This is a genomic window from Actinoplanes sp. NPDC026619 (assembly GCF_040638295.1).
Taxonomy (GTDB): Bacteria; Actinomycetota; Actinomycetes; order Mycobacteriales; family Micromonosporaceae; genus Actinoplanes.
Genome location: NZ_JBEZYA010000012.1, coordinates 1 through 57,339, shown reverse-complemented (window position 1 = coordinate 57,339; position 57,339 = coordinate 1). Strand labels below are relative to the sequence as shown.

At 70.4% G+C, this 57,339-nt stretch carries 49 protein-coding genes and 1 pseudogene; 27 read left to right on the top strand and 23 right to left on the bottom strand.

The genetic code is table 11. The features are described from left to right. Positions 1–4 precede the first annotated feature (4 nt). A pseudogene (locus tag AB0E90_RS25265) lies at positions 5–736 on the top strand (MFS transporter); the annotation flags it as partial. Then, positions 705–1,259, top strand: a complete 555-nt coding sequence (locus tag AB0E90_RS25260) for an MFS transporter (protein ID WP_360410910.1) — start codon at positions 705–707, stop codon at positions 1,257–1,259. The pseudogene AB0E90_RS25265 and the gene AB0E90_RS25260, both read left to right, overlap by 32 nt. Before the next feature lie 146 nt (positions 1,260–1,405). Here the strand turns inward: AB0E90_RS25260 and AB0E90_RS25255 are convergent, their stop codons facing one another. Beyond that, positions 1,406–1,840, bottom strand: a complete 435-nt coding sequence (locus AB0E90_RS25255; protein WP_360410318.1) for a hypothetical protein — start codon at positions 1,838–1,840, stop codon at positions 1,406–1,408. Between the two features lie 150 nt (positions 1,841–1,990). Between AB0E90_RS25255 and AB0E90_RS25250 the strand changes: the two genes are divergently transcribed. From AB0E90_RS25250 to AB0E90_RS25235, 4 genes are read left to right on the top strand one after another with little or no spacing between them, the layout of a single operon-like run. Continuing rightward, complete coding sequence (locus tag AB0E90_RS25250; RefSeq protein WP_360410315.1) at positions 1,991–3,139, top strand: cellulose binding domain-containing protein; 1,149 nt, start codon at positions 1,991–1,993, stop codon at positions 3,137–3,139. 53 nt (positions 3,140–3,192) lie between these two features. Then, on the top strand, positions 3,193–3,567 hold the full coding sequence (locus AB0E90_RS25245; RefSeq protein ID WP_360410312.1) for an MmcQ/YjbR family DNA-binding protein: 375 nt from the start codon (positions 3,193–3,195) through the stop codon (positions 3,565–3,567). A 41-nt stretch (positions 3,568–3,608) separates the two neighbouring features. After that, the gene (locus AB0E90_RS25240) at positions 3,609–3,950 is read left to right on the top strand and encodes a hypothetical protein (RefSeq protein WP_360410309.1); all 342 of its coding nucleotides are present in this window, start codon (positions 3,609–3,611) and stop codon (positions 3,948–3,950) included. 5 nt (positions 3,951–3,955) lie between these two features. Continuing rightward, positions 3,956–4,546 carry a class I SAM-dependent methyltransferase gene (locus tag AB0E90_RS25235; protein ID WP_360410307.1) on the top strand — a complete coding sequence of 197 codons (591 nt, stop codon included), beginning with the start codon at positions 3,956–3,958 and terminating at the stop codon, positions 4,544–4,546. Here the strand turns inward: AB0E90_RS25235 and AB0E90_RS25230 are convergent. Beyond that, complete coding sequence (locus AB0E90_RS25230) at positions 4,543–5,262, bottom strand: protein phosphatase 2C domain-containing protein (protein WP_360410304.1); 720 nt, start codon at positions 5,260–5,262, stop codon at positions 4,543–4,545. The two genes, AB0E90_RS25235 and AB0E90_RS25230, sit on opposite strands and share 4 nt — an antisense overlap. Before the next feature lie 130 nt (positions 5,263–5,392). Between AB0E90_RS25230 and AB0E90_RS25225 the strand changes: the two genes are divergently transcribed. Together AB0E90_RS25225 and AB0E90_RS25220 are read left to right on the top strand one after the other, a co-directional pair. Next, on the top strand, positions 5,393–6,376 hold the full coding sequence (locus tag AB0E90_RS25225; RefSeq protein ID WP_360410302.1) for a LuxR C-terminal-related transcriptional regulator: 984 nt from the start codon (positions 5,393–5,395) through the stop codon (positions 6,374–6,376). Further along, complete coding sequence (locus tag AB0E90_RS25220) at positions 6,373–8,946, top strand: Tex family protein (RefSeq protein ID WP_360410299.1); 2,574 nt, start codon at positions 6,373–6,375, stop codon at positions 8,944–8,946. The genes AB0E90_RS25225 and AB0E90_RS25220 overlap by 4 nt, the downstream gene beginning before the upstream one ends. Before the next feature lie 18 nt (positions 8,947–8,964). Here AB0E90_RS25220 and AB0E90_RS25215 read toward each other — a convergent pair whose 3' ends face one another. After that, positions 8,965–10,650, bottom strand: coding sequence for a CocE/NonD family hydrolase (locus tag AB0E90_RS25215; RefSeq protein ID WP_360410296.1), 1,686 nt, complete (start codon positions 10,648–10,650; stop codon positions 8,965–8,967). A 20-nt stretch (positions 10,651–10,670) separates the two neighbouring features. Then, positions 10,671–12,401 carry a serine/threonine-protein kinase gene (locus AB0E90_RS25210; protein WP_360410293.1) on the bottom strand — a complete coding sequence of 577 codons (1,731 nt, stop codon included), beginning with the start codon at positions 12,399–12,401 and terminating at the stop codon, positions 10,671–10,673. Positions 12,402–12,504: 103 nt separating this feature from the next. Between AB0E90_RS25210 and AB0E90_RS25205 the strand changes: the two genes are divergently transcribed. Continuing rightward, complete coding sequence (locus tag AB0E90_RS25205; protein WP_360410290.1) at positions 12,505–13,233, top strand: hypothetical protein; 729 nt, start codon at positions 12,505–12,507, stop codon at positions 13,231–13,233. Beyond that, positions 13,233–13,784 (top strand): GNAT family protein, encoded by a 552-nt coding sequence (locus AB0E90_RS25200; RefSeq protein ID WP_360410287.1) that lies wholly within the window; start codon positions 13,233–13,235, stop codon positions 13,782–13,784. The genes AB0E90_RS25205 and AB0E90_RS25200 overlap by 1 nt, the downstream gene beginning before the upstream one ends. Here the strand turns inward: AB0E90_RS25200 and AB0E90_RS25195 are convergent. After that, positions 13,771–14,469 (bottom strand): hypothetical protein, encoded by a 699-nt coding sequence (locus tag AB0E90_RS25195; protein WP_360410284.1) that lies wholly within the window; start codon positions 14,467–14,469, stop codon positions 13,771–13,773. The two genes, AB0E90_RS25200 and AB0E90_RS25195, sit on opposite strands and share 14 nt — an antisense overlap. 321 nt (positions 14,470–14,790) lie before the next feature. On the opposite strand from AB0E90_RS25195, the gene AB0E90_RS25190 reads away from it, so the two are divergent. Together AB0E90_RS25190 and AB0E90_RS25185 are read left to right on the top strand one after the other, a co-directional pair. Beyond that, positions 14,791–15,450, top strand: coding sequence for a hypothetical protein (locus tag AB0E90_RS25190; protein WP_360410281.1), 660 nt, complete (start codon positions 14,791–14,793; stop codon positions 15,448–15,450). Positions 15,451–15,467: 17 nt separating this feature from the next. Next, the gene (locus AB0E90_RS25185) at positions 15,468–15,677 is read left to right on the top strand and encodes a hypothetical protein (protein ID WP_360410278.1); all 210 of its coding nucleotides are present in this window, start codon (positions 15,468–15,470) and stop codon (positions 15,675–15,677) included. Here the strand turns inward: AB0E90_RS25185 and AB0E90_RS25180 are convergent. The 5 genes from AB0E90_RS25180 to AB0E90_RS25160 form a co-directional block, all read right to left on the bottom strand. After that, positions 15,667–16,929, bottom strand: coding sequence for a M48 family metallopeptidase (locus tag AB0E90_RS25180; RefSeq protein WP_360410275.1), 1,263 nt, complete (start codon positions 16,927–16,929; stop codon positions 15,667–15,669). The two genes, AB0E90_RS25185 and AB0E90_RS25180, sit on opposite strands and share 11 nt — an antisense overlap. 80 nt (positions 16,930–17,009) lie before the next feature. Beyond that, positions 17,010–19,115 (bottom strand): 1,4-alpha-glucan branching protein GlgB, encoded by a 2,106-nt coding sequence (gene glgB / locus AB0E90_RS25175; RefSeq protein ID WP_360410907.1) that lies wholly within the window; start codon positions 19,113–19,115, stop codon positions 17,010–17,012. A 57-nt stretch (positions 19,116–19,172) separates the two neighbouring features. Then, on the bottom strand, positions 19,173–20,498 hold the full coding sequence (locus AB0E90_RS25170) for a maltokinase (RefSeq protein ID WP_360410272.1): 1,326 nt from the start codon (positions 20,496–20,498) through the stop codon (positions 19,173–19,175). Further along, positions 20,495–22,267 (bottom strand): maltose alpha-D-glucosyltransferase, encoded by a 1,773-nt coding sequence (gene treS, locus AB0E90_RS25165; RefSeq protein ID WP_360410269.1) that lies wholly within the window; start codon positions 22,265–22,267, stop codon positions 20,495–20,497. The genes AB0E90_RS25170 and treS overlap by 4 nt, the downstream gene beginning before the upstream one ends. 34 nt (positions 22,268–22,301) lie before the next feature. After that, positions 22,302–24,266 (bottom strand): alpha-1,4-glucan--maltose-1-phosphate maltosyltransferase, encoded by a 1,965-nt coding sequence (locus AB0E90_RS25160; protein ID WP_360410266.1) that lies wholly within the window; start codon positions 24,264–24,266, stop codon positions 22,302–22,304. 514 nt (positions 24,267–24,780) lie between these two features. On the opposite strand from AB0E90_RS25160, the gene AB0E90_RS25155 reads away from it, so the two are divergent. Continuing rightward, positions 24,781–25,368, top strand: coding sequence for a hypothetical protein (locus tag AB0E90_RS25155; protein WP_360410263.1), 588 nt, complete (start codon positions 24,781–24,783; stop codon positions 25,366–25,368). A 90-nt stretch (positions 25,369–25,458) separates the two neighbouring features. Here the strand turns inward: AB0E90_RS25155 and AB0E90_RS25150 are convergent, their stop codons facing one another. After that, entirely contained in the window at positions 25,459–25,923 is a 465-nt protein-coding gene (locus tag AB0E90_RS25150; protein WP_360410260.1) for a PPOX class F420-dependent oxidoreductase, read from the bottom strand. A gap of 16 nt (positions 25,924–25,939) precedes the next feature. Next, on the bottom strand, positions 25,940–26,695 hold the full coding sequence (gene ppgK, locus AB0E90_RS25145) for a polyphosphate--glucose phosphotransferase (protein WP_360410257.1): 756 nt from the start codon (positions 26,693–26,695) through the stop codon (positions 25,940–25,942). A 235-nt stretch (positions 26,696–26,930) separates the two neighbouring features. Here ppgK and AB0E90_RS25140 point away from each other — a divergent pair, with 235 nt between their 5' ends. After that, a complete protein-coding gene (locus tag AB0E90_RS25140) occupies positions 26,931–27,710 on the top strand; it encodes a SigB/SigF/SigG family RNA polymerase sigma factor (RefSeq protein WP_360410254.1) in 780 nt (259 codons plus the stop codon). A 54-nt stretch (positions 27,711–27,764) separates the two neighbouring features. Here AB0E90_RS25140 and AB0E90_RS25135 read toward each other — a convergent pair whose 3' ends face one another. Both AB0E90_RS25135 and AB0E90_RS25130 read right to left on the bottom strand, forming a co-directional pair. Continuing rightward, on the bottom strand, positions 27,765–28,304 hold the full coding sequence (locus AB0E90_RS25135; RefSeq protein ID WP_360410904.1) for a general stress protein: 540 nt from the start codon (positions 28,302–28,304) through the stop codon (positions 27,765–27,767). 83 nt (positions 28,305–28,387) lie between these two features. Then, positions 28,388–29,326 carry a phosphatase PAP2 family protein gene (locus AB0E90_RS25130; protein ID WP_360410251.1) on the bottom strand — a complete coding sequence of 313 codons (939 nt, stop codon included), beginning with the start codon at positions 29,324–29,326 and terminating at the stop codon, positions 28,388–28,390. Positions 29,327–29,553: 227 nt separating this feature from the next. Between AB0E90_RS25130 and gsmA the strand changes: the two genes are divergently transcribed. The 6 genes from gsmA to AB0E90_RS25100 all read left to right on the top strand — a co-directional run bounded on the left by gsmA (position 29,554) and on the right by AB0E90_RS25100 (position 39,026). Next, positions 29,554–30,702 (top strand): sporangiospore maturation cell wall hydrolase GsmA, encoded by a 1,149-nt coding sequence (gene gsmA / locus AB0E90_RS25125; RefSeq protein WP_360410248.1) that lies wholly within the window; start codon positions 29,554–29,556, stop codon positions 30,700–30,702. 68 nt (positions 30,703–30,770) lie between these two features. Continuing rightward, positions 30,771–33,050, top strand: a complete 2,280-nt coding sequence (locus AB0E90_RS25120; protein WP_360410245.1) for an ATP-binding protein — start codon at positions 30,771–30,773, stop codon at positions 33,048–33,050. A 7-nt stretch (positions 33,051–33,057) separates the two neighbouring features. Continuing rightward, positions 33,058–33,837, top strand: a complete 780-nt coding sequence (locus tag AB0E90_RS25115) for an aldo/keto reductase (RefSeq protein WP_360410242.1) — start codon at positions 33,058–33,060, stop codon at positions 33,835–33,837. A 43-nt stretch (positions 33,838–33,880) separates the two neighbouring features. Beyond that, positions 33,881–37,807: an ATP-dependent RNA helicase HrpA gene (gene hrpA, locus AB0E90_RS25110; protein ID WP_360410239.1), complete on the top strand. Its 3,927-nt coding sequence runs from the start codon at positions 33,881–33,883 to the stop codon at positions 37,805–37,807. 75 nt (positions 37,808–37,882) lie between these two features. Next, on the top strand, positions 37,883–38,275 hold the full coding sequence (locus AB0E90_RS25105) for a DUF6401 family natural product biosynthesis protein (protein WP_360410236.1): 393 nt from the start codon (positions 37,883–37,885) through the stop codon (positions 38,273–38,275). 37 nt (positions 38,276–38,312) lie between these two features. Next, on the top strand, positions 38,313–39,026 hold the full coding sequence (locus tag AB0E90_RS25100) for a laminin G domain-containing protein (protein WP_360410233.1): 714 nt from the start codon (positions 38,313–38,315) through the stop codon (positions 39,024–39,026). Positions 39,027–39,269: 243 nt separating this feature from the next. On the opposite strand, the gene AB0E90_RS25095 is transcribed toward AB0E90_RS25100, so the two are convergent. Next, positions 39,270–40,133: a hypothetical protein gene (locus AB0E90_RS25095; protein ID WP_360410230.1), complete on the bottom strand. Its 864-nt coding sequence runs from the start codon at positions 40,131–40,133 to the stop codon at positions 39,270–39,272. Positions 40,134–40,594: 461 nt separating this feature from the next. Next, a complete protein-coding gene (locus tag AB0E90_RS25090; protein WP_360410227.1) occupies positions 40,595–40,837 on the bottom strand; it encodes a hypothetical protein in 243 nt (80 codons plus the stop codon). Between the two features lie 262 nt (positions 40,838–41,099). Between AB0E90_RS25090 and AB0E90_RS25085 the strand changes: the two genes are divergently transcribed. Continuing rightward, positions 41,100–41,525: an RDD family protein gene (locus tag AB0E90_RS25085; protein WP_360410224.1), complete on the top strand. Its 426-nt coding sequence runs from the start codon at positions 41,100–41,102 to the stop codon at positions 41,523–41,525. A 602-nt stretch (positions 41,526–42,127) separates the two neighbouring features. Here the strand turns inward: AB0E90_RS25085 and AB0E90_RS25080 are convergent. From AB0E90_RS25080 to AB0E90_RS25060, 5 genes are all read right to left on the bottom strand, one after another. Then, on the bottom strand, positions 42,128–43,165 hold the full coding sequence (locus tag AB0E90_RS25080; RefSeq protein WP_360410221.1) for a cobalamin B12-binding domain-containing protein: 1,038 nt from the start codon (positions 43,163–43,165) through the stop codon (positions 42,128–42,130). Beyond that, the gene (locus tag AB0E90_RS25075; protein ID WP_360410218.1) at positions 43,162–44,841 is read right to left on the bottom strand and encodes a SpoIIE family protein phosphatase; all 1,680 of its coding nucleotides are present in this window, start codon (positions 44,839–44,841) and stop codon (positions 43,162–43,164) included. The genes AB0E90_RS25080 and AB0E90_RS25075 overlap by 4 nt, the downstream gene beginning before the upstream one ends. A 98-nt stretch (positions 44,842–44,939) precedes the next feature. Further along, positions 44,940–45,713 carry an exodeoxyribonuclease III gene (locus tag AB0E90_RS25070; RefSeq protein ID WP_360410215.1) on the bottom strand — a complete coding sequence of 258 codons (774 nt, stop codon included), beginning with the start codon at positions 45,711–45,713 and terminating at the stop codon, positions 44,940–44,942. Positions 45,714–45,919: 206 nt separating this feature from the next. Further along, entirely contained in the window at positions 45,920–48,178 is a 2,259-nt protein-coding gene (locus AB0E90_RS25065) for an EAL domain-containing protein (protein ID WP_360410212.1), read from the bottom strand. A gap of 32 nt (positions 48,179–48,210) precedes the next feature. Further along, positions 48,211–49,041 carry a universal stress protein gene (locus tag AB0E90_RS25060; RefSeq protein WP_360410209.1) on the bottom strand — a complete coding sequence of 277 codons (831 nt, stop codon included), beginning with the start codon at positions 49,039–49,041 and terminating at the stop codon, positions 48,211–48,213. A gap of 164 nt (positions 49,042–49,205) precedes the next feature. Between AB0E90_RS25060 and AB0E90_RS25055 the strand changes: the two genes are divergently transcribed. From AB0E90_RS25055 to AB0E90_RS25040, 4 genes are all read left to right on the top strand, one after another. After that, positions 49,206–50,489, top strand: a complete 1,284-nt coding sequence (locus AB0E90_RS25055) for a citrate synthase (protein ID WP_360410206.1) — start codon at positions 49,206–49,208, stop codon at positions 50,487–50,489. A 183-nt stretch (positions 50,490–50,672) separates the two neighbouring features. Continuing rightward, a complete protein-coding gene (locus AB0E90_RS25050) occupies positions 50,673–51,374 on the top strand; it encodes a polysaccharide deacetylase family protein (protein WP_360410203.1) in 702 nt (233 codons plus the stop codon). Positions 51,375–51,572: 198 nt separating this feature from the next. After that, positions 51,573–51,932: a cupin domain-containing protein gene (locus tag AB0E90_RS25045; protein ID WP_360410901.1), complete on the top strand. Its 360-nt coding sequence runs from the start codon at positions 51,573–51,575 to the stop codon at positions 51,930–51,932. Between the two features lie 2 nt (positions 51,933–51,934). Further along, entirely contained in the window at positions 51,935–52,303 is a 369-nt protein-coding gene (locus tag AB0E90_RS25040; RefSeq protein WP_360410200.1) for a nuclear transport factor 2 family protein, read from the top strand. On the opposite strand, the gene AB0E90_RS25035 is transcribed toward AB0E90_RS25040, so the two are convergent. Both AB0E90_RS25035 and AB0E90_RS25030 read right to left on the bottom strand, forming a co-directional pair. Then, entirely contained in the window at positions 52,292–55,069 is a 2,778-nt protein-coding gene (locus AB0E90_RS25035; protein ID WP_360410197.1) for a peroxidase family protein, read from the bottom strand. The genes AB0E90_RS25040 and AB0E90_RS25035 overlap by 12 nt on opposite strands. Positions 55,070–55,132: 63 nt before the next feature. After that, positions 55,133–56,350 (bottom strand): glycosyltransferase, encoded by a 1,218-nt coding sequence (locus tag AB0E90_RS25030; protein WP_360410194.1) that lies wholly within the window; start codon positions 56,348–56,350, stop codon positions 55,133–55,135. A gap of 58 nt (positions 56,351–56,408) precedes the next feature. Between AB0E90_RS25030 and AB0E90_RS25025 the strand changes: the two genes are divergently transcribed. Further along, complete coding sequence (locus tag AB0E90_RS25025) at positions 56,409–56,717, top strand: metalloregulator ArsR/SmtB family transcription factor (RefSeq protein WP_360410191.1); 309 nt, start codon at positions 56,409–56,411, stop codon at positions 56,715–56,717. After that, positions 56,714–57,241 carry an SRPBCC family protein gene (locus AB0E90_RS25020; protein WP_360410188.1) on the top strand — a complete coding sequence of 176 codons (528 nt, stop codon included), beginning with the start codon at positions 56,714–56,716 and terminating at the stop codon, positions 57,239–57,241. Before AB0E90_RS25025 ends, AB0E90_RS25020 begins: the two co-directional genes overlap by 4 nt. The last annotated feature ends 98 nt before the right edge of the window (positions 57,242–57,339 follow it).

The following is a 57,339-nucleotide window of genomic DNA, read 5'->3' as shown; positions in this document are numbered from 1 at the left end:
CCGCGTGAGCGTCTTCCGGAACGGGCGGTTCCTCGCACTCTGGACCGGAAACGCGTTCTCCCTCATCGGCACGGCCGGGGTCCGGATCGCGTACCCGCTGCTCATGCTCACCGTGTCCGACTCGCCGGCGCTGGCCGGCTGGGTGGCGTTCGCGTTGACCCTGCCGTCGCTGGTCCTCCAGGTGCCGGCCGGGATCGCCGCCGACGCGCTCAACCGCCGCCAGATCATGCTGCTCAGCCAGGCGGTCGGCTTCGTCGCGGCGTCCTCGGTCGTGGCCGCCCTGATCGCCGGCGCCACGCACCCGGCGGCGATCCTGGTCGTCGCCGCGTTCGTGGAGGGCTCCGCCTTCGTCTTCTTCGGCATCGCCGAGGTCGGCGCGGTCCGCGACGTCGTCGAGGAGGATCAGCAGGCGGCCGCGTTCTCCTTCCTCGAGGCCGAGCCACCGGTCGCGAACCTGGCCGGCCGCGCCTTCGGCGGAGCACTGTTCGGCGCCGCCCGGTGGATGCCGTTCCTGCTCAACGTCGCGTCGTACGCGTTCTGCTTCGTCGTCCTGGCCCTGATGCCGAAACAGCTCTTCGCACCCCGCCCCGATGAGCAGGACCCGGCCGGCGGGCGGGGGTCGGCCGTCGCGGCCTTCTGGCGGCGCACGGGGGAGGGGTTCGGATGGACCTGGCGCATCCCTTTCCTGCGGTTGGCCACCCTCGCTGCCGGAGTCACCAACCTCCTGTTCCAGGCCGTCATCCTGCTCGTCCTGGTGGTGGGCGCGCGACCACCGTCCGCCGTGGGCGGTCGGCCTGATCCTGGCGTCGGCGGGTGTCGGCGGCCTCGCCGCGTCGTTCGCCGGCCCGTGGATGGACCGGCACGGCTCGCCACGGACGGTCTTCCTCGGCTGCCTCTGGTCGTGGACGCTGTGCCTGCTGCTGATCGCGCTCAGCCCGAACACCGTGGTCCTGGCACTGGCCTGGGCCGGTGTCGGCGCGACCGGCGCGATCTCGTCGATCATCCTGACGATGGCACGCGTCCGCGCGGTGCCCGACGCCGCCCTGGGCAAGGTGATCGGCGCCGCGGCCGTGGTCGCCGAGGGCGCGGTGCCGCTCGGCGCCGTGGTCGCCGGCTACTTCCTGGCCGCCGCCGGCCCCGGCCTGAGCGCCTGGGTCATCTTCGCCGTGATGGCGGCCCTGACGCTGACGTGCGCCCGCTTCCTACGCCCGCTCGACGCCGCACGCCCACCCCAACCCGCAAAGCCCGCCCTCCCATAGGGGGAGCCCCCGCAGGCCATTATCCGCGAAAAATAGGGAGATCGGGCAGCTCGGTGCCGCTGCCTGTGGACAACCCCGAACTGTGGACAGCGCCCGAAGCGCTGCCCACAGATGCCGACCTGCTCAGGCCACAGCTTCGGGCGGGCTCAGGCCGCGACTCGCTCCGGCAGGCCGTGGATCGGCTCGGCCGGGGGCTCGGCCTCGGCCAGGCGGGCTGCGGCGATTTCCTCGACCGGGAGCGGGATGGCGGCTGCGCCGGCGCCGGCCGGGCGGGGCTTGGGGCGCTTCGAGGGCTTGGCTGCGCTGCCGCCGCGGCCCGGGTAGACATACAGCCCGTTGACCGGGTCGGGGGTCGCGTCGAGCGCGGCCTGCACCACCGGGAGGGCACGGAACCGCTCCCACTCGTCTTCTTCGCGGAAGGCGACCTCCAGGACGACGCCACCGGGCATGACCGTCCACTCCCAGCGCTTCGCGCCGTTGGTCAGGGCGGCCTCGAGCAGGGCCTCCCCGTAGCCGTCTTTCCACCGCATTGCCGACAGGACGCTGTCGCGCACCTCGATCGACCACCACCGGATGCTCATGGATCGACGGTACGCCCCCCTTGCCCGCCCCTCTGCCCCGAATTAGCATCACCGCAATAATCCATTGACGTCGGTAAAATTGTCGAAGCATTTGTCGAAGCGCTTCGACAGCCGATTTCGACAACCTCGTGGGAGATGTGGAGCGCACTGATGCGAAGTCGCTATCTCGGGCTGTGCCTGGCGGCCGCCACGGGGGTCTCGGTGGCCGCCGTCGCCGTCGCGCTGCCGGCGTCCGCGGCTGCCGGCTGCACCGTCACGTACACAGTGAGCAGCCAATGGCAGGGTGGGTTCGGCGCCAACGTGACGATCAAGAACCTCGGTGACCCGATCAGCGCCTGGACGCTGGTCTGGTCGTTCGGGGCCGGGCAGACGGTGACCCAGGCGTGGAATACCACGCTTACCCAGAGCGGCACATCGGTGACCGCGAAGAATGTCGGCTACAACGGTTCGATCGCCACCAACGGGACGCAGTCGTTCGGTTTCAACGGATCGTGGAACGGCACGAATCCGGCACCGTCGTCGTTCGCGCTGAACGGCACGACCTGCACCGGCGGCGTCAGCGGGACGACCGCGCCGACGACCGCGCCGACGACCGCGCCCACGACGTCGCCGACTACGAGCCCGACGACTTCGGCGCCGAGCGGGGTGCCGTCCGACGCGGCCTGGGTGGCGACCGGGCAGTGGGACTCGTGGACGAACAACGGGTACACGCTGAACAACGACGTCTGGGGCTCCGGCGCCGGGCCGCAGACGATCTGGGCGCGCACCGGGACGAACTGGGGCGTCGTCGCCAACCACCCGCGGACCAGCGGCGTGAAGTCCTATCCGCACACTGGCAAGACGCTGAACCGGTCGCTGAGCTCGCTGAGCTCGATCGCCAGCTCGTTCAACGTGTCGGTGCCGGCTGACGGCGATTACGAGACCGCCTATGACATCTGGGCGAACAGCAACGCGTACGAGGTCATGATCTGGACCAACCAGCACGGGGCGGTCGGCCCGATCGCCGAGTCGTACGACTCGAACGGCGCCGTCCCGACCGCGACCAACGTGTCGGCGGGCGGGCACACCTGGAACGTCTACCGCGGCTCCAACGGGGCCAACGCGGTCTATTCGTTCATCCGGACGGCCGGCAACACCAGCGCCGCGTCGATCGACGTGCTGTCGGTGCTGAACTGGCTGCGCACCAACGGCTGGTGGGGTGACGTGACGGTCGGCGACATCCAGTTCGGCTTCGAGCTGAGCGGGACGGCGGGACAGTCCAACTTCGTCTGCAACAGTTTCGCGTTGACCTACGCCTGACGCAGGGCCGGCCGGTGCCGCCGCCTCGGCGACACCGGCCGGTACCCTCAAGTATGGCTCTGACCAGCGCGGAGGACGAGGTCCGAACGGTTTGCTCGGCCCTACCGGAAGTCACCGAGCGGCTCAGCCACGGCTCGCCGGCCTTCTTCGTCCGCGGCAAGAAGACGTTCGTGATGCTCATGGTGGACGGACACCACGACGCGGGGTTTCCGCAGCTGTGGTGTGCGGCCGCGGCCGGCAGCCAGCAGGAGCTGATCGCCGCCGACCCGGAGCGCTTCTTCCGGCCGCCCTATGTGGGCCATCGCGGCTGGCTCGGCGTGCGCCTCGACCGCGACCCGGACCGGGCCGAGATCGCCGAGGTCTGCACCGACGCCTACCGCGCCGTCGCGCCGGCGGCCCTGGTGGCCCGCCTGGATGGCGGCGGGTGAGTGAACGCACCGGTTTGTCCGGCGCACGTTAGCCTGCGGTGGTGAAGCTCAAGCTGAGCAAGCGCACGATCACCGCCGTGGTCGTCGCGGGCATCGCCGTCCTTGCCCTGGTGGTCAGCCGGAAGGGCGGTGACGCCGGCGGTCCGGAGGCGATCGACGCGCCCGCCCACCAGGCGTGTGCCGACTTCGCGGCCGGTTACCCGAAAGCGAAGAGCAAGGCCTTGCGACTCTCCCTCGCAGACAAGGTGACCGCCAACTCGAGTAGGTCGGAGAACAACGTGATCCGTAAGCGGGCCGCCGAGATGGGCGCGGCCGCGGGCGACGGCGCCGCAAAGTGGAAGACCGCGGCCGACGCCCTCACCAGCGCCTGCAAGACCGGTTGAGCGCCATGACCGACTACGAGGAGCTCTACCGGAACCGGCCGCCCTGGGAGATCGGCGGCCCGCAACCGGCGCTCGCCCGGGTCCTGCACGAGGCTCGGGGGCCGAAGGTGCTCGACGTCGGCTGCGGCAGCGGGGAACTGGCGATCGCGCTGGCCGGCCTCGGCCACCAGGTCACCGGCGTGGACATCTCGGCCACCGCGATCGAGCAGGCGCGCGCCAAGACCGGCCACGCCACGACCGGCCGGGTGCGATTCGAGGTTCAGGACGCCGCCCGGCTGGACCTGCCCGAGGCGCCGTTCGACTCGATCTTCGACTCCGGGCTGCTGCACTGGCTCACCCGCTACCACAGCGGCGCGGCCGAATATCTCGCCCTGCTGCCCGGGCTGGCCGCGCCGGGAGCGACCGTCTTCGTGCTGGCCGTGACCGAGGCGGCGGGCGGCGCGAGCTGGGGCATCACCGAGGAGTTCCTGCAGGCCGGGTTCGCCGAGCCGCTGTGGACCGGCACCCGGATCGAGCCCAGCGAGGCGTTCGCCGACGTCGACGGGGAGACGATCCAGCACCGCGCCCTGCTGCTGAGGACCAACCGCGCCGGCTAGTCCTCGGTGATGTCGGCGACGATCACGGTCACGTTGTCGGGAGCGCCGTTTTCCAGGGTGCGGTGGACCAGTTCGGCGGCGGCGGTCTTGCGGTCGGCGTTGGCCAGCAGGGTCTGCTGGATCACGGCATCTTCCACATAGTCGGACAGGCCGTCGCTGCACAGCAGGAAGCGATCACCCACCTGCACCGGCAGCATCCGGCCGGCCGGGCGGAACGGGCCGCCCTGCACCGCCTGCGTCACCAGCGCCCGCTGGGGGTGCCGGCGGGCGTCGTCGGGGGTCAGCACGCCCTGGTCGACCAGGGCCTGGACGTAGGTGTCGTCCTTGGTGATCTGGGTCAGCTCGGCGTCGCGCACCAGGTAACACCGGGAGTCGCCGACGTTGAGCGCGGCCATCCGCTCGCCGGACAGCAGCAACGCGGTCACGGTCGTGCCCATGCCGTCGCGGGCGTCGTCGTCGGCCACCGCGGCCTCGATGCGCTCGTTGGCTGTCTCCAGCGCGGCGATCAGGTCCTGCAGCGGCTCGCCGGTGTCGGGCATCTCGTCGACCACCCCGAGAGCGCGCACCAGGATGTCGCTGGCCAGCTCACCAGCGGGGAGACCGCCCATGCCGTCCGCGACCACGAGAAGGCGGTTGCCGACGAACACCGCGTCCTCGTTGTTGGACCGGACCAGGCCCTGATCGGTGGCGGCGACCGCCCGGACAACAAGCGTCATGTCACAAGACTGCCAAACGGCCTAAGGGAAGTCTCTAGTACGTCCTACGTAGTGCCGCGGTCGCGACGATCGCTACATTACCGCGAACCTGGGCGCGGCGCTTCGTGACTCCGGTCCGTAGTGTGGGGTGATGATGGCGGTGCCGATGGTGGGCCGGGCGCCCGCGCTGGACGAGCTGCGCCGGGCGTGGTCCCGGGTGCGCGGCGGCGGCGGCCCGCTCACCGCGGTCGTCACGGGTGCCTCGGGAACAGGCAAAAGTGCCCTCGTGGGCGCGTTCCGGCGCGGCGGGCCATCATCGGTGGAGGTGCTCGCCGGCACGGCCCGGGTGCATTCCCCGGCGCCGTACGACTGGCTGGCCGCGGTTCTGGCCGGGCGCGACACGCGCGGGATCGACGTGCCGCCGGACGCGCTGTCCTGGTTGAAACAGGACCCGGATGTCCCCCGGGAGCGGTACACTCCCGAGGCGCTCTTGCGGATCGCGGTCACGACCGTGCGTGCGCTTGTCGGCACGGCCCCGGCCGTACTCATCGCCGAAGATCTTCATGCTCTTGACCCGGCCTCGCTGAACCTGATCGCCGAGCTCGCCACGACGGACCTTCCCGTCCTGCTGCTCGTGACCAGCCAGCCCCCGGAAGATCCGCTCACCATGCGCACCCTCGCCCGACTCACCGGACGACCCGGCGCCGTGCGGCGACATCTCCGCGGCTTGCTGCCGGCCGAGGTCGGCGAGATCCTCCAGCATGTGTACGGGGTGGAAGCGGCCCCGCCGGAGGTGGCCGAGGCCGTGTGGCGGCGCACCGACGGCAACCCCTACCGGCTGACCGAGCTGATCGCCGTGGAAGGACCGGCGGCCCTGACGATTCCCCGCCAATCGTCGGAGTTGACCGCCCGCGAGCGCGAGGTGCTCGGGTTACTGGCCGAGGCCATGCCGAACAAGCAGATAGCGCGAGTTCTCGGGATCTCGGTCCGGACGGTGACCGTCCATGTGTCGAATCTGCTGCGTAAGACGGGTGCGTCGTCGCGCACCGAGGCGGTTCTCTGGGCGCTGTCGGGTGATCATCACGTGGGGTGGCGCGACAACGACACCGCGGCTCGGTCACAATCGTCGGCGTGACGACAGCGATCCATCAGCGCATTGCCTCCGAGCTCGGGGTCCGGGAAGGTCAGGTCACCGCGGCCGTCGAGCTACTCGACGGCGGTGCCACCGTGCCGTTCATCGCCCGCTACCGCAAGGAGGTGACCGGCACCCTCGACGACACGCAACTGCGCACCCTCGAGGAACGGCTCGGTTACCTGCGGGAGCTGGAGGAGCGGCGGGCCGCGGTCCTGGAGTCCATCCGCACCCAGGGCAAACTGACCGACGAACTCGAGCAGAGCATCCTCGCCGCCGACTCCAAGGCCCGCCTCGAGGACATCTACCTGCCGTTCAAGCCGAAGCGGCGGACCCGGGCGCAGATCGCCCGCGAAGCCGGTCTCGAGCCGCTGGCTTTCTCTCTGCTCGGCGACCCGTCCCTTGATCCCCGGGCGTCGGCCACGCCGTTCGTCGACGCCGAGAAGGGCGTCGCCGACGAGGCCGCCGCGCTCGACGGCGCTCGCGCGATCCTGATCGAGCGGTTCGCCGAGGACGCCGACCTCATCGGTGAGCTGCGCGAGCAGATGTGGACCCGGGGCCGGCTCGTGGCCAAGGTGCGCGACGGCAAGCAGACCGACGGCGCCAAGTTCTCCGACTACTTCGACTTCGCCGAGCCGTACGCGAAGCTGCCCTCGCACCGCATCCTCGCCATGTTCCGCGGCGAGAAGGAGGACGTCCTCGACCTCACCATGGAGCCGCACCCGGAGGAGGACGAGGGCTACTTCGAGGCCCGCATCGCCGGCCGCAACGGCATCTCCGACAACGGCCGCGCCGGCGACAAGTGGCTGGTCGACACGGTCCGCTGGGCGTGGCGCACCCGCATCCTGATCCACCTCGGGGCCGACCTGCGGGTCCGGCTGTGGCAGGCGGCCGAGGACGAAGCCGTCCGAGTCTTCGCCGCCAACCTGCGCGACCTGCTGCTGGCCGCCCCGGCCGGCACCCGCTCCACGATGGGCCTCGACCCGGGGTTCCGCACCGGCGTCAAGGTGGCCGTGGTCGACGCGACCGGCAAGGCCGTCGCCACCGACACGATCTACCCGCACGTCCCGCAGAACAAGTGGGACGAGTCGATCCACCGGCTCGCGGCGCTCGCGTCGAAGCACAACGTCGACCTGATCGCGATCGGCAACGGCACCGCCTCCCGGGAGACCGACAAGCTCGCCGCCGAGCTGATCAAGCGGCACCCCGAGGCGAAGCTGACCAAGGTGATGGTCTCCGAGGCCGGCGCGTCGGTCTATTCGGCGTCCGCCTACGCGTCCCAGGAACTTCCCGGCATGGACGTGTCGCTGCGCGGCGCCGTCTCCATCGCCCGCCGCCTGCAGGACCCGCTGGCCGAACTCGTGAAGATCGACCCGCGCTCGATCGGGGTCGGGCAATATCAGCACGACCTCGCCGAGTCCAAGCTGTCCAAATCGCTCGACGCGGTGGTCGAAGACTGTGTGAACGCGGTCGGCGTGGACGTCAACACCGCCTCGGCGCCGCTGCTGACCCGGGTCTCCGGGATCGGCGCCGGCCTGGCCGAAAACATCGTGATGCACCGCGACTCCAACGGGCCGTTCCGCACCCGCGACGACATCAAGAAGGTCGCCCGGCTCGGGCCGAAGGCGTTCGAGCAGTGCGCCGGCTTCCTGCGGATCCCGGACGGCGACAACCCGCTCGACTCGTCCAGCGTGCACCCCGAGTCCTACCCGGTGGTGCGCACGATCCTGGCCGCCAGCAACGCCGACATCAAGGCGGTGATCGGCAACAGCCCGCTGCTGCGGGCGCTGCGCCCGTCGGAGTTCGTCACCGACGCGGTCGGCCTGCCGACCGTCACCGACATCCTGCGCGAGCTGGAGAAGCCGGGGCGCGACCCGCGGCCCGAGTTCACCACCGCCACGTTCGCCGAGGGCGTCGAGAAGATCGCCGACCTGACGCCGGGGATGATCCTCGAGGGCGTGGTCACCAACGTGGCCGCGTTCGGCGCGTTCGTCGACATCGGCGTGCACCAGGACGGCCTGGTGCACGTGTCGGCGCTGTCCAACACATTCGTGAAGGACCCCCGCGACGTCGTCAAGTCCGGCGACGTCGTGAAGGTCCGGGTGGTCGAGGTCGACCCGGTCCGCAAGCGGATCTCGCTGACCATGAAGCTGACCGACGAGCCGGCCCAGCGCCGCCCGCGCGACGAAGCCGCGGGTGGCGCCGGCGCTGGTGGTGGCGGCGCGGGTGGTGGCGGCGGACAGCGCCCTCGTCAGGAGGGCGGTCCTCGCCAGGGCGGTGGCCCGCGTCAGGGCGGCGGCGGCGAGCGTCAAGGGGGCGGCGAGCGTCAAGGGGGCGAGCGTCAAGGGGGCGGCGGGCAGCGTCAAGGCGGCGGCGGTGGTCAGCGCCAAGGTGGCGGTGGTCAGCGCCAAGGTGGCGGTGGCCAGCGCCAAGGTGGCGGTGGCCAGCGTCAGGGTGGCGGTGGCGGTGGCGGCGGCGGTGGCGGCGGCGGCGGCGGTCAGCGTCCGGCGCCGGCCCCGCTCAACGACGAGATGGCGGCGGCGCTGCGCCGGGCCGGCCTGATCAAGGACTGACGGACGGGCCGTCCTCGCTCACGAGGACGGCCCCCAGTCGGTGTCACTGGCGCGGAAGAGGCCCGGAGCGGTCAGCGGCACCGTGACGGACGCCTTTTCAATGGTGTAGACGCCGCCGGCCAGGTTCGCCCGCTGCTGCGGGGTCGGGGCGAGCGTCAGGTGGAACGTGTCCGGCGCCTGGCTGCCGAGCACGAGCTGGAGGCGGCTGCCCGCCGGCAGCAGGGCGACATCGGCGTGCAGCGCGATGTCGTAGCGGGTGGTGACGCCGGGAGTCACCGGCTGCCGGGCGGCCGCGGTGAACGGGTGGCTCGGCTGCAGGAGCGAGTGATCCGCCCCGTACCAACTGGATTGTGGGTTGAGCCGGCGCTGGCTGCCGATGAGCGCGCCCTCCGCGATTTTGCTGGTCGTGCCGTCCGGCGCGATCCCCTCGAGGGTGGCGGTCAGTTGCACCTCGGTGCGGGTGGATCGGGCGTAGACCGTGACGTCGGACGGTCCGTCGAGGACGCCGGCGCGGGCCAACGGAGCGCTCCGATAGGTCAGCGCGCCGGCTGACGACCAGCTCAGCGTGCCGGGGCCGCCGCTGAAGCCAAATGTTCCGGGCGACGGTGGCCACGCCGCCACGTCGACCCACTGGTTGGCGCCGTTCTCGAACAGGTGCAGGGGAGTGCCGGTGCCGGCCATGCCGGTGCGGGCGCCCTTGAGCCAGGTGTCGAACCACTTCAGCCGGATCGCCTGGACCGTCGGGCTGTCGACGTTCTCCTGGTGCTCCCACGGGCCGACCATCGCCTGGTAGCGGCCGGTGACCCGGTCGCCCGGCCGGACCGGCGCGTCGAGCGGACGGTGGAAGTAGGCGTTCTGGGCGGCGGCGTAGGCGCCGAGGTTGCCGCCCGGGAACAGGTCCTTCCAGCCGGCCTCGGACAGCGCCGGGATGCCGTTGGCCACCACCTGCGGCATCAGCCGCATGACGCTGCGGTCCCGCCAGTATTCGTTGTCGTACGAGCGTGGGCCGCCGGTCGCCAGGTCGCCGACCGTGACGGACTGCGGGTCGGTGGCCGGATCGTCCTGCGGGCCGCGGGGTTCGAGCTCGCCGGTGTCGGCCACCGCCGTGGTCGGGATCCCGCCGATGGCGGCGAAGTCGCGGTAGAAGTCCGAGTCGGTGCAGAACGGCGCGATGACCTTCAGCGCGGAGTGCCGGCCGACCGCGGCGGCGGTGAACCACTGGTTGATGCCGAGGTAGGAGCAGCCGTCCAGCCCCACCGTGCCGTTCGACCCGGCGAGCGTGTGCGCGGCCCAGTCGACCAGCGCGGCGCCGTCGCGGCCCTGGCGGTCGCCGAACCAGTCGAGCTGACCGCCGGAGACGTCGGTGCCGCGGACCGCCGCCGCGAGATAGATGTAGCCGCGCTGGACGAAGTATTTCCCGGCGCCGGCCGACGGGAACGGGACCGGGCCGATGCCATAAGGGTCCTGGCTGAGGAGCACCGGGAATTCGCCGGGGGCGCGGGCGCCGGTGGTCAGGTCGGTCGGGTAGATCATCTGCACGGTCAGCACGACGCCGTCATCCATGGTCACGGTCACGTTCTGCGGTTGGCTCGTGCCGTACACCGCCGGTCCCGGTTGCCAGGAGTCGGGTGTCGCCGCGGCGGCCGGCGCGGCCGCGACCATGATGAGCGCCGCGGTGGCGCCGAGAAGACGGATGGGATTCACGCCGGCCTCCTGCCCTTGGCTCAGCTGCCGCTGAGCCCCCAGATCTGCACGTTGCTGAACGCCACCTCGTAGGGCCCGGTCTCCTCGGCGTCGCGCTCGGTGTAGACGCCGAGCACCACCTTGCCGCCGGTGATCATTGGATCGGTGAGCGGCACCGTGCCGACCTGCACGCCGTCGCGCAGGATCGTCGCCTGGTTGCCGACCGCCCGGATCTCGATCGTCGTCGGCGCCCCGCCCACCTCGATCGGGGTGTCGAGCGGGAACGTGCGCGCGGTCGAGACCACCTGGTCCTTGTGGGTGCCGAAGTAGATGTTCTTCTCGCAGACCCGGAGCAGGTAACCGTGCCAGGGTGCGAACCGGAACCACACGCCGGCGCAGCTGTCCCCGGTCAGCAGCCGGACGCCGACGTCGACCTTCATGTCGTTGGGCACGGCGTCGGCCGGGCCGGAGCACCGGTAGACGCCCTTGGTGTCGCGGTGGGCGACCAGACCGCCGTCGAACGAGCAGGACGCCTTCTCGGCCGGCAGCGTCTTGGCCTGCCAGTAGTGCTGCCCGGTCAGAGCGTCCTCGATGATCAGGCTCTCCGACGGCGGGGCCGAGTGGCCGATGTCCGGGAACTCGGAGGCGATCGCCTCCTTGCCGGTGGACGAGCCGAACACCAGCATCAGCGCGCCCGCGACCACGGCCAGCACCAGCGACGCGACCGCGACCGGCAGGAACCAGCGACGGCTCGGCTCGGGCGGCGGCGGTCCGGCCGGGGGACCGGGCACCGCCGAGATCGGCACGGTGACGATCGAGTCCTCGAGGTAGCCGACCTTCGTGGCGTCAGCTTCCACGCGTACACCGGTAACTGCTTGCGCTTCCGCAGCTGCCGCACGCAGATCGGGTTGGCCCGCGAGGGCAGCCGCCGTGGCGGCGGGCCGGGACGGGCTGGAAACCAGCAGGTCGAGAAGCTCGCGCGCGCTCGGCCGATTGGCCGGCTCCTTCTCCAAGGCGTGGCCGACCAGTTCCTTGAGCGGGCCCGCCAGGCCGGACAGATCGGGCGGCTGGGTCAGGATGCGGGCCGCGGTGGCCGGCGGCGAATCGCCGGCGAAGGGGGTGCGGCCGGTCCCGGCGTAGGCCACCACGGCGCCCCAGGCGAACACGTCGGCGGCCGGGGTGAGCGGCTCGTCGGCGTCGCCGAACCGCTCGGGCGACATGTAGGCCACCGTGCCGACCATCTGCGACGTGTCGGTGAGACCGGTGTTCGACTCCATGTGCCGGGCGATCCCGAAGTCGATGACCTTGGGGGAGCCGGGCGCGAGCAGCACGTTGCGCGGCTTCAGATCGCGGTGGATCACCCCGGCGCCGTGGATCGCGGTCAGCGCGGTCGCCACCCCGATCGCGACGCTGTGCAGGTTGGCCGCGGTGAGCGGGCCACGCTCCTCGACCACATGCGCCAGGGTGGGGCCGTCGACGTACTCCACCACGAGGTACGGACGCTCGGCATCGGGGTCGGCGTCGAGGACCTCGGCCGTGCAGAACGGCGGGACCTGCCGGGCGCGGGCGACCTCGCTGCGGAACCGGCGGCGGAACTCGTCGTCGGCGGTGAGATCGGCGCGCACCACCTTGACCGCGACCAGGATGCCGCCGGGCGAGCGGGCCAGATAGACCGTGCCCATGCCGCCCTCGCCGAGCCGGCCGACGATCTCGTAGCCGCCGAGAGCGCGTGGATCGTGCGGGCGCAGGGCCTCCGTGCGCTCCCCAGACATGACGGTTCCGTCCCCCCGAACTTGGAGCCGTCACTCTATCGGGCGAGGGCGCCCCGGGAGCAGGGGCACAGCACAGTTGGCACCGAACCGTCATGCTGCTCACATGGATGATCGTCTGTCGGTCGCCCCGGTCGTTCCGCACTTCGGGTCGGCGATTCGCGAGGTGGCCAGGGTTGTCGGGTTTTATGCCGGTGGATCGATCGGTTCGGCGGATTACCGGCCCGGTATCAGCGACCTCGATCTGGTAGCGGTGATCGCCGAGCCGTTGACGCGTTACCGGCGCACCCGCCTGCGGACCCTGCACCGGGAGATCGGCCCGCCCAAGCTGCACTGCGCCTACGTTCCCGTCAACGAGATATCCGATATTTCGTCATCTCATGTGAACTGGGCGCACGAGCGGATGTTCAGGCGGCCCCTCAGCGGTATCGCCCGCGGCGAACTCCACCAGTTCGGCGTCACCGTCTACGGCCCGGCGCCGGCCGCACTGGTTCCGCCCGTCACCCGAGCTCAGTTGTCCGAGGCGGCCCGCGCCGAACTCCGCGGCTACTGGGCCGGCGCCGTCCGCCGGCCCCGGGTGTGGCGCACCGACCTGCACGTCGACCTCGGACTGACCACGGTGTCGCGGGCCGCCGAGACGATCGCCACCGGCCGCCTGATCACCAAACGGGAGGCGATCGAGCGCCTGCCGTCGCTCGGCGTGCCGTCGTCACTCGCCGACGAGATCCGCCGCCGCCGGGCCGGCGAGCCGGTCACCCTGACCGAGCAGGAGATCGCGGACCGCGCCGTCCTCGTTCGCGGCCTGATGCGGCGCCACCTGGCTATCCTCGGCTGATGCTCATCACCACGGAACGGCTGATCCTGCGGCGCTTCCGGCCGGCCGACGCGCCGGTGCTGGCCGCATACCGCTCCGACCCGGACGTCGCCCGATACCAGTCGTGGGACGCCCCGTTCCCGCTGCTCAAGGCGGAGGCGGCGGTGGCCGGCTTCATGGAGTCCTCACCGGACATCCCGGGCTGGTTCCAGTACGCCATCGAACGCATCGCCGACCGCCGGCTGATCGGCGACGTCGCGGTCCGGATGCACGACAATCTGAAGCAGGCCGAGCTCGGCTTCAGCCTGGCGACTGAACACCAGAAGCAGGGGTACGCGACGGAGGCCGTCCGCGGCGTACTCGATCGGCTGTTCCGCCTTCAGGGCCTGCACAAGGTGACGGGGGAGTGCGACGCCCGCAACGTGGCGTCGGCCGGGCTGATGGAACGGCTCGGCTTCACCCGCGAGGGCCACCTGAGGCAGCAGACCTTCATCAAGGGCGAGTGGACCGACGACCTGATCTACGGCGTGCTCGCCGAGGAGTGGCTCCGCGACGACCTCAAGCCGGAGTAAGCCGCGCGTTCGTCAGCACGATCGTGCCGCCCGGATCTGCGCACTGCACTCGCAGAGTCAGCTTCTCGGCCTTGTCGACGGTGGCCGTCAGTGGTTTCGCGGCGGTCGAGGTGGCATTGGCCTGCCGAGCCACGTCGGTCGTGGTCAGCGAAGTGTCCTTCTGCCGGACGCCGGTGCGAGCGGTGACGTAGGTGACCGACTGCTGATCCGCTCCCGGCGGATAGTACGGATGGACCTCCGCGTCGAATTGGACGTAGTGGCCGTTCAGGACGAAGGTCACGTCCGAGGTCTGATCCCCGGTCTGATTCGACGGGCAGCTGATGATCAGCGAGTGGCTCGCGTAGTCGTTCTTGCCCCTGATCGCCCGCGGCATGTCGACGAGCCGATCCTTGCCGGCCTCCACCGCAACCGAGCCCGCGTCGAGGAAAACTGCGGGGGCCGCCGGCGTGGTGGCCGATGTCGTGCCCGCCTGCGTCGCGGTCGCCTGCGTCGCGGTTGCCGGTGTGGTGGTCGTCGGTGTCGGGGCCGGATCGTTCTGCCGGGGGAGCAGCCAGGCCAGCAGCGCCACGATCAGCCCCAGGCCGCCGATGACGGTGCCGAGCACAGTTGCTATGCCGGACCAGCGATGCCAGGGGCCGGGTGGTTCACCGGAGCCGGGCGCCTTGTGATGGAGCGTTGATGTCACGTGCCCGCCTGAGAATTGTCGATCGATCGCGGCGCCACATCTTTCCTTAACAAGGAAAGATCATGTTCAGGTGATATTGACGGGTTTCTGACAGAGGCTCACGCTAGATCACACGATACGGTGCCGGGGAAATTGCACACAGTGATCAATTCTGAGGTCGAGCTGTCCATGACATATCCGCAGGGATCACCACCCCCGGGCAGTGGCCCGCAACCGCCCAATGTGCACGGCAATGTGCCCAACCAGCCGAATGCCGCCCCTCCGCCCCCGAAGTCGGCACCCGCGCCCGGACCCGGCCGGCCGAAAGGCAAGGGAGCCGGAGTGTTCATGGCCGGAGCGGCCGGTGTCGCGGTGCTGCTCGCTCTGGTGGCGGTCGTGCTCGCCTGGCGGGCGAACGGGCGAGCCAATGACGCTCTGGAAAAGGCGTCCGCCCCGATCGTGGTGCAGCCGACGACGCAGCCGCCCACCGTGACGCCGCCGACGACGGAGCCGACCACCGCGCCGACCGGCACCGAGACGACGACGGACGGAACCGAAGCGCCGACGCTCAGCCCGGAAACGAAATACGCCGAGAAATACACCGGCGAGGATCTCAAGGTCGCCATGACGGATTGCTCGGGATCGGTCGACGTCGACCTCGACGAGCCACGCGTACGTGCGGAAAACACCGATCGCGAATTCACCCTCATCTCGCCCTGTTCGGGGCGGGGACCTCGGATGGAACTCTTGGATGGGGTGCAGGGCGCCGCGGCCAAGTCGGATGCGGTGAAGCCGAACGAGTGCGCCGAGCTGATCCGCACCGGGCCGCTTCCCGCCGGCGTTCAGGCTCTACGCACCGGTCAGGTCTATTGCATCAACACGTCGCTGGACACGGCGCGGACCAAGGCGATCACCTGGAAGATGATCGTCCTGACGGTCACTGCCACCGCCAACGACGGCACCGTGACGTTCAAGGCGTCGGCCTGGGACATCCCGCGCTGAAAGGTCCATCGAGGAGCGTGCGTGTCGCCACTACCTTGAGCGCATGGCCGTTGCTGCCGCTGCGGGCCGGTCGGCGCGCGTTCGTCCCGCCCGAGCGGTGGGCCGGCCTGATCATCGCCGAGGAGGACGACCTGCCGCTGATGACCAGGACCATCCCGGCTTTCATCGGGCTGGGCCCGGTCATCGCAGCCGGCGGATTCGGATTGCTGCTGCTCGTTACTCGGTGACGTGGCGGAGCATCGTGCGGTGCAGGGCCTCGGCGTACGGGCGGATCTCATTTTCCAAGGCTTCGCCGTCGATCTCCACGGCCGGCGCGGTTGCGGGCTGGGTGGCCAGCCACTGGTGCCGGCGGCCCGGGGCGGGGTGCGACGCGAACAACGAGGCGTCGGTGCGGATCGAGAGCTGGCGCCAGGCGGGGGCGGTGGCGATCTCGCGTTCCTGGATGGAGCGGAGCATGCGGCGCCAGGTCGCCGCGGCCTCGCCCTTCGGCACGTGGTGCTGCACGTAGCCGGTGAGGGTGGGCAGCATCGCCAGCACGTCGATCATCTCCATGGCCGCCGCCGTGCCGGCCATCCGGGCCGCGGCAGCGTCGGCGCGGAGTTCCACCGCGCGGTCGTCCTCGGAAGCCGCCGCGTTGATGCCGAGGTGGGCGGCGAACAGCAGCCAGGACACGGTGCCGCCGGTCAGCTGCCACACGGCCAGCGCCGCGGTGGAGAACGGTTCCAGCCCCAGGTCCCAGGCCGAGATCCGGGGCGGGCGCACCAGCCGGGAGAGGCGGCCGAAGGTGCGCCGGGCCGGATCGGTCAGCGTCACGCGTCGCAGGTCGGCGTGCTTCAGGTGGCCCATCTCGTGGCCGATCAGGGCGATCACCTGGGGTGGGGTGAGCAGGAGCAGCAACGGGACGCCGATGGTCAGCACCCGCCGCGGTCGGGGGCCGACCGTGGTCACCCCGGCGTTCCAGCTGAAGTCGAACAGCAGGACGTCCGGTTTGGCGGCACCGAGCTCGGCGGCGATCCGGTCGATCAGGGCCCACATCGTGGGGGCGTTCGTGGTCTCCACCCGGTACGAGTTCTCGAGGAGACGCTTCAAGCGGGTCCAGCGGGGGAGCAGCAGGGCCGCCAGGAACAGCAGGATCAGGCCGAAGACGATCGGGAAGAACGGGCCGCCGACGATGATCAGGGCCAGGCCGGCGATCACCGCGGTGACCATGGCCAGCATCAGGAGGGCGGAGACGGCCACCAGGAAGCGGTCGGAGCGGATGACCGCGGTGGTCGCCGTCTCGGCCAGCCGGCGGTGGGAGCGGAAGCCGGCCTCGTGGTCGGAGCGGGACATTCGCCGCCAGAACCAGCTGGCCCGGGGGTCGTCGGCGTAGTGGTCCAGATTCCACTCACACTGCGGGCACCAGGGCTCGTGCTCGGCGAGCCTGGTCAGGGTGGTGTCGCAACGGGGGCAGCGATCGGCCTCGATAGTCGTTGGCACGCCGGAGATTGTGCGGGATCGCGGGTGTGTGGCGCGACCCCGGGTGATCTCGGCGGGAGATCACCCGGGTGCGAGGCGGCTTACTGCTCGTAGCGGAGCCAGACGGCGCCCAGTGGGGGGACCCGCAGGCTGGTCGAGTGGTTGAAGCCGTGCCACGGGATGTCGTCGGCGGTGACCTCGCCCAGGTTGCCGACGCCGGAGCCGCCGTACAGCTCGCTGTCGGTGTTGATGGCCTCCTGCCAGTGGCCGGGGCGGGGGAGGCCGATGCGGTAGTCCTCGTGCGGGACGGCGGCGAAGTTGACGATGCAGGCGACCGCGTCGCCGTTGGGGGCGAAGCGGACGAAGCTGAACGTGTTGTGCTGGGAGTCCTCGCTGGTGATCCAGCGGAAGCCGGACGGGCTGGTGTCCTGGGTCCAGAGGGCGGGGGTCTCCTTGTAAACCCGGTTCAGGTCCTTGACCAGGCCCTTCACGCCGCCGGAGGACGGATTTTCCAGCAATCCCCAGTCGAGGCCGCGCTCCTCGCTCCACTCGCGCATGTCGCCCATCTCGCTGCCCATGAACAGCAGCTGCTTACCGGTGAAGGCCCACATGAAGCCGAGCAGCGCCCTGGTGTTGGCCAGCTTCTGCCACTCGTCGCCGGGCATCTTGCCGGCCAGCGAGCCCTTGCCGTGGACGACCTCGTCGTGGCTGATCGGCAGGATGTAGTTCTCGCTCCAGGCGTACACCGTGGCGAAGGTCATCTGGTGGTGGTGCCACTGGCGGTAGATGGGCTCCTTCTCCATGTACGACAGGGTGTCGTTCATCCAGCCCATGTTCCACTTGAAGCCGAAGCCGAGGCCGCCCAGGTGGGTGGGGCGGGTGACGCCCGGCCACGCCGTCGACTCCTCGGCGATCGTGATCACGCCGGGGTTGTTCTTGTAGACGGTCGCGTTCATCTCCTGCAGGAAGCTGATCGCGTCGAGGTTCTCCCGGCCGCCGTATTGATTCGGCGTCCACTCGCCGTCCTTGCGGGAGTAGTCCAGGTAGAGCATCGAGGCGACCGCGTCCACCCGCAGGCCGTCGGCGTGGAACTCCTCGCACCAGTAGACGGCGTTCGCGACCAGGAAGTTGCGGACCTCCTTGCGGCCGAAGTCGAAGACGTACGTGCCCCAGTCGGGGTGTTCGCCGCGACGCCAGTCGCCGTGCTCGTAGAGCGGGGTGCCGTCGAACCGGGCCAGCGCCCATTCGTCCTTGGGGAAGTGGGCGGGCACCCAGTCGAGGATCACGCCGATGCCGGCCTGGTGGAGCTTGTCGACCAGGTAGCGGAACTCGTCGGGGTTGCCGAAGCGCGAGGTGGGCGCGAAGTAGCCGGTGACCTGGTAGCCCCAGGAGCCGCCGAAGGGGTGCTCCATGACCGGCATGAGCTCAACGTGGGTGAAGCCCGTTTCCACCACATAGTCCACGAGTTGCTCAGCCAGCTCCACGTAGGAGAGACCGGGCCGCCACGAGCCGAGGTGCACCTCGTACGCGCTCATCGGCTCCTGATGCCACTGCTTCTGCGCGCGCTCGCGGAGCCAAGAAGCGTCCTGCCACTCGTACGTGGACTCGAAGACCACCGACGCGGTCGCCGGCGGGATCTCGGTGTGCTGCGCGAGCGGGTCGGCGTGCTCGCGCCAGACGCCGTCGCGGCCGAGGATCTTGTACTTGTAGCGCGAACCGGGCTTGGCCTCGGGGATGAACAGCTCCCAGACGCCGCTGCTGCCGAGCGAGCGCATCGGCCAGCCGTCGTACGGGCCCCAGCCGGCGAAGTCGCCGACCACCTGCACGCCGCGGGCGCCGGGCGCCCACACCGCGAAGGCCACGCCGGTGCCGCGCGGCTGCGCGCCCAGCACCTTCCACAGCTTCTCGTGCCGGCCCTCGCCGATCAGGTGCAGGTCGAGCTCGCCCAGGCTGGGCAGGTGGCGATAGGGGTCGTCGAATTCCTTGCCGTCGACCTCGAGGCGGTAGTCGAGGACGGTGCCGGGCAGCTCGGCGGCGAAGATGCCGTCGTCGTGCACCTTGGTCATGTCGGCCCGTTCGCTGCCGAAGACCACCGACACCTTCTCGGCGCCCTTGCGCAGGGTGCGGATGATCGTGTGGTCGCCGGCCGGATGCGCGCCGAGGATGGCGTGCGGGTCGTGCGTCTCGCCGGCCACCACGCCGTTCATGGCGCGCTGGTCGGCGGCGAGCGAGGAGGCGGGATGGCCGATCACGACGGGGGCTCCTTAGAGAGAGGTTCGGCCGACCAGGCGCGAGATGGACCGCAGCGGGATGCGCAGCCATCCGGGCCGGTGCCGGGCTTCGTACGCGGCCTCGTAGACCGCCTTGTCCAGTTCGTACGCCGCGAGCAGCGCACCCTGCGTGCGCGGGTCGAAGCCCGACGCATGCGCGTAACCGTCGCAGAAGGCGGCCCGGTTGCGGTCCACCCACTCGCGGGCTCGCGCGGCGAGATGTTCCTCGTCGTCCGAGTCGACGAGCAGCTGATAGGCGGCATATTCGTAGCTGCGCAGCACACCGGCGATGTCGCGCAGCGGCGAGTCGGGCAGGCGCCGCTGGTCGAGCGGCACCCCGGGCTCGCCCTCGAAGTCGATCAGCAGCCATTCGCCGGGGGTGCGCAGGACCTGACCGAGGTGCAGGTCGCCGTGCACCCGCTGGACCGTGACCTGCTCGCCGTCGAGCGCCCGGAACTGCGCCTCGACGGTCGGCACGAACTGCTGGAGTTCGGGCACCGAGTTGGCCGCCTCGCGCAGCCGGACCAGAACCGCGTCGAGCGGGAACGGGGCCGGGCCGGAACCCAGGTCGGCGGCCAGATCGGCGTGCACCGACGCGACCGCCTCGCCGAGACGGTAGGACTCGCCCTGGAAGTCGCCGCCGACCTCGTCGGCGCCCATCTCGGCGTCGGCGAACAGGTCGCGGGCGCTGGCCGTGGCCATCGCCCAGCCCTCGGCCGAGTTGCCGGCGAACGCGGTCACCATGCCCAGCGGGCACGGCTCGCCGCTCTCGGTGGTCTCGAACGAGCCCATCAGCCGGGCCACGTGCGGGTTGCCCCGCCGGCCCAGCACCTGGTTCAGCTCGATGTCGGGGTTGATGCCGGTGGAGACGCGGCGGAAGACCTTGAGGATCGCGTCCTCGCCGAAGATCACGCTGGTGTTGCTCTGCTCGGCGTCGAAGACCCGCGGCCACACGTCGTCGCCGGGGAAGACCACGTCCGGTTCGGGCTGGAAGACCACGTCACCGACCGAGATGCCGCCGGCGACCAGCGACAGCAGGTGGCGCGCGGCGCCCGGGTCGTAGAGCGCGTCGTAACCGGTGCGGCCCTCGACCGTGCCGATGGTGGCGACGTTGTGGAACTCGGCCAGCGGCCGGTTGTCCCACGCCACTATCACCTGGTAACGCTCGGAGCTGCCGTCGGTGTACTCCACGTCGACCAGGACCAGGTCGAGGTTGTCGCCGAGCTTGGTCGACGACGCCTCCTTGACCGACGACAGGGTGCGGGCCTTGCCCGCGTACCAGCGCTGTTGCGGCAGCCACTCGGCGAAGGGCAGCGTCATTGCTTCTCCTCGGACCTGCACAGCTGGAACCAGTAGAAGCCGTGCCCGGGGAGCGTCAGAAGGTACGGCAACTGGCCGATACGCGGGAAGTTCACGTGGCCGGTCAGCTCCACCGGGGTGTAACCGTTCCAGTGCTGCAGGTTGAGCTCGATCGGTTGCGGGAAGCGCGACAGGTTGTTGACGCACAACACGACGTCGTCGCCGTTCTCGCGCAGGTAGGCCAGCACCGACGGGTTCGACCCACCGAGCTCGCGGAACGTGCCGACGGCGAACGCGTCGTGGCGGCGTCGCACGGCCAGCATCGTACGGGTCCAGTTGAGCAGGGACGTCGCACTGTCGCGCTGGGCCTCGACGTTTACCGCCTGATAGCCGTACACCGGGTCCTGGTTGGCCGGTAGGTAGAGCCGGCCGGGGTTGGCGGTGGAGAAGCCGGCGTTGCGGTCCGGGGTCCACTGCATCGGGGTGCGCACGCCGTCGCGGTCACCGAGCCAGATGTTGTCGCCCATGCCGATCTCGTCGCCGTAATAGAGCACCGGCGAACCGGGCAGCGACAGCAGCAGGGCGGTGAACAGCTCCATCTGGTTGCGGTCATTTTCCAGCAGCGGGGCCAGCCGCCGCCGGATGCCGACGTTGGCTTTCATGCGCGGGTCCTTGGCGTACTCCCCGTACATGTAGTCGCGCTCTTCGTCGGTGACCATCTCGAGGGTCAGCTCGTCGTGGTTACGCAGGAAGATGCCCCACTGGCAGTTGTCCGGGATGGCCGGTGTCTGGGCCATGATCTCGGAGATCGGGAAGCGGGACTCGCGGCGGACCGCCATGAAGATGCGCGGCATCAGCGGGAAGTGGAACGCCATGTGGCACTCGTCGCCGCCGGAGCGCGGGTCGCCGAAATACTCCACCACGTCGGCCGGCCACTGGTTCGCCTCGGCCAGCAGCACCCGGCCCGGGAACTCGTCGTCGATCACCTTGCGGCAGTGCTTGAGGAATGCGTGGGTCTCCGGGAGGTTCTCCCCGTTGGTGCCCTCCCGCTCGTACAGGTAAGGCACCGCGTCCAGCCGGAAACCGTCGATCCCGATGTCCAGCCAGAAGCGCAGGACGTCGAGCATCGCCTCCTGCACGGCCGGGTTGTCGTAGTTGAGGTCGGGCTGGTGGGAGAAGAACCGGTGCCAGAAGAACTGCCGCCGGACCGGGTCGAACGTCCAGTTCGACTCCTCGGTGTCGACGAAGATGACCCGGGCGTCCTGGTACTTCTCGCTGGTGTCGCTCCACACGTAGAAGTCGCCGTACGGCCCGTCGGGGTCGCGGCGGGACTCCTGGAACCAGGCGTGCTGGTCGGAGGTGTGGTTCATGACCAGGTCGGTGATCACCCGGATGCCGCGCTTGTGGGCCGCGTCGAGCAGCGCCACGAAATCCTCCACCGTGCCGAACTCCGGCAGCACCCGGTAGAAGTCGCTGATGTCGTACCCGCCGTCACGCAGCGGCGACTGGTAGAACGGCGGCAGCCAGAGGCAGTCGACGCCCAGCCACTGCAGGTAGTCGAGCCGCTCGATCAGGCCACGCAGGTCGCCGGAGCCGTCCGACGAGGAGTCGTAGAACGCGCGGACCAGGACCTCGTAGAACACCGCCCGCTGGAACCACGTCGCGTCAGCGGGCAACGTGCGGGCGTGGCCGAAGTCCTCAGCATTGGGATGCTCGACCACACCGTCCTCGACGTGGCTGCCCTCTGCCGGATCGTACTCAGCCGGTTCGAGATCTTCAGTCAGGTCCATTAGCTTCCCACCTACCCACCCGCTGGAACTTGAATCAATTGCGCTGCAACACGAACACGTGGGCCGGCTCGACGTACGGGTCGATCCGGACGGCGTTGTGCTGGCCCCACTCGTACGTGGCGCCGGTGATCTCATCGACCACCGTGAACCGTTCGTGCCAGTCCATGCCGAGTTCCGGCATGTTCAGTGTGGTGTTGCCCCACTGAACATTGCTGGAGTCGAAGGAGACGACAATCAGAACGGTATTTCCGGTCTCGGGGTCACGCTTGGAAAAGACCAGGAGTGCCCCGTTGTCGACCTCGTGGAAGCGCAGGTTGCGCAGCCAGTGCAGAGCCGGGTTCTCGTTCCGGATCCGGTTGAGCCGGGTGATGTACGGGGCGAGGGACCGGCCGGTGCGCTCCGCCTCTGCCCAGTCACGTGGCTTGAGCTCGAACTTCTCGTTGTCCACGTATTCTTCGGCGCCGGGCCGGGCCACGTGTTCGAAGAGTTCGTACCCCGCATACATGCCCCAGGACGGCGTGAGCATGCTGGCCAGGACCGCCCGGATCTTGAACATCGGCGGGCCGCCGTGCTGCAGCGCCTCGTGCAGGATGTCGGGGGTGTTGGGCCAGAAGTTCGGGCGCATCCAGTCGGCCGTCTCGAGCAGTTGGCCCATGTATTCGCGCATCTCCCAGGCGGTGGTGCGCCAGGTGAAGTACGTGTACGACTGGGTGAAGCCGATCTTGCCGAGACCGTTCATCATGGCCGGCCGGGTGAACGCCTCGGCCAGGAACAGCACGTCCGGGTCGGTCTCCTTGACCTTGGCGATCAGCCACTGCCAGAAATTGAGCGCCTTGGTGTGCGGGTTGTCGACCCGGAAGATCTTGACACCGTTGTCCACCCAGTGCCGGACCACGCGGTAGACCTCGTCACGCAGGCCGCGGTAGTCGTTATCCCAGTTCAGCGGGTAGATGTCCTGGTATTTCTTGGGCGGGTTCTCGGCGTACGCAATCGTGCCGTCGGCCTTTGTCGTGAAGAACTGGGGGTGCGACTTGACCCAGGGGTGGTCGGGAGCGACCTGCAGCGCCAGGTCCATCGCGATCTCGAGGCCGTTGTCCTGCGCGATCTTGATGAAGTGCCGGAAGTCCTCGAGGTCGCCGAGGTCGGGGTGGATCGCGTCGTGGCCGCCCTCGTCGGAGCCGATCGCCCACGGGGAGCCGACGTCGACCGGCCGCGCGACCAGCGTGTTGTTGCGGCCCTTGCGGTTGACCTTGCCGATCGGGTGGATCGGCGGCAGATAGAGCACGTTGAAGCCCATAGCCGCGACCGCCGGGATCCGCTTGGCCGCGGTGGCGAAATTGCCGTGCTTGATCGGCGTCGCGTCCGGGCCGATCTCGGCGCCCTCGGAGCGGGGGAAGAATTCGTACCACGCGGAATAGAGAGCGCGCTGACGGTCGACCCAGACCGCATAGGACCGGGTGGTCGTCACCTGGAAACGCACCGGGTACTGCCAGAGCAGATCTTCCAGGTCGAGCGCGGGGGAGACCCGGGCGAACAGCGACTGCTGCTCGTCGCGCAGGACGGCCGCGGCGTTGCGGACCCGTTCCTCGTCCTCGTGCGGCACGATCTTGGTGGCCAGGTCGAGCACGTCGGCGCCCTCGGCCAGATCGTTCGCGAGGTCTTCCAGACCCTGGCCGGCGCCGATCTTCTTGACTACCGCGTCGCGCCAGGTCCGATACGGATCCTCGAACGCCTCCACGGTGAACGTCCACCGGCCGACCCGGTCGGGACGGATCACGCCGTGCCACTGGTCGAGGCCCGGTTCGCCCGGTCGCATGCGCGTGAACGGCTCGGTCTCGCCATCGGGGCCACGCCATACCACGTTCACGCCGAGGGCGTGGTGTCCTTCGCGATAGGACGTCGCGGAGACCGGGACGAATTCTCCGACGACAGCCTTGGCTGGGTATCGACCGCAGGAAACCGAGGGCGTTACGTCCTCGATGGGGAAACGACCGGTCATGATCTCCACCGTAGTCAGCGGGGCGGGCGCGGGCGCGGCGAACTGAGACCGCCGTAAGGGCATACTTCTCCGTTGGGAGGCTCCGCAAACGGCGGCGAGCCGATGCGTTAAACCTACCGGAGAGCGCTCAGGCCGGCTCGTCCAGGAGCGGTCGTGCGTCTCCGGTGAAATTCGACAGTTCACCCCGGATCAGCACCCGTAGATTTTTCCGCGGTCTGATCATCAGCACGTTACCGGCCAGCAAAATCAAGTTCCTTTTCCGGTACGGCGTCGGGCTTCCACAACCGCAACACAGTCCCCTCCTGTTTCACGTATGGGACTGGTCCGGCCGTGCGGACGGGTCGCATCCGGTTGCGGATCGGCTGCCCCGAGGGTCACCACGCGGCGCCGGGGAGCGCATCGGTTGCCGTGCGGTCCCATCCCGGTGACCCCGCTCAAGTCGGGCCCCGCAGCGGCCGAGGTATCCCCTGACGCCGCTCGACCGGAGCTGCGCCCGACTCTCCAGGAGCAACTTGTGGCCGGACCGTCTGTCGAGCTCTCGCCCGTGATCGCTGCCAGCACCCACTGGCTGTCACGCGCCTACCCGGCGGGCTCCCCCGACACCATCGCCCACACGCTGTCCGAGCTGCAGGCCCGGCAGGCGGTCACGGTCGCGGCCTGGCTGCGCTACCCCACCGAGATGGACGCGGCGCTGGTCGCGATCGCCGGCCCGGGCGGCTCGGCGGTCCTCGACTGGCGTGTCGGCTGCGAGCCGGACGACGAGGAGGCCGAGGAGGAGGGCTGGCGCACCTGGGTCGACGAGGTCGTGGTGAGCTGGGCGGCCTGCCTGCTGGCCGACCCGATGCTGGCCCGCAAGGGCGTCGACGCGGTGGCCGCGGCCATCCCGCCCTCGCTCGACGAGCGTCCCCGCCCGCACCCGCGCCGGGCCGGTGGCCTGCCCAACGAGTTCCGCCGGCTGCTCGACCCGGACCAGCGCGACCAGGACGCGGCGGTGCTGCTGCGCCACCCGGACCTGCTCGAGCCGGTCGCCGCCATGCACCGCGACACGCTGCGCTACCTGCTCGGCGTGGAGCATGAGGTCGCCGCTCTCGAAGAGGCCTGATACCTGAAGACCCCCCAAGAAAGAAGGCCGGCGCCCTGGTTCACGGCGCCGGCCTTTTCTTGTCCTTCTACTCAGCCTTTTCTTGTCCTTCTACTCGGCCAGCCGGGCCGGGAAGCCGCCGGTGGCGATCGGACCCCACCGCTCGATGGTAATGCGGATGAGGGATTTGCCCTGGTCACGCATCGCCTGGCGATATTCGTCCCAGTCCGGGTGCTCGCCGGAGATGCATCGGAAATACTCCACCAGGGGCTCGACCGAGTCCGGCAGGTCGATCACCTCGGCGACGCCGTCGACCTGCACCCAGGCCCCGCCGAACTCCTCGGAGAGCACGCACACCGACACCAGCGGGTTGCGCCGGATGTTGGTCGCCTTGACCCGGTCGGGGTAGGTGGAGACGACGATCCGGCCGTCGGTGTCGACGCCGCACGTGTTCGGTGACGCCTGCGGGCGGCCGTCGCGGCGGGTGGTCATCAGGATCGCGTGGTGGCGCGGCCGGATGAATTCCAGCAGCTCCTCCCGGCCGACCGTGGTGTTGGTGGCAATAGTGCGAGGCAACGTTGTCTCCAGGGTCTCAGGCGCCGACCGGAATCACGGCCGCCTGCTTGGCGGCGACCGCCGCGCCGATGATGCCGGCGTTGTTGAGCAGGGTGGCCGGGACCATCGGGGTGCGGATGTCGATCAGCGGAAAGAATTTGTCGGACTTCTTGCTGACGCCGCCGCCGATGATGAACAGCCGCGGGGAGAGCAGCATCTCCACGTGGCGGAGGTAATCCTCCACCCGCCCGGCCCACTTCTCCCAGCTCATGTCGTCGGCCTCGCGAGCCCGGTCGGAGGCACGCAGCTCGGCGTCCTTGCCGTCGAGCTCGAGGTGGCCGAACTCGGTGTTGGGGATCAGGACGCCGTCGAGGAACAGCGCGCTGCCGATGCCGGTGCCGAAGGTCAGCATCATGATCAGGCCGCGCTGATCGCGGCCCGCCCCGAAGGCCACCTCGGCCGCGCCGGCCGCGTCGGCGTCGTTGAGCACCGTGACCGGCTTGCCGAGGCGCTCGCTGAACAACTGGGCCGCAGGTGCGTCGAGCCAGGACTTGTCGACGTTGGCCGCCGTGCGGGTCACGCCGTCGACCACCACGCCGGGGAAGGTGATGCCGACCCGGTCGAAGCCGTCGAACTGGCCGGCGACCTCGGCGGCCGCCTCGACCACGCTGGTCACGTCACTGGGCTGCGGCGTGGGCACGCGGAAACGCTCGGCGAGCAGATCGCCCGCGACCGTGTCGACCGGCGCCCCCTTCACGCCGGAGCCGCCGATGTCGATGCCGAGGATGGCCATCTGAGTTCCCGTCCGCTTCTTGACGAATGTTTCCCGCTGTTTACCACGGGGGACCGACCTTGAATCCTCGCTCACGTCACCCTGGCCACGTGTGGGTCGGTCATTCGACGTGAGTGACTCATACTTTCGGCTAGTGTCACCTAGTCTTTGTGGCTAACGTGGAGGGCATCGAACGGTCGCCGCGTGCGGGCACGGCTCTCTGCCCGCTGATGGAGAGACCTACATGTTCCAGACCATGACCCCACCGAGAACGAAACACGGCACGGTGCCGGAAAGCGCCTCCGAGCTGCTGGTCGCGCTGGCCGCCGTGCCCGCCGCCGAGCCGGCCCGCGGCCGGCTGCGGGACGCCGCCATCGAGGCCTGGCTGCCGCTGGCCCGGCACCTCGCCAACCGCTACTCCGGCCGCGGCGAGCCCACCGACGACCTCATCCAGACCGCCACCGTCGGCCTGATCAAAGCCGTCGACAAGTTCGATCCCGAGCGCGGCGTCGACTTCGCCGGCTACGCGATCCCGACCATCATCGGCGAGATCAAGCGCCACTTCCGCGACCGCACCTGGTCCGTGCGCGTGCCCCGCCGGCTGCAGGAACTCCGCCTGGCGATCACCGAGGCCAACAGCACCCTGACCCACTCGCTGGGCCGTTCCCCGACGGTCGCCGACATCTCCGTGCACCTGGGCATCACCGAGGAAGAAGTCCTCGAAGGCCTGGAAGGCGCCCGCGCCTACAACGCCACCTCGCTCAGCACGCCGATCTCCTCCGACGGCACCACCGAACTGGGCGACACGCTCGGCGGCCTCGACCAGGAGTACGAGCTGGCCGAGACCCGGGTGGCGCTCGGCCCGGCGATGGCGACGCTCAACGATCGTGAGCAGAAGATCCTGACCCTGCGGTTCTACGGCAACCTGACCCAGTCGCAGATCGCCGACCAGATCGGCATCTCCCAGATGCACGTGTCGCGTCTGCTGACCCGGGCACTGGCCAAGCTGCGCAACGAACTCAACGCCGGCTTCTGAGGAAACAGCAAAAAGGGCGCTTCGGGACATCCCGGAGCGCCCTTCTTCACGTGCCTATTCAGCGCCGCTGGCTCGCCAGTTGAGCTGGATCAGGAGCTGGCGGGCCTGGTCGGCGAACTCGGCGTCGGAGGTCACCGCGTACTGGCCGGCCTGCAGGGAGCTGCGCGAGGCGAAGTCGCGGCGGCCGCCGGTGGCGGCGTGCGCGATCGCGCCGAAGATGGCGCCCCAGGCCGCGCCGATCAGCAGGCAGACCACGATGACGCCGAACCAGCCGGAGTCGCTGAAGATGCCGAACAGCAGGCCGATGAACAGGCCGAACCAGGCGCCGCTGGCCGCGCCGGCGAGGGCGGCCCGGCCGGTGGTGAGCCGGCCCAGGACGTTCTCCACCAGGCGCAGGTCGGTGCCGATGATCGCGGTCCGCTCGACCGGGAACTTGTTGTCGGACAGGTGGTCGACCGCCTGCTGGGCCATCGCGTAGTCGGGGTAGGTGCCGACGACCTCGGTGGGCACGCCGGGGGCGGCCGCGGCCTGCGCGGGCAGACTCGGCACGGCGCCACCGGGGCCGGGCGGAATCTGGGTGGAGGGGGTCGGGATCGGGGCGGTCGGGGCGTTGTCTGCCGGGGGAGCGGTGGGGATCGGGGCGGTGGGGGCGCTATCGGTCTTGTCGAACGGGGCAGTCACTTCGTACCTCCTTTGCGGCGGCGAGGGGCCGCCTTCGGTGCGGCTACCGGACGTTCGCCGGAGGTCAGCCGCACCCAGATCAGAAATGCGCCGGCCACCGCGGCGGCGCAGCCGGCCGAGCCGGTCAGGAACGCGAACCGGCCGGAGACCAGGTCGGGCGTGACACGCTCGGACATGGCCACCGCGATCAGGCCGAGGACGCCCGCGGCGCCGGCCACCACGGTCACGACCGCCAGCACGCCGGAACCGACCCGGCTCTGCCGTTCGGCCGGGTGCGGGCGGCGGGCGCGGAACAGCCGGATGCCGAAGGCGGACAGCGACGACCAGGCCAGCACCAGCAGCACCGCGGCGACCGTGTCGCTGGGGCGGTGCCACTCGGCCCACACGGTGGCGATCGCGATGACGGTGACGTAGCCGGCGCCGATCAGCGCGACCATGCCGCGGACCGCCTGCGGCAGCACCAGGATCAGCGCGGCGGCGACCGAGGCGGCGGCCGCGGTGTGCCCGCTCGGGAACGAGTTGGGGGTGGTCAGGCCGTCGTAATCGGGCCGGGCCAGATACATCTTCAGCAGCTGGGAGCTGCCGTTCGCGCCGAGCACGAGCACGGTCGCGCCGATCGCCAGGTCGATGCGCTTGCGCAACACCCCGATCGTGACGGCGGCCAGGCAGACCGCGACGAGGCTGACCAGCGTGGTGCCGTTCAGCGTGCGGCTGAGCACGTCGACGACCCGCGCGTGGTGCACGTCGCCGCCCTGCATGGCGGCGGTGTCGGTGTGCTGGCCGAGCGAGGTCAGCACGAAGACGCGGTAGAGGGCGGCGACCCCGGCGGCGGCCAGGATCGCGACCCCGAGGGGGACCAGCGTATGGCCGGCGCCACCGCGCGCCGAGGGGGCGGCGGCGGGCGCGGATTCGGTACGGGACGCCAGGGCCGTCATCGGCGGAAGTCCTCCCTGCTGCGGCGGGTGTCGAAGACGGAAGCCGTTTGCCCAAAACTGTGCGTTTTCAAGCGCACTTTCGCACAAGTCTCACCCGTTTCACAGGGACGCGGCCGCCCCAACCGGTGACGTTGGCAACTCAGCCGCTACCGGCATCGCTCTTGCCTCGCAACGCCCTCTCGCGATCTTCGTACGAGTACGTAGGCCGAGACGAGGGGGACGTTTCCATGGGGTTCAACACCCGACGACTTCTGGCTGCGCCGTTACTGGTGCTCGCCGCCGGTGGCGGCCTGCTGGTGGCAGCGCCGGCCGAGGCCGCTGGGGTGGCCGCGACAGTCGACGTGAACAGCGCGCCGCTGAAGATGCGACAGAGCCCGACGCTCGCCTCCGCGGTGGTGGGCACGCTGGCGGACAACCAGAAGGTCACCCTCGCCTGCGCGGTCACCGGCCCGTCGGTCCGTGGCCCGGTGCGCACCACGACCCAGTGGGACCGGCTGGTCAACGGCGCTTACGTCACCCACGCGTACATCCGGACCGGCCGGACCGTGCCGAAATGCGCGACCACCTCGCCGCAGGCGGCACCGGCAAAGGCGAAGCCGAAGCCGAAGCCGGCGACCGTGACTTACAAGATCGGTACGGTGCGCAGCGCCGACGGCTCGGTGAACGTGCGGACGGCGCCGAGCACCACCGCGCCGGTCAAGCGGTCGCTCGGTAACGGCGCGACCGTGCAGGGTGTGTGCGGCGTGGTGGGCACCCAGGTGTCCGGCACGGTGCGCACGACCACGCAGTGGAACCGGCTCACCGACGGCGGTTACATCTCGCACGCCTACGTGGTGACGCCGACGCTGACGCTCTGCCCGGGCGCCTCGCTCACCCCGCCGAACACCACCCCGCCGATCACGCCGGAGCAGTTCCTGGCGGCGTCGGTGGCGGGCGCGCAGCAGGGCTGGCGGGAGTTCGGCGTGCCGGCCTCGGTGACGATCGGGCAGGCGATCCTCGAGTCGGGCTGGGGCCGTAGTGGCCTGTCGACCACCGACCGTAACTACTTCGGGATCAAGTGCCAGAGCGGTAAGTACGGGACGCTCGCCAGCGGTTGCCACGACTACGTCACCACCGAGTGCACCGCGGCCGGCACCTGTTTCTCGACGACGGCGACCTTCCGGACCTACGCCACGATGGGCCACTCGTTCCGCGACCACGGCAACTTCCTGCGGGTGAACAGCCGTTACAAACCGGCGTTCGCCTACACCAAGGACGCGAACAAGTTCATCTGGACGGTGTGGAAGGCCGGCTACGCGACCGACCCGAACTACTACACGAAGATCACCACGCTGATGGCGAGCTACAACCTCTACCAGTACGACACCTGGAAGTAGTTTCCGCTATTTCGCCCCCGTCCGCCGAACCGGCAGACGGGGGCGATTTGCGTATTACGCTCATATTGGTGAGGAGATGGTGGTCCGGACCGCTGCTCACCATCGCTGTGATCATCTTGGGCCTGACCACGACCGGGCTGATCGTGGCCGGCCTGCGCGCCGCGCAACGGGAGAACGCCGAACGAGTCATGGACCAGCGAGCCGCGATGGCGAAGTCCGCCGTGCTGACCGAGACCGAGCGGTACCGCTCGCTGCTCGAGGCCACCGCCGCCGGCCTGGCCACCGACTCGCAGATGAACTGGGAAGACTTCGACGCGGCCACGTCGACGCTGGACTCGGCCGGGCTCAAGGGCACGGCCAGCGTCGCGTTCGTCGTGCCCGCCACCGACGCCCAGATCCCGGCCGTGCAGAAGCTGTGGCGTTCGCGCGGCGCCGACGGCCTCGCGCTGCGGCCGGTGGCCGGTGCCACGGAGCACTACTTCACGGTCTTCGCGCGCGGGCTGCGCCACGCCGACGGGCCGCCGCCGGTCGGCATCGACCTGGCCGCCGCGGCCGAGCCCGCCGCGGCGCTGGTCGACTCGCGCCGGATGAGCACGCCGACCGTCTCCGACACGTACGTCCTGCTGCGTGACCGCAACCTGCCCGCCGGCCAGCGGCAGCACTCGTTCGTCTTCGCCGCGCCGATGTGGCCGCGCACCGCCGACCCGCAGTTCCGCGGCTGGCTCGTGCTCGGCCTGCGCGGCCAGGACTTCCTGTCCGGCGTGCTCGCCACGGTCAGCCAGGGCCAGCTCGACGGCGAACTGCTCGCCACCAACGACGACGGCACCCAGCCGGCGGTGGCCCGCTACGTCGTGCCCGGCCGGCCCGACCTGGAACGGCAGAGCCTGCTCGAGGTCGCCGACGACGAATGGACCCTGACCGTCCGGGCCGACTCCCGGAACCTGCCCGGCGCCCGCAGCAGCCTCCCGATGACCGTGCTTCTCGGCGGGATCGCCATCACGCTGGCGCTGGCCGGTCTCGTCTACGTGCTGGCCACCGCCCGCACCCGCGCGATGGCCCGGGTGCGGGCCGCCACCGCCGAGCTGGGGCGGCAGGCCGGGCTGCTCGGCGCCGTGATGACCAGCATCGGCGACGGCGTCGGGGTGGTCGACGAGAAGGGTGAGTTCCTGCTGCACAACCCGGCCGCCCGGAACCTGCTCGGCATCGACGAGGAGCCGGCGGTCCCGGACGGCTGGCAGCAGTACTACGGGCTGTTCCGGCCGGACGGGAAGACTCCGTTTCCGCACGACGAGCTGCCGCTGATGCGGGCGCTGGCCGGCGAGAGCTGCGACGGGGTGGAGATGCTGGTCCGCAACCCGGGGCGGCCCGAGGGGATCCTGATCAGCGTCGACGGCCGGCCGCTAGACCCGAGCGCCGGGCAGCGCGGCGCGGTCGCGGTCTTCCACGACATCACCGAGCTGCGCCGCTACGAGAACGACCTGGCGGTGTTCGCCGGGGTGGTGGCGCACGACCTCAAGGCGCCGCTCACCGTCGTGCGCGGCCACTGCGAAGCGGCCACCGAGTCGCTCGCCGACGGGCTCGGCGACCCGGCGGAGTCGCTCCTGCGGATCATCCGGGCGGTCGACCGGATGGGCGCGATGATCGACACGCTCCTGGCCTACACGACCGCCCGGGACGCCCCGTTGTCGCCGGCGGCGGTCGACCTGGCCGCCCTGGCCAACGACGTGGTGCAGGACCGCAATCTGCCGGTCGGCGGCGAACCGCTGGTATGCATCGGCGAGATGCCGATCGTCGAGGCCGATCCGGTGATGCTGCGGCATGTTCTGGACAACCTGATCGGTAACGCCCTCAAGTACGTCCGCCCCGGCGCGGTGGCCCGGGTCGACGTCAGCGCCGCGCCGGCCGCCGATGGCTGGGCCCGGATCTCGGTCGCCGACCGCGGCATCGGGATCCCGGATGCGGAGAAACCGGCTGTCTTCGAACAGTTCCACCGGGCCCACGCCGGCGCCGGCTATGCCGGCACCGGGCTCGGCCTGGCCATCTGCAAACGCATCGTGGAGCGCCACGGCGGGGAGATCGGCGTCGCCGACAACCCTGGCGGAGGGACGCGCTTCCACTTCACCCTGCCATTGGAGGAGTACGCCATGAAGCTTCGACCGGCGAAGAAAACGACCGACGACGACGAGGCCCGCGCCAAGCTGGAGCGGGCGCTCGCCGAACGGGCCGCCATCGAGCACGCGGCGCTGCCGGGGCTGAGCGCGCTGCCGTCGTCGGCCCCGTCCGGCGGCGACCCGGCCGGCACCCGGCTGCGCTCGCCCGTGCCGCACCACCATCCGGCTGACGAATAATGGGGTCATGACCATTCCCGCCGTACCGCTGAATGACGCCCTGGAAATGCCTTTGCTCGGCTTTGGCACCTGGCAGATCCGGGGCGATTCGGCTTATAAGGCGGTCCGCGCCGCCCTTGACGCCGGCTACCGGCACATCGACACCGCCACCATGTACGGCAACGAGGCCGAGGTCGGCCGCGCCCTGGCCGACTCGGGCGTGCCCCGCGACCAGGTGTTCATCACGACCAAGCTGCCGCCGGAGCGGGCCGGCCAGGAGCGCGCGACGCTCGACGAGAGCCTGCGGGCGCTGCAGGTGGACGCCGTCGACCTGTGGCTGATCCACTGGCCGCCGTCGCGGGGCCGGTCCGTCCCGGTGTGGCGGGAATTCGTCGCGCTCCGGGAGGCCGGCCTGACCCGGGCGATCGGCGTGTCGAACTACGACGTCTCGGACATCGACGAGTTGGCGTCGGCGACCGGCGTGACGCCGGCGGTCAACCAGATCCGGTTCGGCCCGACGCTGTGGGACGCCGAGCTCGTCGCCGAGCACCGGTCACGGGGCGTGGTCGTCGAGGGCTACTCGCCGTTCAAGACCACCAACCTGCACGATCCCGCCCTCACCAAGATCGCCGGAGCGCACGGCGTCGACCCGGCCCGGGTGGTGCTGCGCTGGCATCTGCAGCACGAGATCGTGGTGATCCCCAAGTCGTCCTCGGAGTCCCGGATCGCCACCAACTTCGACGTCACCGGCTTCGAGCTGTCACCCGACGAGATGGCCGCCGTCGACGGGCTCGCCAAGCGGCGATAATCACCAGGCGTTTGCCGCCCGTTCCGCCTATTCTTGCTGCGCCATGTCGATAACACCCGCCTCGCTCCGCGCCCTTCTGACCGACCTGCTCCCTCGGGACGAACGGCGGCTCCAGCGCCGGCTGGACGGCACCCGCAAGATCCGGGACGACGCGGCCCGCGCCGTCGTGCTGGCCGAGATCGAGACCGAGGCGGCTGCCGCCCGCGGCCGTCTCGAGGCCAAGCTCGCCTCCGTCCCGCCGATCACCTACCCGCAGGCGCTGCCGGTCAGCCAGCGCAAGGACGACATCCTCGCCGCGATCCGCGACCACCAGGTCGTGGTCGTGGCGGGCGAGACCGGCTCCGGCAAGACCACCCAGATCCCCAAGATCTGCATGGAGCTCGGTCGCGGGGTGCGCGGCCAGATCGGGCACACCCAGCCGCGGCGGATCGCGGCCCGCACCGTGGCCGAGCGCATCGCCGAGGAGCTGGACCGGCCGCTCGGCACCACGGTGGGTTACAAGGTGCGCTTCACCGACCAGGTCAGCGACCAGACCATGGTCAAGGTCATGACGGACGGCATCCTGCTCGCCGAGATCCAGAACGACCGGATGCTCTACCGCTACGACACGCTGATCATCGACGAGGCGCACGAGCGCAGCCTCAACATCGACTTCATCCTCGGTTACCTGCGCGAGCTGCTGCCGCGCCGCCCCGACCTCAAGCTGATCATCACGTCGGCGACGATCGAGACGTCCCGGTTCTCCGAGCACTTCGGGGGCGCGCCGGTCATCGAGGTGTCGGGCCGCACGTACCCGGTGGAGGTTCGTTATCGGCCTCTGGTCTCGGTGGATGCCCATGAGGAGTCTTCAGACCTTTCAAGGGTGGCGGCGGGGCGGTCGGAAGGGGAGACCGAGGAGCCGATGGACCAGGTCGACGGGATCGCCGAGGCGGTCGACGAGCTCGGTCGCGACGGTGACGGCGACATCCTGGTCTTCCTCTCCGGGGAGCGGGAGATCCGGGACACCGCCGACGCGCTCGGCAAGCGCAACCTGCGCAACACCGACATCGTCCCGCTCTACGGCCGGCTCTCCGCCGCCGAGCAGCACAAAGTGTTCGAGCGGCACTCGCAGCGCCGGGTGGTGCTCGCCACCAACGTCGCCGAGACCTCGCTGACCGTGCCCGGCATCCGCTATGTCATCGACCCCGGCAGCGCCCGGATCAGCCGTTACTCCAGCCGGCTCAAGGTGCAGCGGCTGCCGATCGAGCCGGTCTCGCAGGCCAGCGCCAACCAGCGCAAGGGCCGCTGCGGCCGGGTCGCCGACGGCATCTGCATCCGGCTCTACTCGGAGGAGGACTTCGAGTCCCGGCCCGAGTTCACCGAGCCGGAGATCCTGCGCACGAACCTGGCCAGCGTCATCCTGCAGATGACCAATCTCGGTCTCGGTGACCTCGCGAAGTTCCCGTTCATCGACCCGCCGGACCGCCGCAACATCAACGACGGTGTGAAGCTCCTCGAGGAACTGGGCGCGCTCGACGACCGCAAACTCACCCCGCTCGGCCGCCAGCTAGCCCAGCTGCCGGTCGACCCGCGGCTCGCCCGCATGGTGATCGAGGCGGACAAGCAGGAGTGCGTCGCCGAGGTCATGGTGATCGCGGCCGCGCTGTCCATCCAGGACCCGCGCGAACGCCCCACCGAGAAGCAGCAGCAGGCCGACGAGAAGCACGCCCGGTTCACCGACAAGGAATCGGACTTCTTCAGCTATCTCAATCTGTGGCGCTATCTGCGCGAGAAACAGCAGGAACTGTCCGGCAATCAATTCCGCCGGCTCTGCCGATCCGAATTCCTCAACTACCTGCGGGTCCGCGAATGGCAGGACATCTATTCGCAGTTGCGGCACGTCGCCCGTACCCTCGGATTGACTCTGGATGAGGACCGCGAGGAAATCGCCGAGGGCGCCCATGTCCATACCGCTCTTCTCGCCGGCCTGCTGAGCCATCTCGGTCTCAAGGAGGGCGACAAGCGCGAGTACCTCGGCGCGCGCGGCGCCAAGTTCGCGATCTTCCCCGGCTCGGCGCTGTTCAAGAAGCAACCGCGCTGGGTGATGTCGGCCGAACTGGTCGAGACCAGCCGGCTGTGGGGCCGGGTGAACGCCCGCATCGAGCCGGAATGGGCCGAGGAACTCGCGCCTCACCTGGTCAAACACTCCTACAGCGAGCCGCACTGGGAAAAGAAGCAGGGCGCGGTGATGGCCTTCGAGAAGGTCACGCTCTACGGCCTGCCGATCGTGCCGCGCCGGCGGGTGCTCTATTCCAAGGTCGACCCGGTGCTGTGCCGCGAGCTGTTCATCCGGCACGCGCTGGTCGAGGGCGACTGGGAGACGCACCACAAGTTCTTCGACGCGAATCGTGTTCTGCTCGAACGCATCGAGGAGATCGAGAATCGCTCCCGCCGCCGCGACATCGCGGTCGACGACGAGACGGTCTATGCGCTTTACGATGCGCGGATTCCGGCCGACGTCGTTTCCGCGCGGCATTTCGACTCGTGGTGGAAGAAAGCCCGGCACACCGATCCCGACCTGCTCACGTTCACCCGGGAAATGCTGGTCAACGCCGGGCGCGACACGGTCGACCCGAACGCGTTCCCGGACGCCTGGCTGGCCGGCGGGGTGAAGCTTCCGCTGGTCTACTCCTTCGACCCCGACTCGGCCGCCGACGGCGTGACCGTCACGGTTCCGCTGACGCTGCTCAACAAGCTCGACGCCGACGACTTCGGCTGGTCGGTGCCCGGGTTCCGCAAGGACGTGGTGATCGCGCTGATCCGGGCTCTGCCCAAGGCGCTGCGCACCAACTTCGTGCCGGTTCCGGACTGGGCCGAGGCGGTGCTCGACCGCGTCCCGGCCCGGCGCGGATCGCTGCCCGACGCGGTCGGCACCGAGCTGCGCCGGCTGACCGGCGCCATCGTGCCGGCCGACGCGTGGCGGCCCGACCAGGTGCCGGCGCATCTGCGGATGAACTTCCGGGTGATCGACGAGAACGACAAGGTCGTGGGGGAGGAGCGCGACCTCGACGTGCTGCGGCGCTCGCTCGCCCCGGCCGTGCAGAAGACCATCTCGGCCGCCGCCGGCAACATCGAGCGGCGGGGGATCACCACCAACGACTTCGGCGCGCTGCCGCGACGCCTTCAGCAGCTCCGCGGCGGGTACGAGGTGAGCGTCTACCCGGCGCTGGTCGACGAGGGCGACTCGGTGGCCGTACGCGTCTTCGAGACCGAGCCGGAACAGCACGACGCGATGATCGCCGGCACCCGGAAACTGCTGCTCCTGACGCTGCCGCCGGCCGCACGTTACCTGGGCGGGCGACTCGACAACCGGGCCAAGCTCGAGCTGTCCCGCGGCAACCCCTACCGCTCCATCGCCGACCTGCTCGACGACTGCGCCGGGGCGGCCGTGGACCGGCTCGTCGCCGATGCGGGCGGCCCGGCCTGGTCTTCTCCGGCATTCGCGACGCTGCGTGACGCCGTACGGGAAGATCTGGTTGATGCCGTTGCGAACGTCGTGACGCAGGTGCAGGCGGTCCTCGCCACCGCCTACGAGGTGTCGCAGCGGCTGAGCAGCACCAAGAACCCGGCGATGGTGGCCGCGATGGCCGACATCCGGCAGCAGCTCAAGGCGCTGGTCTACCCCGGTTTCGTGACCGCGACCGGCTGGCGGCAGTTGCACCACCTGCCGCGCTACCTGCGGGGGATCAACTACCGCCTCGACCGGCTCGGCACGAATCTCGCCCGCGACCGGCAGCTGATGGCGCAGATCCACGAGATCGAGGCCGAGTTCCGGGAGCTCCGCGGGGAACTGCCGCCCTCGGAGGAGATGACCGCGGTGCGCTGGATGATCGAGGAACTGCGGATCAACTTCTTCGCCCAGGCCCTCGGCACCGCCTATCCGGTTTCGGACAAAAGGGTCTTCAAGGCGATGGATCAACTACCGGCGTAGCGGGCTCGTAGGCGCTCGGGTGCCGTTCGGTTACCCCCCTTCTATGGGGCCCGGGCAGGCCCTAGCGTTCTGGCCATGACGAACGAATTCCTCGCCTTCGCCCCGATCTCGACCGACGCCGACATCCCGGTCCTCGACCCCGCTGCCGCGCTGCTGGACGAGATGATGGCGCGGCTGGGTGTCGACGGCCTCGCCGCCGCGTTCGCCGACCCGGGCCTGCTCGCCCTGGTCGACCAGCACTCCGCCGCCGTCCGCGACGCCCTGGTCGACGCCGACCGCGACGCCGACGCCGCCGGTCTGGCCGCCTACGCCACCTCGATCATCGCCGCCGCCCGCCGCGGTGGCCGCACCCTCCCGGCCATCGGCCAGGCGCCGGTCCGCCCGGCCGACTGGAAGGCCGCCGACTGGCACCTGCAGCGCCTGCTCGGCGTGTGCATGCTGGCCGAGGCGCTGGACGTTCTGCCCTGATCCCGTAACAATCCGGGCATAACGCACTCTCATCGGTATGAAGATCGCAATTGCTCTCGTGGCGGCGGCCGGGATCCTCGTCCCGGCGTCGCCCGCCCTGGCGGACACTCCCGCTCCCGTTGCGGTGGTGGCCCGCTGGGACTTCAACGCCGGCTCCGCCGCCGGCAAGATCGTCGACACCTCCGGTAAGGGCGTGACGCTCAGCGTCCGCTCCGCCGACCAGGGTGTGCTCCGCTTCGAGGCCGGGACGGTCATCTTCCCGGCCGGCTGCGCGGCCGCGGCCACCACCTGCGCGCGGGGCCTGATGGAGGCCCCGGACAACGCCAACCTGAACCCGGGCACGCGGCTGTTCAACTGGTCGGCCCGGGTGAACGTGACGAAGGCCCAACTGTCCGGCTCGGCCAACATCATGCAGAAGGGCGTGGCCGGCACCGGCAGCCAGTGGAAGCTGCAGCTCGGCGCGACCAACGGCCGGGCCCAGTGCGTGGTCACCGGCACCGGATCGGCCACTCCCTACATCGCCCGCTCCGACATCTCGGTCACCGACGGCCAATGGCACAAGCTCTACTGCCAGCGCTCCGGTACGACGTTGTCGGTCCAGATCGACGGCGCCGTACACGGCTCGACCACCATCCCGGCAACGCTGTCGATCAGCAACACGTCACCGTTGCGGGTCGGCGGCGCGAACTTCAACCTGCGCAGCGACATGTACCACGGCACCCTCGACGACGTGTACGCCGAGCTCGGCTGATTCCTATTTGCGGCGGCCCGGTCGTGCTGGCCGGGCCGTTCCGCACGGGGCAGCGCGGGGGTCACCCATCGATTACTGTCACCGCCCATGCTCGGCAGAATCCTCAGCAACCGATACAGCACCACGCTCGTCGGCCTGCTCCTGGTCTTCATCGGAATCTTCGCCTTCTCCGGCAACGACGTGAAGTGCGGCTCCGACCGGATGGAGCCCGGCGACACCTGCACCGAAACCCGCAAGGGCACATCAACGACGAGAAGCTTCGACGAACAGAAGTCGCACGACAAATACATGCGCTGGGCCGTCCTCGGCCTGGGCGCTTTGATGTTCATCGGCGGCACCATCTCGATCGTCCGGCGCCACTCCGGCGCCTCCGCCAAGAAAGCCGAGGCCGCGCCTTCGGCCGGCGGCAACCCACCGTTCCAGCCGCAGCCCGCGCCGCAGCAGCAGGGCTACCCGCAGCAGTACGGCGCGCCGCAGCCCGGCCCGTCGCACCAGGCTGTTCCCCAGCAGGGTTTCTCTTCGCAGCCCGCGCCGCAGCAGCAGGGCTACCCACAGCAGTACGGCGCGCCGCAGCCCCAACCGGCCCCTTCGCACCAGGCCGCTCCCCGGCAGGATTTCTCTTCCCAGCCCGCGCCGCAGCAGGGCTACCCGCAGCAGTACGGCGCACCGCAGCCCCAACCGGCCTCGTCGCACCGGGCCGTTCCCCAGCAGGGTTTCTCTTCCCAGCCCGCGCCGCAACACCAGAGCGCTTCCTCGCCCCAGGCTGACCCGCTGTACCAAGGCTTCCCGCCGCAGAGTTACCCCGCGCAGCAGAGCCTCCCCGCGCAGCAGAGCCTCCCCGCGCAGCAGAGCCTCCCCGCGCAGCAGGGCCACCCCGCGCAGCAGGGCCACCCCGCGCAGCAGGGCCACCCCGCGCAGCAGGGCCACCCCGCGCAGCAGGGCCACCCCGCGCAGCAGGGCCAGTCTGCGCAGCAGGGCTACCCCGGCCAGCAGGGCTACTCCGGACAGCACGGCCGGCCCGGACAGCACGGCCGGCCCGGACAGCACGGCCACCCCGGAGAGCACGGCCACCCCGGACAGCGGGGCTACCCAGCGCAACAGGGCCATCCGACGGAGTTGGGTTACCCCGCGCAGCAGGCCTACTCCGGGCAACAGGCTCACTCCGGGCAACAGGACCAGTCCGCACAGCAGGGCTACCCCGTCCAGCAGAGTTACCCCGCGCAGCAGCCGACTTATCCGCCGCGGCAGCCTTGGCCACCTCAGGAGTAGCGCCGCCTCGGCTTGGGGGTTGTCCTGGCTTGGGGGTCGTCCTGGCTTGGGGGTCGTCCTGGCTTGGGGGTCGTCCTGGCTTGGGGGTCGTCCTGGCTTGGATTCGCCCCGGCCTAGGGGTCGTCCTGGGCTGGGCGTCGTCCCTGCCTCGGGGGTCGTCCCCGGTTACTGGGGCGGGCCGGCCGCTCGGCCGCGGTGGCGGTCGGCCTCGGCCGGGCGGGCGTGATGGCGGGCGGAAACGAGGGAAGCCCAGCAGACAGTTGTCTGCCGGGCTTCCGGGTGGGCGGCGCGTGGCCGGCCTAGCTCCGTCGGAAGGCGTAGGAGCGGGACTTTCCGCCGCCGTTGCGAGCGTGGTCGCGTTCGGCGCGGTCCCGGGCGGCCTGTCGGCCGTCGCGGGCGCCGTGGTGGGCGGCGGCCAGGCCGGTTGCCTGGCCGGGGCGGCCGGACGGTGAGCTGCCCGCCGACTGGGAAAGCCCAGTGGCAAGGTCCTGCTTGGCGAGATCGTCCTGGTCTACCCGGACGGAAAAGCTCTTCGGGGGCATACGAACCTCCTTTGCGCGCGCCGCCTCGGGGACAGCGCAGGGCAGGGCGAAGCCGTGGAAAGAATGAGAGATTGCTCCGGGCGTCGGCACGCCGGCGTCTCCACGGCGGGACTAACCGCCGGAGCGCGCTAGGAGCCGGAACGCAGGGGCCGCGACCGCGGCCGACGACAATCAGAAGATCATGCGCGCAACGCTATCCGACCCGTTCCGGGAGCGCGACCGGATTAATTCGGGGCTTGCGGCGGTCGTTCATGATCAATTAATGACGTACCTGCAGGAGCCCCCGAACGTTCGGGTGACCGGCCGCCGCATCGTGGCCACCCTGATCGACAGCGTGCTGTTCGGCATCTTCCTCTCGGTCGTCGATGTGCCGGGCCGGCCGACCGGCTTCGACCTGACCACGCTCTCCGCGAAGGGCAGCCTCTGGCTGGCGCTGCTCGCGGTGCTCTACTACACGTTCCTCGAGGGCCTGACCGGCCGCACCCTGGGCAAGCTGCTCACCGGAATCCGAGTGGTGAACGCCGAGACCGGCGCCCGGCCCGGCCTGCTCTCCGGCTTCGTCCGCACCCTGCTGCGCATCATCGACGGCATCGCCGCCTACTTGGTCGCGATGATCATCGTGGTCAACTCGAAGGACCGCCGCCGCCTGGGCGACATGGCCGCCAAGACCTTGGTGATCCGCGCCTGACCCCACCCAAACCGCGATCTTGGCGACTTGGCGCTCCGTCCGAACACCAGGTCTCCAAGATCGGAGCTGGGGGAGAAGCGCGGGGAGCGCGGGAGAGCGTGGGGCGGGCATGCACCCCGCGCGTGGCCCCGCCTATGCGTCGATCTTGGTGACCTGGTGCGCTGATCGAACACCAGGTCTCCAAGATCGTGAGCTGGGTGAAGCGCGGTGCGCGCGGGGAAGTGTGGGGCGGGCGTGCACCCGCGCCTGACCCCACCTATGGGTCGATCTTGGCGACCTGGTGCGCTGATCGAACACCAGGTCTCCAAGATCGGAGCCTGGGGTGGAGCGCGGGGAGCGTGGGGCGGGCGTGCGCCCGCGCCTGACCCCGCCCATGCGTCGATCTTGGCGACCTGGTGTGCGAACCGAACACCAGGTTGCCAAGATCGGAGATGGGTGAAGCGCGGGGAGTGTGGGGCGGGCGTGCGCCCGCGCCTGACCCCACTTATGCGTCGATCTTGGCGACTTGGTGCGCGGACCGAACGCCAGATCTCCAAGATCGGAGATGGGTGAAGCGCAGGGCGCGCGGGTGGGGCGCGGGGAGCGCGGGGAATGCGGGAGGGTTAGAGGTGGGAGAGGCCGGCGTGCAGGGTGGCCAGGGCGCGGGGGTAGTCGGTGAGCTGGTCGCGGACTACCTGGAGGCCTACGCGTAGGGCCGGGGACGGGACGTTGCGGGCCTTGAGGACCGACGCGGTCCAGTCCACGAATTCGGTGAAGATCGTGGGCTCGGTCAAGTAGAGCGCCGCCGCCAGGAAGTCGACGACGTGGCCCATGTCCTCCAGGGTGGAGTCCATCTGGCGGTCGTCGTAGGAGGCCATCGCCGGATAGGCCGCCAGCAGCGCCTTCATGCCGTTGGTGAGCAGTTCGGGGCGGTGCCGGACGACGTGCGTGTATTCGTCGTCGCCGAGGTAGGCGTGCACCTGGGGATCGCGCGGGGGTGGGGGCCAGGACGAGGCCAGGCGGGAGACTGCCTCCTCGGCGCCGGCGGCCCACGCGTCCGCGCCGAGGATCTGGGCGTACCTGCCGCCGGGGCCGAAACCGCGGCCGCCGGCGATCACCGGGATGCCGGCCGAGCGGCAGGCGGTGATGGCGGCGTGCGCGCGGGGGAGGCGGGTGGAGATCATGCAGCTGAGGGCGACCGCGTCGGGGCCGGTCTGGTGCAGGTGGGTGACCAGGTGCGGGCCGGGCACGGACGGGCCGAGGAAGTCGACCCGCCAGCCGTCCAGGCGGAGCATCTCGGCGAGGATGCGGACCGGCAGGGCGTGCCATTCGCCGTCCACGCAGGCGACCGTGATGCGGCCGCGGGCCGGGCGGACCTGGGTGCGGGCGGCCAGGGCGGCCAGGGCGCGTTCGGCGGTGGCGGTCGCGGCGTGTTCGCGGGCGATGGTCCACTCGTTGGCCGCCCACAGCTCGCCGACGCGGCTCTGGGTCGGGCCGATCAGCTCCATCATGATGCGCTGGGCCGGCACGCCGTCGTCGTGCAGCGCGGTGACCACCTCCACCGCGCCGAACTCGTCGCCGTCGCCCACCAGGCGAAGGAACGCTTCGCTCAGGCCGGGGTCGTCGAGGCGCAGTGGCGGGTGCGGGGTGAAGACCGTCATGAGCGCTGGCGGACCCTCCGGGCTTGGTGGATCGCGAACGGTGACTGGCTCGGGGCGCCGCCGTCGCGCAGGCTCAGGGCGGTGCGGACGGGGGCGCGCACGGCCAGCATCGCGATGTCGTCGCGGACGCCGCCGTGGACCCAGTCGGAGACGAGCTGGCGGATGCGTTCGACGGTGGCGGTGGCCGGCATGCCCTGGCAGCCGGCCAGCGCGCTGCGGAGGCGGGCCTCGCCGTACTGCTCGGCGCCGGTGGGGCCGCCGCGGGCCTCGGTGAGGCCGTCGCTGAACAGCAGGCACAGCTCGCCGGGGGCGAGCTCGATCTCGGCGGGGCGCACCACAGTGTCCGCGACGGCGCCGATCAGGGTGCCGCTGACCGCCGCTTCCTCGACGAGCCCGTCGGTGCGCAGGACGAGCGGGGCCGGGTGGCCGCCGGTGGCCAGGGTGAGCCGGACCCGGCCGTGTTCGGCGCGGCGGAGCGCGCCGACGACGAGGGTGACGAAGCGGTGCTGCCGGCCGGCTTCGAGCAGCGCCTGGTTGAGCACGCGCAGCATGTCGGCGGGTGGCGAGTCGACCAGGTGCAGGGCGCGCAGGGTCTGGCGGACCTTGCCGGTGAGCACGGCCGCCTCCGGGCCGGTGCCGCAGACGTCGCCGAGCGCGATCGTGGTGTCGCCGCCGGCGTGGGTGGGCGCGAACACGTCGTAGAAGTCGCCGCCGATCCGCAGCGCGTCGCGGGCCGCCTGGTACGAGCCGACCAGCTCGATGCCGTCGGGCTGGGTCAGGTCGGGCGGCAGGAGGTCGGCCTGCAGGATCGCGGCCGTGTCGACCTGTTCGCGGTAGAGACCGGCGGCGGAGATGGCCGAGCCGGCGCGCGCCGCGAAGATGCGGGCGAGGATCTCGTCCTCGGCGCTGAATTCGCCCTCGCGCCGGGCCAGGATCAGGGCGCCGGCCGGTTCGGCGTTGCCGGGCAGCGGGGTGACCAGCAGCGCGCCGATCTCGCCGAGGCCGAGCCAGGCCGGGGCCTGCGCGGCGTCGATCCAGCGGCTCGGGATGGGCGGGAAGCCGCTGAGCACCTCGGCCAGGCCGGCCACCTCGGACAGCCGGCTCTCCGGGATCGAGCCCTCCTCGATCTGCTCGCCGCCGATCAGTCGCAGCCAGGTGCTGCGGCGCCGGGTGGGCGGCGAGATCACCACGGCCGCGTCGGCCAGGTTGGCGACCGCGAGCTCGGCGGTGGTGCGCAGGCAGCGGCCCAGGTGCAGGGAGGCGGACAGACGACGGCCGGCCTCGGCCAGGAACGTGCTGCGGGCCCGCTCGGCGTCGAGGGCGGCGGCGCGGTGCACCTCGTCGGTGCGATCGCGCAGGTACCACCCGTAGTGCTCGGCACCCAGCGCGCGCCGTTTGCCGGCGAGGTGGCGCCCCGCGTACTCGTCGGTGAAGGTCTCTGCGCCGGTTGCCAGCGCGCCGGCCAGGCCGCTCAACGGCGCGTCGCCGGCGGCGCCGCCCGCGATCAGACCCGGCACGAGCGTCGCCGCCGCGGTGTTGACCAGCAGAATCGTGTCGTCGGCGGCGCCACAGAGAAGCACCGCCTCGTCGGCGGCGTCGAGCGCGGCGCGGAGCAGGGCCGGTGCCGGCCCGGTGGTGCGCACGTCGCCGGTGACAACCGGCGAATGCCCAGTCATGATCTCCCCCTTGCTCTCCCCGCCGAACATGATCCGCAGAACTCAGACTAATGCGTCCGAGGCTTTCCGGCTCGTCAAGGCGTGCGGATCATGGATGGTCATCCATCGAGATCGACGACGATCGGGGCGTGATCGGAGGGGCCCTTGCCCTTGCGGGCCTCCCGGTCGACCACGGCATCTGTCACCCGGTCGGCGACCGACGGGGTCGCCAGCACGAGGTCGATCCGCATCCCCAGGTTTTTGTGGAACATCCCGGCGCGGTAGTCCCAATAGGTGAACGGGTGGTCGCCCTTCATCGGCCGGGCGACGACGTCACGCAGCCCGGTGTCGCGGATCGCGGCCAGTGCGGCCCGCTCGGGCGGGGTGACGTGGGTGGCGCCGACGAAAACGGCCGGATCCCACACGTCGTCGTCGGTGGGCGCCACGTTGAAGTCGCCGGCCACCACCATCGGGCCGGTCGCGAGATCGGTCTCGAGTGAGGTGCGCAGGGCCGCCAACCAGGCGAGTTTGTACTGGTAGTGCGGGTCCTCGGGGGTGCGCCCGTTCGGCACGTAGACCGACATGAAGCGGATCTCGCCGCAGACCGCGCTGATCGCCCGCGCCTCCGGATCGGGGTATCCGGGCTCGCCGGGGAAGCCGTTGCGCACGTCCTCCAGGCCGACCCGGGACAGCAGGGCCACCCCGTTCCAGCGGCCCTGCCCATGAGCGGCCACCGCGTAGCCCAGCTCGGACACCTCGGCCGTGGGGAAGCCGTCGGCCGGCACCTTGGTCTCCTGCAGGCAGAGCACGTCGGGCTTGGTGGCATCGAGCCATTCGAGCAGCCGCGGCAGCCGGGCCTTGACCGAGTTGACGTTCCAGGTGGCGAAGCGCATCAGCCAAGCATGCCGGAAGAACGCCTCAGCGCACCGCCGCCGCGAGCGCCGCGGCGAGTCCGAGAACGAGCACCAGCAGGAGTCCCGTCAACGCCACCATGTCGTTCGTCTCCCGATAAGACCCTTAAGGGGTGTGACCCTGGTTACCTCAGGGGTCGAATGATGCCCGAGTCGGACACGTCCTGCCAAGGGTCGTTCGGAAGGTTTTACCTATGACGCTCAGTAAACCCGGCGGCGAGCTCGGCGGCGGCGCCGGCGGCGTGCCAGGCGTTCGCGAATTCCGCAGGTGGGACCGCCGGACCCCACAACCAGCCCTGGCCGATGGTCACGCCGAACGAGGCGAGGGCATCGCGCTGGATCCGGGTCTCCACTCCCTCGGCGATCACGCTGAGTCGCAGTGCCTGACTCATCGCGACGATCGCCCGGACGATCTCGCCGGCCTCCTCGTCGGCGCCGAGCCCGATCACGAACGAGCGGTCGATCTTGACGCCGGTGACCGGGAAGCGGCGGAGGTAGCCGAGGCCGGAGAAGCCGGTGCCGAAGTCGTCGATGAGCAGCTTGACGCCGAGTTCGCGCAGCTCGAAGACGGTCCGTGCGCTCGTGCCGGAGTTCTCGACCATGACCGACTCGGTCATCTCCAGGGCGACGCAGCGGGCCGGCACCCCGTACTGCAGCAGCTCGGCCGAGACGACCAGCGGGAACGTGGCCACCGCCAGCTGCTTCACCGACACGTTGATGGACAGATAGAAGTTGTCGTCGACGGTCCCGTCCGTACGCCAGGCGGCGAGCTGGCGCAGCGCCTCCTGCCGCACCCAGTCGCCGAGCGTGCCGATCAGGCCGGCGTCCTCGGCGACCGGGATGAACTCGGCCGGTGAGATCGGCCCCCGGGCCGGGTGCGTCCAGCGGACCAGGGCCTCGGCGCCGATCGCCCGCCCGCTGTCGATGTCGATCAGCGGCTGGTACGCCACCCACAGCTCGTTGTCGGCGAGCGCCTGGCGCAGCGCCACCTCCAGCTCGATGCGCTGCCGCACCTGGTCGTGCATGGAGATGTCGAAGACCGTGGTGTGGCCGGGACCGTGCGATTTCGCCTGGTACATGGCGGTGTCGGCGTCGCGCATCAGCTCCTCGGGCTCGCCCTGCGTCCCGGCCGAGGCGATGCCGATCGACGTGCTGATCTTCAGCTCGAAGTCGCTGACCACGAACGGGCGGTCGAAGCAGCCGCGCACCCCGTCGACGAGGAGGTCGGCGTCGCCCTGGTCGCCGACGGCCGTCACCAGGAACTCGTCGCCGCCGAGCGCCGCCACCGCCACCTCGGGCGGCACGCACTCACGCAGCCGCTCGGCGACCTCGATGACGAGCCGGTCGCCGGTGTCGTGGCCCCAGGAGTCGTTCACGTATTTGAAGCCGTCCAGGCCGAGCACGACCACCCAGGTCAGCTCCGGGCCCTCCACCGGGGTCCGGTCGAGCAGCTGGTGGATCGTGGTGGCGATCATCCGGCGGTTGGGCAGGCCGGTCAGCGCGTCGTGGGTGGCCTGGTGTTCGGCCAGGTGCTGCGAATTGGCCTGCGCGCGGACCGCCGCGATGGCGCGGACGAGCAGCAGGGACACGGTGAGCGTGCCGACGGTGGCGATCGCCACCCGGTGCCGGGTGGTGTCGCCGATCGTCAGGAGCAGCAGGAACGGCGTGGCCAGGGCCGGGATGAGGAGCACCATCCGGCGCGGGGACCAGGCCGCCACCGGTGGCCGGGCCGGCCGGCCCATCTCGACCGCGGACGGATGGATCGGGGTGACCCCGAAGGCGGTGTACGCGAGCAGGAGCGGCGCGTCGAGCAGGGGAGTGGTGTAGAGGTGGCCGGACGCCCCGACGATCGCGTACCCGAGGTCACCGACGAACAGCAGCGCCATCGCCAGGAGCATGGAGATCAGGCTGGGTGGCCAGGTGCGGGCGGTGAAGGTCAGGCTGAGCACCAGCATCAGCAGCACCGTGTCGAACAGTGGGTACAACCCGGCCAGCGCCGAGACGACGTCGGAGCGGTCCGGGATGGCCACCGCCGGCGCGGCCAGCAGCAGGGTGGCGGCGAGGCCGCCGGCCAGGCACACGATCATGCCGTCGACCACGGTGTGCCACTCGACGCTCTGCCGGGCGCGCAGCAGCTCGATGAAGAATCCGCAGAACAGCAGGTAACCCGGAATCGTGCAGGCGTCGGCGAGCAGAGGCAGGCCGAGATCGGTGACGAAGGGGCGGATGATGATGCCGATCAGGAAGATGATCCCGGCCGCGCCGACCAGGTTCCACGCACGCCGGGGCTGGGCCCCGTAGCGCCGCGGCCCGGCAAAGCACGCCCAGATCGTGTTGCCCCCGATGATCAGCGTGCAGAGCGCGTTGACCACCGGGTTCAGGTCCAGGAGGTACACGACCGTCGCCGTCACCCCGGTGAGGGCGAGCAGTCGCCATTTTTCGGTCATCAACCGTCAGATCGGCGCTTTTGCCTGGTCCGTTAGCGGACCAGCGCCTTTGACGTCCCGGACGGCGTCCGCTGCCCCGGCACCGCCCGGCCGTGCACGAAGATGGCCGGGCAGGCGGCCCGATGCAGCACTTCCCGGGCCACCGATCCGAGCAGTCCGGCGCCGCGCGTCCCCCGCGGACCCACGACGATCACGCGCGCCCTGGTGGAGGCGTGCACGAGGGTCGGGCCGGGCGGGCCGGCCAGCACTCGGGTCCGGACGCGGCCCAGGTCGGGCACGGCGGCGACGGCCGCCGCGAGGATGCGCCGGCCCTCCTCCTCGTGCCGTTCGCTCAGTTCCTTGACCACATGCACCACTTCGACACCGACCCGGCGGCGCCGGCCCTCGGCGGCGGCGTGCCGCAGGGCCAGGATGCCGCTGGGCGAACCGTCCACCGCGACCATCAGGACGCCGGCCGGCGGGCGCGGCCCTCGCGCCACCAGCACCGGGCACCAGGCGTGCGCGACCGTCTGCACCAGCACCGAGGTGGGCGGCAGCCACGGCGTGGTGGCCAGATCGTCGTCGCCGAGAACGAGCAGCTCGGCGCCGCGGCTCTGGCGCACCAGCACGCGTTCCGGCACCCCGTCCACGAGTTGGCCTGCCACCCGCACCCGAGGTGTGGAACGCTTGGCCGTGGCGACCGCCTGCTCGACCATCTCGGCGGCGGCCCGACGGTGATCGAGGTCGGGGCTCGAATTGGGCCAGGTGAAAGCGTGAATCACTCGAAGCTGACAACCGCGCGAGACGGCCTCTCGCGCCGCCAGTCGCACGGCGGCCAGACCGGCCGACGTGCCGGTCACGCCCACCACAACAGGGTTCCGCACCGGGTTTCACCTCCGCTGTCGTCTCTGCACCATTATCTATGCAAGAACGCCACTCTTCGTGATCAATCCCTCAGCGGGTGGCCACCTGATGACCCATTCAGGTTGAGGGTTTACGGTGAACGACAAATTCTTGTGGACATCTGCCTGTGAAGTGAGGGAAATACATGACGGATGTCAAGCTCGACCACCCGGGTGGCCAGCTGTCGATGCCGGTACGTGAGGCCGTCGAGGGTCCGGGCGGCATCGACGTCAGTGCCCTCCTCAAGGAGACCGGTTTCGTCACGCTCGACCAGGGCTTTGTGAACACGGCGTCGACCACCTCGGCGATCACCTACATCGACGGTGACGCGGGCATCCTGCGTTATCGCGGTTTCCCGATCGAGCAGCTGGCCGAGAAATCGACCTTCCTCGAGGTTTCGTACCTTCTGATGCACGACGCGCTGCCGACGCCGGCAGAGCTGAAGGACTTCGCCGACAAGATCCGGGTGCACACGCTGCTGCAGGAGGAGATGCGCTCCTTCTTCTCCGGCTTCCCGCGCGACGCGCACCCGATGGCCGTTCTTTCCTCGGCCACCACCGCACTGTCGACGTTCTACCAGGACGCACTCGACCCGCTCGATCCCGAGCAGGTGGAAATCTCCGCAATCCGGCTGATGGCGAAGCTTCCGACGATCGCGGCGTATGCGTACAAGAAGAGCATCGGACACCCGCTGCCCTACCCGGACAACTCTCTCGACTACGTCGAGAACTTCCTGCGCATGACGTTCGGCCTGCCCACGGTCAACTACGACGTGGACCCGAAGATCGCCAAGATCCTCGACATGCTGTTCATCCTGCACGCCGACCACGAGCAGAACTGCTCCACGTCGTCGGTGCGGCTGGTCGGCTCCTCGCAGGCCAACCTGTTCGCGTCGATCTCGGCCGGCATCAACGCGCTCTCCGGCCCGCTGCACGGCGGCGCCAACGCGGCGGTGCTCGAAATGCTCGAGCAGATCCGCAAGGACGGCGGAGACGTCAACGCGTTCGTCACCCGGGTGAAGAACAAGGAAAAAGGCGTCAAGCTCATGGGCTTCGGCCACCGGGTCTACAAGAATTACGACCCGCGTGCCGCCATCGTCAAGAAGGCCGCCCAGGAAATGCTCAACACCCTGGACAGGCCCGACCCGCTGCTCGAACTCGCGTTCCAGCTCGAGGAGATCGCGCTCAGCGACGACTACTTCGTGAGTCGCAAGCTCTACCCGAACGTCGATTTCTACACCGGCCTGATCTACAAGGCGATGAACTTCCCCACCAAGATGTTCACGGTGCTGTTCGCCATCGGCCGGCTCCCCGGCTGGATCGCTCAGTGGTCCGAGATGATGAACGATCCGGCCAACAAGATCGGCCGCCCGCGCCAGCTTTACACGGGTTCTCCCGAGCGCGAGTTCATTCCGATCGACAAGCGGTAATTTCTGATAAGTCGATGGTTGCGCCCCGCCGGTCTTCTTCCGGCGGGGCGTTTCTATCAACCGATATGGATACGGTGTCAGCGCCGTTCCCCAACCGCAGGAACGGCCGGACCCGCCCCAGCGGCGGCCTCACTGCAACACCGGGCCGTCGCGGGCCATCCGGCCGCGACTTACGCTGGCCTCATGGTCTCGCCACCGAAGGTGATCCGGCGACTGGGTGAAGGGGTGGCCGGCGCTGTCCTGAAATGGCGGGAACCGGCGGTCCGCGCCGTCTCGCGCATCATCCCCGCCGACGTGCTCTGGTTCGTGGAGACCGGCGAGCCGGTCTTCGCCCTCACCTTCGACGACGGCCCCGCCCCGGAAACCACGCCCGGCCTGCTCGAGGTGCTCCGGCGGCACGGCGCCACGGCGACGTTCTTCCTGATCGGGGAACGGGCCCGGGCGCACCCCGAACTGGTCGCGGCGATAACCGGGGCCGGTCATGAGATCGCCAACCACCTGATGCGCGACGAGCGCTCGGCGCTGGTCCCCGACGCCCGGTTCCGCCGGGACCTGGCCGCGACCAGTGCGCTGCTCGTCCCCTACGGCCCGGTGCGGTGGTTCCGCCCCGGCGCCGGTGTCTTCACGCCGTGGATGCTCCGGTCGGCCGCCGAGCAGCACCTGCGGGCGGTGCTGGGCACGCTCGTCGCCGCCGATCACGGCGTCCCGGCCGACGCCCGGATCGCCCACGACCTGGCCGTCGGCGTCCGCCCGGGTTCGATCGTCGTGCTCCACGAGGGAACACCGAGGCGCCGGGGTGTGGTCGGGACGACCGACGAGCTGCTGACGATCCTGTCGAAGCGCGGCCTGTCGGCGATCACCGTTTCTGGGCTCGTTGACCGCTGACGCCTGCGGTCCGTGCCCGGTCGCTGGGTTGAGTGGCCACTGTCCGGTCAGCAGACCGGATCGCCGGCTCGGCCGGGTTGGGCGGTGGGCCGGATGGCCCGGGACGGCCCGGTGTTGCAGCTCGGCCGTCGCTGGGGGCGGTTCGGTGCTGATGCGGTTGGGGGCGGGCCGTCGCGTACTGGAAGAGTGGCGGTGGTGATGCGCGTAGAGGAACCCACCGCTGATGTTCCGGTCACCCGGCGGGTGGTGCTGGATGTGACGTTGCCTCAGGTGCTCGCGACGGCGCGGGTCGAGGTGCGGGAGATTCGAATTCTGGCCGGGCAGGCCGCCGGTTTGCATGTGCACAACGGGCCGGTGTTCGGCAGTGTGGTCAGCGGGTCGGTGGTCTATCAGATCGAGGGTGACCAGGCGCGGACGCTGCATCCCGGCGACGTGTTCTACGAGCCGGAGGCGACGCGGATCGCCCGGTTCGACGCCACCGGCGAGGGCGTGACATTTTTGGCGTACTACCTGCTCGGCGACGGTCAGCAGGCCGAGCTCACGTTTCCGGAGGCATGAGGATGCAAGCGTTTCGGGCCGCGGTGGAGGCCGGCGACATCGAGGCCGCGATCGAGCTGCTCGCCGATGACGTGGTGTTTCACAGTCCGGTCGCGTTCAAGCCCTACCACGGCAAAGAGACCGTCGGGATGATCCTGCGGACCGTGATCACCGTGTTCGAGGACTTCCGGTACGTGCGGGAGATCGGCGCGGCCGGCGGGCCCGATCACGCGCTGGTGTTCGCCGCGCGGATCGGCGAGGCGCAGCTGACCGGCTGCGACTTCCTGCACATCGGCGCGGACGGGCTGATCGACGACTTCACGGTGATGGTGCGGCCGCTGCGTGGCGTGCAGGCCCTCGCCGAAGCGATGGCGGCCCGTCTAGCTCGCTGATCCCTTCCACGGTGCGAACGCGTTGGCGTCGGCGGGCAGGAAGCTGGCCAGGCCGGGGCAGTGCCGGTGGATCAGGGCGGTCATCGTGGTCTCGGCGATCCGGTCGAGGCCGAACTGGGTGTAGATCTCGGGGCGGTAGTCGGCGGTCAGGAAGCGGTCGCTCTGCAGCCGGCGTGACGCCATCAGGATGAAGACCCGGAACGCCGTGTCGGAGAAGCCGAAACCGTCCGGCGGGGTCTCGGCGAACAGGCCCACCATGGTGTCGATCTCGTCGATGGTGCGGTAGACGGCGCGCAACCGGCGCACCGTCTCCGGGTCGGGATTCAGGTCTTCCCAGCGCTCGATCCGGGGCAGGTGCAGCGCCTCGCGGAAGTCGTTGTAGCGGGGGACGCCGCGCCGCCGGGTGCGGACCAGGTCGACCACCGACAGGTCGACGAGCTCGCCCTCGCGCTCCAGGCTCAGCAGCGCCTTCGGGTAGTTGTGCAGGGTGATCGCGCCGGGGTGGGCGGTGCCGAACGAGAACATCACGTTGGCCAGGCCGAGCTCGCGCAGCACGTCGTCGGCCCGGTCGCCCTGCAGGCCGAGGAACGTCTCGTCGCGAAGCACCCCGCCGGTGGCCGCGTCGTGGAACGTGTAGTCGTCCGGGATCAGCGGGTGCATGCGGTAGACCGTGACGAAGTCCTCGGTCAGCGAATAGGGCGCGGTGTGGTGGTCCGGCGTCGTCTTCGGGATGCCGTGCAGCGCATTGGCGTCGGTCAGCCACAACCCGATCCGGCTCAGCCAGTCGTTCGGCGGCACGCCGTACCAGTTGACGTGCATGCCGCGGTCGAGCACCTCGGTGGCGAGGATCGCGGGCGTCCACTCGACGGTGTGGATCTTCGCGATCATGGCCGCCACGATCAGCCGGGCGGTCTGGTAGGTCCGCTCGTCGTCCCACCCGGGGTTGCGTTCGCGCAGCTGGTCGCAGAGCAGGTTGTGCTCACGCGCGAAGAGCGTGTGCATGCTGCTCAGACCGAGCCACCAGGCCTCGTTGAACCCGGTGGTCTCCGAGCCGTGCACGTCGACCGGCAGGTAGCCCTCCGGCGTCAGCCTGATCTTCGCCCCGTCGCGCAGCGCCGCGGCGTTCTCGGTCCCGTACACCTCGGAGCCGTCCCACCAGTGCGAGGCCGCGTTGCCGAACAGCAGCTCGTGGCCGTCCGCGCCGATGCCCTTGCTGATATTGCCGGCAATGCGCATCTCCGGTTCGAGCGGGCCGCCCGGGGTGTTGCGCCAGCCCGGCACGTCCGGCGGCAGCGGCACCCGCACGTCGTCGACACCGAGCGGGTGCCGGGCGTGCACCACCCAGTCGTGCACCTGGAACTGGATCCACGCGGCGGCCAGGATGTTCAGCGTCGTCGCCGGCCGGAACTCCGCCCGGTGCAGCAGTTCGCGGCTGACCACCAGCGGGTTGGGCTCGTCGCTGTTCACTACGCCGGGCACGTTGCGGCCGAACGCGGCGCCGACCGCGCCCATCGACGGCTCGGACAGGTCGTTGAAGGTGCCGTCCGGCGTGCGGAACTCGCGCTTCTCCGGTGGGATCGGCGGCGGCACCGGGCGCACGCGCGGCGGCGCCTCACGCACCTCGGTGTCGATCAGGTTGTCCCGGCGCAGCACGTCGCGCAGCGCGGCCAGGTTGAGCAGGGACAGCGACGCCGGCAGCCGGTGCCAGGGCCGGAACCGGTTGACCACGCCGAAGATCCGGAGCATGGCCGCGCTCGCGATCCGGTTGCGCAGCGGCGGCACGGTGATCCAGCGCTCCCGGTTGCGGTGCGCGGCGCTGGCGTCGTAGGCCGTCTTGCGCACCCGGTTGAGGTTGCCGAGCGGCCGGAAGTCGTCGGTGGTGTTCCACGGGTTGAGCCGCAGCTTCCGGGCGGCCGCACTGTCCGGCGTGCCGGCGCGGATCGTGAGCACCGCGATCGGTTCGGGCTGCGCCGACGCCGAGCGCCAGTCGACGGCCGCGTCCTCGATCGGTGTCTCGCGCTCGTCGCGGAACCGCTGCACGCACAGTTCGAACCGGACATCTCCCGACTTGAGGCGGCTCCGCATCTCGTGGCCGAGGAAGTCGGGGCTGCTCGGCGGTGGCCCGGCCGCGGCCGCGTCCAGCGGCCGGAGCAGGTATTGCGCGGCGGTCTCCGCACCCCAGGTGATCGGGGTGCGACTCCAGTAAGTCTCGGTGGCCACGCTGGTCGTGCGCCGGCGGCCGGACTGGATGGTGCGGACCATCCGGATCGTCTCGGCCGGGCCGAGCACGAACGCCAGCCGGATCAGCCCCAGATAGCGCCCCAGGCCGCCGCCCGCGGTGGCCAGGGCGAACTCGGTGAACTGCCGGGCGTCTCGGGCGTGTGCCACCGGCGCGCTGGTCATCAACAGGTCGTGCTGCTCGTCGCCGGACACGTTGACCCGCAGGCCGACGCCGCGCAGGTCGGGCTCGTGATCGGAGAGGAGGCGCCCCTCGGCGTTGCTGAACCGCACCTGCGTGCGACAGACCGCTCCCGGCTGCGCGAACCCCACCCGCAGCTCCGGCGGCAGGTCGAGAAACCGCAGCTCGGCGTCGTCGACGGCAAACGTGACCTTGGCCTGGAAGCCGGCCACGATCGGACCGCCCCGGCTGTTTCGCGCCTGCGCCTGCATGATCTTGTGCGCCATGCCCTCGAAGAGCCGCCGCTCGGCCTCGGCCGAGCCGCCCAGATAGGACTCCCGCCACGGCGCCCTGGTTTGCATGGTCATCCGTCCACCCCCGACAGTGAGGCTTCATGGAAGCGCATCGGCGCCAGCGTGGGGAGTCGGGAGTCAACTAGTCGACTGCAGCCAGTCGAGCACCGGTGCGGCGCCGTCCTCCGCGTTGATCCGGGCGGACAGTGCCTGGGCGCGGGCGGCGTAGTGCGGATCGGCGGTGACCGCGCGCAGCGCCGCGACCAGCGCGTCGGCGGTCAGCGGGATCGGCGGTGGCGCGACGCCCAGACGGTGCAGGCGGCGGGCCCAGAACGGCTGGTCGGCCAGCCGCGGCACGGCGATCGCCGGCACTCCGGCCCGCAGGCCGGCCGCGGTGGTGCCGGCGCCGGCGTGGTGCACCACCGCGGCCATCCGGGGGAAGAGCTGCTCGTGCGGCATCTCGGTGATGCTCAGCAGGTCGTCGCCGTCGGTGGCGGCCAGGCCGGACCAGCCGGCCTGCAGAACGGCGCGGACGCCGGCCGCGCGGACCGCCCGCACCACGGTCTCGGCCAGCTCCGGGCCGCGGCCGGGCGCCATGCTGCCGAAGCCGATGAAGACCGGCTTTCCGCCTTCCAGGAACGACTCGAGCCGGGCCGGCGATGGGGCCGGGGCCGGCGCGGGCCACCAATAGCCGGTCACCCGCAGCGACGGGTGCCAGTCGCCGGGGCGGGGGACCACGGCCGGGCTGAAGCCGTGGAACGTGGGGTCGCGGAACTCCTGCTGCCGCCGCAGCGCGCCAATCGGGGTGCGGGGCAGGCGCAGCTCGCGGCGCAGCTCGCGGATCGCCGGGGCGTAGAGCCGCTCGGTGACGCGGGACGTCAGCCGGCTCAGCGCCAGGTTGCCGAGCGGGCCGAACGACCGGCCGCCGGTCAGGACCGGGCCCAGCTCGCGGGACGGGTGCACGGGCTGCAGGAACACGCCGGCGCGCGGCAGTCCGAAGGCGTCGGCGACCTGGTAGCCGAGCGGGGCCACCAGGGTCGACAGCAGCAACACCTGCGGGTCGGCCTCGTCGACGGCCTTGACGATGCCGGCGCCGAGCTGGGCCACCAGGGGGCGGGCCAGCGCGTACATCCGGGTGAGGGCGCGGGGGCCGGCGCCGTCGAGGGTCTGCTCCAGGGCGGTGCGCAGGTCGCCGGGGATCGGCACGAAGGCCAGGCGGTGCGACTCGATCAACTCGCGGAACGGCTCGTGGGTGGCGAGGGTGACCTGGTGGCCGGCGTCGCGCAGGCGCACCGCCAGCCCGGTGTAGGGCGCCACGTCGCCCATCGAACCCGACGTGACGATCAGAACCCGCACGACTCCGATCCTCGCACATGCCTTGACGGTTATATAACCGGACGGGCACGATGGGGCCGTGGACGCCCTCACCGCCATCGCCGAGCCGACCCGGCGCCGCATCGTCGACCACCTGCGCGGCACGCCCAGCAGCGTCGGCGACCTGGTGGCGGTGCTGGGCATGAGCCAGCCGGCGATCTCGAAGCACCTGCGCGTGCTGCGCGAGGCCGGGGTCGTGCGGGCCGAGGTGCGAGCCCAGCAGCGCATCTATCGGCTCGAGCCGGGGCCGTTTCGCGAGCTCGACGCGTGGCTGGCGCCCTACCGGCGGATGTGGACCACCCACCTGGCCGCCCTGGAGCGGCACCTCAACGCCAAGGAGGAGACATGACGAGCTTCGACCCCGGCCCGCCCGGCGACGCCACGCTGACCAAGGCCGACGACGGCTGGACGCTGATCTTCATCCGGCAGCTCGACCAGCCGCCGGAGCAGGTGTGGACGGCGCTGACCGAGCCCGCCGAGCTCGACCGGTGGGCGCCCTTCGCCGCCGTGGCGCCGCTGACCGCGCCGGGGCCCACCACCCTGACCATGGTCGACGGGGACGTGCGCATGGACCTGCCGGCCACCGTCACCGTGGTCGACCCGCCGGCCGTCCTCGAATACACCTGGGGCGACGACGTGCTGCGCTGGGAGCTCACCCCGGCCGGCGGCGGCACCCGGCTCACGCTGCGGCACACCCTCGCTTCCGCGCCCGGGGAGCCGGGCCTGGAAGCGAAGGTCGCGGCCGGCTGGCACCTCTGCCTCGAGGTGCTGAACCGCCTCCTCAACAGCGATCCGGTCGGCGTGATCCGGGGCCGCGACGCGATGAACTTCGGCTGGGAAGAGCTCCGGGCGGCATACGCCGAGAGGCTCTAGTCGCAACGCCGCTCAGTTAGGCGGCTGGTTGGGTTGTCAAGGCGTGGCTGAGACGTAAAGCAGCGAAGCTCCGGTATCAAGGGTGGTCACTCTAAGAC

Coding starts and splice junctions, on each gene's coding strand:
- ppgK (WP_360410257.1), bottom strand. CDS start 26,695: ATGGCCATCCTCGGCATCGACATCGGCGGCTCCGGCGTGAAGGGGGCG.
- AB0E90_RS25205 (WP_360410290.1), top strand. CDS start 12,505: ATGGATGATCGTCTGTCGGTCGCCCCGGTCGTTCCGCACTTCGGGTCG.
- AB0E90_RS25255 (WP_360410318.1), bottom strand. CDS start 1,840: ATGAGCATCCGGTGGTGGTCGATCGAGGTGCGCGACAGCGTCCTGTCG.
- AB0E90_RS25055 (WP_360410206.1), top strand. CDS start 49,206: ATGACGGATGTCAAGCTCGACCACCCGGGTGGCCAGCTGTCGATGCCG.
- AB0E90_RS25085 (WP_360410224.1), top strand. CDS start 41,100: ATGACGTACCTGCAGGAGCCCCCGAACGTTCGGGTGACCGGCCGCCGC.
- AB0E90_RS25080 (WP_360410221.1), bottom strand. CDS start 43,165: ATGACGGTCTTCACCCCGCACCCGCCACTGCGCCTCGACGACCCCGGC.
- AB0E90_RS25040 (WP_360410200.1), top strand. CDS start 51,935: ATGCAAGCGTTTCGGGCCGCGGTGGAGGCCGGCGACATCGAGGCCGCG.
- AB0E90_RS25250 (WP_360410315.1), top strand. CDS start 1,991: ATGCGAAGTCGCTATCTCGGGCTGTGCCTGGCGGCCGCCACGGGGGTC.
- AB0E90_RS25225 (WP_360410302.1), top strand. CDS start 5,393: ATGATGGCGGTGCCGATGGTGGGCCGGGCGCCCGCGCTGGACGAGCTG.
- AB0E90_RS25245 (WP_360410312.1), top strand. CDS start 3,193: ATGGCTCTGACCAGCGCGGAGGACGAGGTCCGAACGGTTTGCTCGGCC.
- AB0E90_RS25160 (WP_360410266.1), bottom strand. CDS start 24,266: ATGACCGGTCGTTTCCCCATCGAGGACGTAACGCCCTCGGTTTCCTGC.
- AB0E90_RS25070 (WP_360410215.1), bottom strand. CDS start 45,713: ATGCGCTTCGCCACCTGGAACGTCAACTCGGTCAAGGCCCGGCTGCCG.
- AB0E90_RS25065 (WP_360410212.1), bottom strand. CDS start 48,178: ATGACCGAAAAATGGCGACTGCTCGCCCTCACCGGGGTGACGGCGACG.
- AB0E90_RS25045 (WP_360410901.1), top strand. CDS start 51,573: ATGCGCGTAGAGGAACCCACCGCTGATGTTCCGGTCACCCGGCGGGTG.
- AB0E90_RS25100 (WP_360410233.1), top strand. CDS start 38,313: ATGAAGATCGCAATTGCTCTCGTGGCGGCGGCCGGGATCCTCGTCCCG.
- gsmA (WP_360410248.1), top strand. CDS start 29,554: ATGGGGTTCAACACCCGACGACTTCTGGCTGCGCCGTTACTGGTGCTC.
- AB0E90_RS25105 (WP_360410236.1), top strand. CDS start 37,883: ATGACGAACGAATTCCTCGCCTTCGCCCCGATCTCGACCGACGCCGAC.
- AB0E90_RS25115 (WP_360410242.1), top strand. CDS start 33,058: ATGACCATTCCCGCCGTACCGCTGAATGACGCCCTGGAAATGCCTTTG.
- AB0E90_RS25020 (WP_360410188.1), top strand. CDS start 56,714: ATGACGAGCTTCGACCCCGGCCCGCCCGGCGACGCCACGCTGACCAAG.
- AB0E90_RS25050 (WP_360410203.1), top strand. CDS start 50,673: ATGGTCTCGCCACCGAAGGTGATCCGGCGACTGGGTGAAGGGGTGGCC.
- AB0E90_RS25075 (WP_360410218.1), bottom strand. CDS start 44,841: ATGACTGGGCATTCGCCGGTTGTCACCGGCGACGTGCGCACCACCGGG.
- AB0E90_RS25090 (WP_360410227.1), bottom strand. CDS start 40,837: ATGCCCCCGAAGAGCTTTTCCGTCCGGGTAGACCAGGACGATCTCGCC.
- hrpA (WP_360410239.1), top strand. CDS start 33,881: ATGTCGATAACACCCGCCTCGCTCCGCGCCCTTCTGACCGACCTGCTC.
- AB0E90_RS25170 (WP_360410272.1), bottom strand. CDS start 20,498: ATGACGCTGCCCTTCGCCGAGTGGCTGCCGCAACAGCGCTGGTACGCG.
- AB0E90_RS25095 (WP_360410230.1), bottom strand. CDS start 40,133: ATGGCCCTGTTGCGCTGGGTAGCCCCGCTGTCCGGGGTGGCCGTGCTC.
- AB0E90_RS25035 (WP_360410197.1), bottom strand. CDS start 55,069: ATGACCATGCAAACCAGGGCGCCGTGGCGGGAGTCCTATCTGGGCGGC.
- AB0E90_RS25210 (WP_360410293.1), bottom strand. CDS start 12,401: ATGTCTGGGGAGCGCACGGAGGCCCTGCGCCCGCACGATCCACGCGCT.
- treS (WP_360410269.1), bottom strand. CDS start 22,267: ATGGACCTGACTGAAGATCTCGAACCGGCTGAGTACGATCCGGCAGAG.
- AB0E90_RS25230 (WP_360410304.1), bottom strand. CDS start 5,262: ATGACGCTTGTTGTCCGGGCGGTCGCCGCCACCGATCAGGGCCTGGTC.
- AB0E90_RS25200 (WP_360410287.1), top strand. CDS start 13,233: ATGCTCATCACCACGGAACGGCTGATCCTGCGGCGCTTCCGGCCGGCC.
- AB0E90_RS25140 (WP_360410254.1), top strand. CDS start 26,931: ATGACCCCACCGAGAACGAAACACGGCACGGTGCCGGAAAGCGCCTCC.
- AB0E90_RS25130 (WP_360410251.1), bottom strand. CDS start 29,326: ATGACGGCCCTGGCGTCCCGTACCGAATCCGCGCCCGCCGCCGCCCCC.
- AB0E90_RS25235 (WP_360410307.1), top strand. CDS start 3,956: ATGACCGACTACGAGGAGCTCTACCGGAACCGGCCGCCCTGGGAGATC.
- glgB (WP_360410907.1), bottom strand. CDS start 19,115: ATGAACGGCGTGGTGGCCGGCGAGACGCACGACCCGCACGCCATCCTC.